This is a genomic window from Nocardia sp. NPDC102475, assembly GCF_055584605.1.
Genome location: NZ_JBVJLS010000003.1, coordinates 344,307 through 401,566, shown reverse-complemented (window position 1 = coordinate 401,566; position 57,260 = coordinate 344,307). Strand labels below are relative to the sequence as shown.

The following is a 57,260-nucleotide window of genomic DNA, read 5'->3' as shown; positions in this document are numbered from 1 at the left end:
GCGCCGGCCGCGCGGGCGGCTTCGTCGCGAATGCGTACGGCCTCTTCGGGCGGTTGCCCCTGACCTACCTCGATGAGCATCCGTACCGCCGCGAGTTCCGGTGCGATACCGATCCGGGCGAGATGCGCCGCGATGGCCTGCCGACGCTCCTGGGAGTCGTAACGAACGAGCGGCTTGGACTGAGCCGACGCCGTCGCGGCCATTCGGCTGGCCTCGGCCTGTGCGGAGAAACGATCCTTCTCCAATGAAATACCCTTGGCCGGAACCGATTTCTCGACCATCCGGGCCAGTTCGAGATTGCGTGGGTCCTTCGCCTTGGCGTCGCGGGCCTCACGGATCTGCAGTTCCCGGGCCTCCTTGATGCGGGCCTCGGTGACCTTGACGCGGGCTTCGGCTTCCTTCTGACCACGCTCACGGGTCCGCAGCGCGACCAGGGTCGCAATCTGCAACATACTCTTCATCATGGCCGCGGTTTCCCGGCCGATGTCGTCCAGTTCCTCGGACATGGCTGCTCCCCGATGCTGCAGTGATCACTATGGATGTTGTGGTGCTTCGTCACGGACGCCGCCACGTCGAACTGTAGTCCGCCGCGCCGGTGCCCCGCCTGCAAACGTGGACACCCAGAGAACTTGTCGCGTGGCATTCCCGGTTGGGGATCGTCCGGTCAGGGATGACGACGCTACGCGTTCTCCTTTATTCGAGATTACCCGAGAAAACCCGGCGCCAACCGTGTGGGCGTGCCGCTTAACAGCATATATCGCACAATTCCGGCGGGCAGGGGAAAGCTTCGGAGGATCTCCGGTTTTAGCACATCCTAACCGAACGATTAGGGTCGCCTACCCTGGCTTGTTCAGGGCGGTAGTTCGGGCCCGCTGCTCATTGCGCGCGGCGGGTCCGAACGAAGCGAGGATTCGGATCGGGCGTGTCGTAGCGACTGCTTGCAGGTCGCTCGAAAGGGCCAGCTCAGTCGATGCGGACCGACTGGATGGTTACGGGGAGATTGGGCTTGCCGTCGCCCTGTCCGTTGGAGTTGTCCTGACCGCCGGCGGCGATCTTGTCCAGCGTGCCCATGCTGTCCGGATCGACGGTGCCGAAGATGGTGTAGTTCGGCGGCAGTTGCGAATCGCCGTAGACGATGAAGAACTGACTGCCGTTGGTGCCGCCGCCGGTGACGGGATCCGGTCCCGCGTTGGCCATGGCCAGCGTGCCGCGCTTGTAGGCCATGGGCTGCTGCAACGCGGGGTCGGCCGGGTTGTAGCGATTGGTCGGGTACTCGTTGTCGAACTGGTAGCCGGGACCGCCGGTGCCGGTACCTGTCGGGTCACCGCACTGCAGCACCTTCAGGCCCTCGTCCGCGGTCATGCGGTGGCAAGTGGTGTTGTCGAAGTAGCCCTGACCGGCCAGGCTGGCGAAGCTGTTCACGGTGCACGGCGCCTTGGCGTTGTCCAGGGTCAGGCCGATGGGGCCCTGAGTGGTGTCCATGCTGACGCTGAGACTGGCATTGTCGCCGGTGTTCTCGATGCCGCTGGTGCGCGGCTTCTTCACCTGCTTATCCGCGGGCTTCTGACTGTCGCGGTAGTCGCAGCTGATGGCCGCGGGCTTATCGTCACTCTTGGTCAGGAAGTAGACGCCGACGGCCGCCGCCGCCACGACCACCACGCCGAGCGCCGATCCGGCGATCGTGAGTCGCCTGCGCTTGCGCGCCCGGTCGGCCCGGTTGGCCAGCTGGCGCTCCAGCTTGCGTTTCGCCGCTGCCCGTCGCTGTTCGTTGCTCGGCACTACCACGTTCCTCCCGTATCCGTTACGTACGGCACAGGATTGTGCCATCTATTCCTGAGACTGCTCAGCAGGCCATTTCGACCAGTCGTGACGCTGTATGAACTCGTGGTGGCAAACCGGTTGGACTTGACGGGCCGTAGTGGTGGAAACTGGACCATCGTGACCAAGACCAGCAGCTTCTCCGCCCCGAAGGGGGTTCCGGATTACGTGCCACCCGGTTCGGCCGAGTTCGTCGCGGTGCGCGACGGCTTGATCCGTGCCGCCCGACTCGCCGGGTACGGGCATGTGGAGCTGCCGATCTTCGAGGACACCGCCTTGTTCGCGCGGGGCGTCGGTGAATCCACCGATGTGGTGACCAAGGAGATGTACACCTTCGCCGACCGCGGCGAGCGCAGTGTCACGCTGCGGCCGGAGGGCACCGCGGGTGTCATGCGTGCGGTCATCGAACACGGGCTCGACCGGGGGCAATTGCCGGTGAAGCTGGTGTATTCGGGTCCGTTCTTTCGCTATGAGCGCCCGCAGGCCGGTCGGTACCGGCAGTTGCAGCAGGTCGGCGTCGAGGCGATCGGTATCGATGATCCCGCGCTGGATGCCGAGGTGATCGCGATCGCGGACGCCGGATATCGCGAACTCGGGTTGGCCGGCTTCCGGCTGGAGATCACCTCGCTCGGTGACGAGACCTGTCGCCCGCAGTATCGAGAGCTGTTGCAGGAGTTCCTGTTCGGGCTGCCGCTGGACGAGGAGACCAAGCGGCGGGCACAGTTGAATCCGCTGCGGGTGCTCGACGACAAGCGGCCCGAGGTGCGCGAGATGACCGCGAACGCGCCGCTGATGATCGATCACCTGTCGGAGTCGGCGAAGACGCACTTCGAGCAGGTGCTCGGGTATCTCGACGCGCTCGGCGTGCCCTACGTGGTGAATCCGCGGATGGTGCGCGGCCTGGACTACTACACGAAGACGACCTTCGAATTCGTGCACGACGGTCTCGGGGCGCAGTCGGGTATCGGCGGCGGCGGACGCTACGACGGGCTCATGGCCGAACTGGGCGGACAACCGCTGTCCGGCATCGGATTCGGACTCGGTGTGGACCGCACCATTCTGGCGCTGCGGGCCGAGGGCAAGTCGGCGGGCGATCCGGCGCGGTGCGAGGTCTACGGCGTATCACTCGGCGATGCTGCCAAGCAGCGGTTGGTCGTGCTCGCGGCCCAGCTGCGAGCGGTGGGCATTCGCGTCGATCTGGCGTACGGCGGTCGAAGTGTCAAGGGGTCGCTGAAGGCAGCGGACAAGTCCGGCGCCAAATTCACCCTGGTCCTCGGTGACCGTGATCTGGCCGAGAACAGCATCGGCCTGAAGGATATGGCCACCGGTGAACAGCGTCAGATCCCACTGGACGAGTCGGTGGCCGCCGTCGCGACCGCTCTGCGCTCCGGCGAGTAGTACGGTGCCGGGGTACGCCCGCACCACGACGAATGGGCAGCCATGCCGGTAGAACCCACGAATCCCGGTGCAGCCCAACCGGTTCCGTCGGTCGGACTCGATCTCGTCGCGCCCGAGACCTACGCACCCATGCTGCGGCGACTCGCCCTCGCCGCGGTAGGGGTGGGTATCGGTGCAGCATTGCTCGCGGCGCTGCTGGTGCCGTGGTCGATCGCGATCGCGATCGGTCTCGTCGTCGGTGCCCCCACCGTCGCCTACGCCATCGCGCTGCGCCGTCGGCGGATGTGGCTGGCCGGGACCACGATTCACGCGCGGCGGGTGATCAGGGAGCGTCAGGTCGATATCGCGGCCGCCAACGGCGTCGAGATCCTCGTCTTTCCGGCCCGTCTGAGCCGCATCGTCCTGCGGGTGACCGCGGGCGTCGAGTCGCAGGTCGTGCCGCTCGCGATGTACACCGATGCGGGCAGCGGTCGCGAACTCCACCTGCTCGGGCTCCGCAAACTGGCAGACGCCTTGGCCGCCAGCGAACTCGCCGCGGCCGTAGCGGTGTCGACCATGCTCGTCCACCAACTGCGCGCCGAGGCCCGAGATGCCGGACTGGAGGAGCGGCCGCTGTACCGTGCTACCCGCCTGGCTCGAGCGAAGGACTATGTGTCGCCGATCGTCCTGACCGATCAGGAAGTCGCGGGACTGTGTTGATACGCGAGTCGAGTTGTGCGACACGCGAATCGGCGTGCCATGCGAAGTTGCAGGCGATGCGCGGTTGCGTCGTGCGCTGAACGGCGCGCACTCTGTCGGATTTCGCGCCCGTTGTGGGTGCTTGTCGTTAGCTGAGGCGGTTGGATGGGTGTGGCGGGGTGACTGTCGCGTAGCTCACCACTGGCGGTTCGGGGCCGTGAGAGTCGTTAGGGTGGGGATCGAGTGTCCGTCTATCGCAAGGAGTTTCTCGTGAGCACCGCTGCTCGGACCGCGCCCGTGACCGTCGCCGTGACCGGAGGTGCGGGGCAGATCGCCTACGGTCTGCTGTTCCGGATCGCGTCCGGGGCGCTGCTCGGGTCCGAGACGCCGGTACGGCTGCGGTTGCTGGAGATTCCAGCGGCGGTGGCGTCGCTGGAGGGTGTGGCGATGGAGCTCGAGGACGGTGCGTTTCCGCTGCTCGAATCGATTGATATCAGTGACGATCCGTGGGTCGGGTTCGAGGGTGCGAATGTCGCGTTGCTGGTCGGTGCCCGGCCGCGTACCGCGGGGATGGAGCGCTCGGATCTGCTGGCCGCCAACGGCCCGATCTTCACCGAACAGGGCCAGGCGATCAACGCGAGCGCCGCCGACGACGTCAAGGTGCTCGTGGTCGGCAATCCGGCCAATACCAACGCCTTCATCGCCATGAGCAATGCCCCGGACGTCCCGGCCGAGCGATTCACGGCGATGACCCGCCTCGACCACAACCGCGCCATCGCGCAGCTGGCCAAGAAGACCGGCGCCGGCGCCGCCGATATCGCCCACGTCGCCATCTGGGGCAACCACTCCGCGACCCAGTATCCGGATATCACGCACGCCACCATCACGGGCCGTCCCGCCCGCGAACTCGTCGACCAGGGCTGGCTGCGCGAGGAATTCATCCCCACCGTCCAACAGCGCGGGACCGCCATCATCCAGGCCCGCGGCGCCTCCTCGGCCGCCAGCGCGGCCAGCGCCGCCATCGACCACATCCACGACTGGTCGCTCGGCATCCGCACCGACGACTGGACCTCGATGGCCGTCCCCTCCGACGGCTCCTACGGCATTCCCGAAGGCCTGATCACCTCGTTCCCCGTCACCTGCGCGGACGGCGGATACGCGATCGTCCAGGGCTTGGAGCTCGACGACTTCTCCCGTGCCCGCATCGACGCCAGCGTCGCGGAACTCGAACAGGAACGCGACGCCGTCATCGACCTCGGATTCGCCAAGCACGTCTGAACTCATGCCCGAAGTCGTGGCTCTCAGGCCGCGGCTGTGGCGGAGCGACTCCTGCCGAGGGCCAATTGACCCGCGGTGGCGAGATGAATCAGCGCGAGCACGCTGCCGCCGACCATCATGCCCGGAATTCCCTGGCTGGCGCCAATGGCGACATCACCGAGCTGTACCGCACCCGACACGGTCAGCAGCGGTAGGAGAGCCCGCTTGCGGCGGCTGGTCAGGCTGAACAGCAACGCGGCACCCAACGGGATGGCACGCGCGGCGTAGGCCTGGGCATAAAGATCGACTCCGGGCGAGTCCGCGCTGCCGGTTATCACCAGGGTGGGGTCGATGAGCGCCGCGACACTGAATGCCACGGCGACGCCCGCGCCGACCGCATTGACGATGATCGTGGATCTGGTGAGCTTCTCGTCCTGCATTCTTCACTCCCTGAATCGTTCAGAATCTGAATGGTTTAGGGACAGTATTATGCTGGCTATGAAGAACGTCAAGGTGGAAAAGCTGCCGGAGACCGTCACCTTCCGGCTCGGACTGCTGGGCGCGTTCCTGACCGACCGCTTCAGCATCGATGTGTCGAGTCTCGGGCTCAAGCCGAAGCACGCCGGAATGCTGAATGTGTTGGCGGCCGACGGACCGACATCGCAGATGCAGATGGCGCAGATACTGCGCGTCGCGCCGAGTCTGGTCGTCGCGCTGGCCGACCACCTGGAGTCCCTCGGGGCCATCGAACGGCTGCGGGATCCGGAGGATCGCCGCCGTCAGAACCTGAGCCTGACCTCCCACGGCCGCGCATTACTGGGCAAATGCCTCGACGCCGCACATGCGATCGACGCCGAGACCACCGCGGATCTCACCGCCGCCGAGCGCGCCGACCTGCATAGCATCCTGGGCACGCTCGCCGATCGGCTCGGTCTGCCTAGCTGATGGTCCAGGTTTCCGAACCGTTGAGCAGGGATTGCAGCGAATCCTCTTGTACCGGATTGCGTTCCCGCGCCATGGCGGTTTGGGTGCGAACCGCATCGTCGTAGGTGGGCCGGGTGACGTTGCGGAAGATCCCGGTGACCACGTGGCCGAGGTCCTGGTCCGACAGACGCGAGAGGGCGTAGGCGTACTCCGGATTGTCGGTGTAGGCGTCGTGCACGATGATCTCGGACTCGTCGACCTCGTCGGTGCGCACCACCGCGAGCCCGAAACCGGCACGCACCACGGCGAATTCGCCATCGGCGCCGAAACGGATCGGCTCACCATGGTGCAGCGGGATGAGGCGGGATTCGGCATCGCCCTTGCGCAGCACGTCGAATGAACCGTCGTTGAAGATCGGGCAGTCCTGCAGGATCTCGACGAACGATGTCCCGCGGTGTTCGGCGGCGGCGCGCAGCACCTCGGTGAGGCCCGCCCGATCGGAATCCAGAGCGCGCGCGGCGAAGCCGGCTTCCGCTCCCAGCGCGACCGACAGCGTGTTGAACGGGTGGTCGACCGAGCCCATCGGCGTCGATTTGGTGATCTTGCCCTCTTCCGAGGTGGGGGAGTACTGCCCCTTGGTGAGTCCGTAGATCCGGTTATTGAACAGCAGGATCGTCATATTCACATTGCGGCGCAGGGCATGGATCAGGTGGTTGCCGCCGATCGACAGCGCGTCACCGTCACCGGTCACTACCCACACCGACAGATCCGGCCGCGTTACCGCGAGCCCCGTCGCGATGGCGGGCGCGCGGCCGTGGATGGAGTGGATGCCGTAGGCCTCGAGGTAGTACGGGAACCGGCTCGAGCAGCCGATCCCGGAGACGAACATCAGGTTCTCCCTGCGCAATCCGAGTTCGGCGAGGAAGCCGCGCACGGTCGCCAGGATCACATAGTCACCGCAGCCGGGGCACCAGCGCACCTCCTGATCGGAGGTGAAGTCCTTGACCTTCTGCGGCCCGTCCGCGGACGGCACTCCCGAGAGTCCGGTGAGGCCCAGATCGGTTCCGATGAGCGAGGTTTCGACGATGGTCATCAGTTACCCCCAGTCGAGTACGTGGCACGCGCCCGTGCCGCGAACGCCTTATCGTGTTCCATATCCTCGATCGACCCGTCCAGTGCCGCATCGATTACCCCGACGAGTTCCTGTGCGGAGAATGCCGTGCCGGCGATCTTTGTCCACGGTTGCACATCCACCAGATACTTCGCCCGCAGCAGCATGGCCAGCTGACCGCCGTTCATTTCCGGCGCGACCACGGTCCGATAGCTCCGTAGCACGGCATCGAGGTTGGCGGGCAATGGATTCAGATATCGCAGATGCGCCTGTGCGACCGAGACGCCGCGACGGCGGGCGCGCCGACAGGCCTCGCCGATCGGCCCGAAGGAACTGCCCCAGCCGATCAGCAGGAGTTCGGCCCGCCCGTCCGGATCGTCGACCTCGAGATCGGGGACGGTGATGCCATCGATCTTGGCCTGCCGCAGGCGAACCATCAGTTCGTGGTTGCCGGGCTCATAGGAGATATTGCCGCTGCCGTCGGCCTTCTCCAGTCCGCCGATCCGATGCGCGCGACCAGCGGTGCCCGGCACCGCGAGCGGCCTCGCGAGAGTATCGGGATCACGGGAATAGGGCTGGAACGGCGTGCCCTCCTCGGCCTCGGGTTCGAAGCGCGGATCGATCGGCTCCAGTTCGCTGACCCGCGGAATCGACCACGGCTCAGAGCCATTGGCGATCGAGCCGTCGGAAAGCAACAGCACCGGTGTGCGGTAGGTGAGGGCGACGCGAGCCGCCTCTACCGCGGTGGCGAAGCAGTCGGCGGGGGAGCGCGGCGCGAGTACGGCGACCGGCGATTCCCCGTTGCGGCCGTAGAGCGCCTGAAGTAGATCGGCCTGTTCGGTCTTGGTCGGCAGTCCGGTGGACGGTCCGCCGCGCTGCACGTCGACGATCACCAACGGCAGTTCCGTCATCACCGCCAGCCCGATGGTTTCGCTCTTGAGCGCCAGCCCGGGGCCGGAAGTGCTGGTGACGCCGAGCGCGCCGCCGAGGGCCGCGCCGAGGGCCGCGCCGATGCCCGCGATCTCGTCTTCGGCCTGGAAGGTGGTGACGCCGAAGTTCTTGTGCTTACTGAGTTCGTGCAGGATGTCGGAGGCTGGTGTGATCGGATAGGTGCCGAGAAAGACCGGCAACCCGGATAACTGCCCCGCGGTGACGAGGCCGTAGGCGAGCGCGGTATTGCCGGTGATCTGGCGGTAGGTGCCCGGCGGCAGTTTGGCCGGGGCCACCTCGAAGGTGGTTGCGAAGCTTTCGGTGGTCTCGCCGTAATTCCAGCCAGCGCGGAAGGCGAGCAGATTCGCCTCGGCGATATCGGGTTTCGCGGCGAATTTCTCGCGCAGGAAGCGTTCGGTGCCGCCGATCGGGCGTCCGTACATCCAGGACAGCAGGCCGAGCGCGAACATATTCTTCGCGCGCTGAGCGTCCTTCTTGCCAACGCCGGTCGGCTCAGTCGCGCCGATGGTGAGTGAGGTCATCGGCACGCGGTGGACCACGAAATCGCTCAGTGTGTCGTCGTCGAGCGGATCGGTGGTGTAGCCGACCTTGCCGAGATTGCGTTTGGTGAACTCGTCGGTGTTCACGATGAGGGTGGCACCGCGCGGCAGGTCCTCGAGATTGGACTTCAGCGCCGCGGGATTCATCGCGACCAGCACGTCGGGCTGGTCGCCCGCGGTGAGGATGTCGTAATCGGCGATCTGGATCTGGAAGGACGAGACGCCGGGCAGCGTGCCCTGTGGCGCCCGGATTTCGGCCGGGAAGTTGGGCTGGGTGGCGAGGTCGTTGCCGAATGCGGCCGCCTCGTGCGTGAAGCGATCACCGGTGAGCTGCATTCCGTCTCCGGAGTCCCCGGCGAACCGAATTACGACCTTTTCCAATTTCGCTGTGCCGACATCACTTTGGTCGGAAACCATATGCCTGCTTCACTTCCTCGTCCGATGGGAGGTGCCATTGGCCAACCTACTCCGCCGTGTGCGGGAATTGCTTGTGAAATGCTTTACGGGAAGAGCGCCAGCTGCGTGTCGTTGGGCAGCGGTGTCGGGGGTTGTGTCTGCAGCTCCGGGGTGTGCTCGCGGGTGAGGCCGTGTTGCTGGAGCAGTGGCTGCACCCGCTCGCGTAGCCAGGACGCATATTCCGGCGTCACATAGGCGCCGCGGCCATAGAGCTGGCGATAGCGGCGCACCAGCGCCGGATGCGCCTCGGTCAGCCAACTCAGGAACCAGCCACGGGTGGCGCCACGTAGATGCATCGGGAATGCGACCACCGATACCGCCCCGGCCTCGGCGATCGCACCGAATAGTGCGTCCAGGTGGGCGCGGCTGTCGGTGAGATATGGAATCACCGGCGCGACCATCACATTCACCTCGAACCCGGCATCGGCCAGCGCCCGCACCATCTCCAGCCGCGCCTTGGGCGATGGCGTACCGGATTCCAGGCTGCGGTGCAGATCCATATCCAGGATCGCGATGGAGACGGCGACGCTCACCCGGACCTGCCGCGCCGCCGCCGTGAGCAGCGGCAGATCCCGGCGCAGCAGCGTGCCCTTGGTGAGAATGGAGAACGGTGTGCCGGAATCGCTCAGCGCGCGAATGATGCCTGGCATCAACCGATATCGGCCCTCGGCCCGTTGATACGGATCGGTATTTGTGCCCAGCGCGACCGGTTCATGATGCCAGGACCGCCGGCCGAGTTCCTTGCGCAGCACCGCGGCGATATTGGTCTTCACCACGATCTGCGAATCGAAATCCCGGCCCGCGTCCAGGTCCAGATACTCGTGGGTGGGACGCGCGAAACAGTAGCGGCAGGCGTGTGAACAGCCGCGCATCGGATTGATCGTCCAATGGAACGGCAGATTCGACGCCTCCGGCATCTTGTTCAGCGCGCTCTTGCACAGCACCTCGTGGAACGTGATGCCCTCGAATTCGGGCGTTTGTACAGTGCGCACGAAACCCGCCCGGTCGAGACCGGGCAGGGCGCCGTCGTCGGCATCCAGGGTTTGGCTTTGCCACCGCACCCCATCAGTCGAACATGTGTTCTAAAGAGTGTCAAGCGATCTGTCGGGCGTCGGGCGCGGTGAGCTGCTTCGGATCGGTGAAGAAAGTGACCAGGTCGCGCACGGTCTCCTCGATGGGCCTCGGCTGATAGCCGATTTCGCGCTCCGCCTTGCCGTGGTCGACGATCGGGGCGGAGACCAGCGCGCCGAGTGCGGCCTTCGACACGATGTCGGTCTTGAGCAGTTTGCCGATCGGTTCGAGCACCGGAATCAAGCCGTTGACGACCTTGGGCGAGATCGAGAATTTCGGTCCCTTCTTGCCGCCGCATCCCGCCGCGGTGCGACACAGGTCGAGCATCGAGATCATCGAACCGCCGAGCAGGTAGTTCTCGCCGGTCCGGCCCCGCTCCCCGGCCAGGATCAGGCCCTTCGCGACGTCGCGGACGTCGACCAGATCGAAGCCGCCGCCGATCATCGCGGGTACCCGGCCGCGGGCGGCGTCCTTGAGGGTGCGGTTGATCCTGGACAGCGGGATGCTGTAGTCGAGCGGGCCGAAGACGCCGGTGGGATTGCAGATCACCGCGTCCAGGCCTTGCTCGATCACTTTGCGCAGTTCGATTTCGCCCGCCCATTTGGAACGGTCGTAGACGGGCAGGCTGGGGTCGGTCGAGCGCGCCGAGGTCTCGTCGATGCGGCCGCCGCAGGTGTACTGATTGAAGGCGTGGATGGAGCTCGCGTGCACCATGCGGCGCACGCCCAAGTCCAGGGCCGCCTCGGCGACGACGCGCACACCCTCGGTATTGACCTTCCATGCCAGGTCGTGCTGCTCGGCCAGGGTGATCACGGCGACGAGGTGGTAGACGATCTCCGCGCCGGCGAGCGCTGAGCGCATGGATTCGGGGTCGAGCACATTGCCGGAGACCCAGGTGACGTTCGGGTCCGTCCGCTGCTCCGGAACGACGCGATCGATTGCTGTGACCTCGTGTCCTCGTTCGACCAGCAGGCTGAGCAGATTCGTGCCAAGGTAGCCGGCTGCGCCGGTCACTGCGACCTTCATGCGATCGAGAATATAGAACTTGTTCTAATTTGCAACCTGTTCCAGTTCCTTTCGGTGGCCGCGTTGGGCTCGAAACTTGCCGGTGGGGTCCGCTATATTGAGCGCAACCGCAGCGGCGCCGGTACCCGACTCGCAGCTGCGCAGGGGCCCGATCGCAGCCGAGCTGCCGGTGCGGGCAGGGAGTAGATGTTGATCGACGCTATGAACACGGAACTACAGTTCACGACGATTTGGGGGGTGCAACTCGATGGCTGATCTCTCGGTGGAGACCGATGCGGTCCGAGCGTTCGCGGCGACCAATGCCGGGGTCGCCGGCGAGATCGCGGGAGCGGGCAATTTCGATGCCGTGCAGAACGTCGCTGCGCTCACGCCGGTATTCGGCCTGATCGGCGCCGATTATCTGGTGGCGTTCGCCGCGGCACAGGTGTTGCAGGCCAAGGACATCAATGATCTGTCGGCCAAATACGACAAGCTCTCGAAGTCCGCGTTCACGGCGGCCGGAGCGTTCGATACCACCGACTTCGGCAACGCGGGCGTACTGAAAGCGATCGCCGACCAGGTCGGAGGCGGGGCATGAGACCGATGGATACCGGCGCGACCGGCGTGATCGCACCCGATCAGCAGAGCGTGGCGATCGAAGAGGCCGTGATCGCGACGCAGAACACCGCCGTCGACGCACTGCAGAATGCGTCGCAGGGATTGAGCGATCTGTCGCTGCCGCAGTTGCCCGCGGATCTGCCGCCGATCGAGGCGCCCGAATTCGTGCTCGCGCGCAAGATCACCGAGGATTCACCGCAGCTGGGGACCATCCCGACGGGCATGCCGGGGCTCAACGGAAATTCGACGCCGGACGCGAGTGCGATTCTGTCCGGTGCGGTACCCCCCGATGTGTCGCAGGCGCTTACCGATGCACAGACCGCGATCAGCCATGCGGCTGCGCCGGTGATGCAGGCGGCGCAGAGCGCGGCGCAACAGGCGCAGAGTGCGGTCAGCAGTGCGCTCGGCGGGACGGGCAACCAGGGTGCCGCAGCGGCAGCAGCGGCGACGAATAGTCCGTCTGATCCGGTCGCGGCGCTGATGCAGGGGCTGTCGATTCCCGGGATTCCCGGGATCGACACGCTGTTCCAGCCGATCCTGGAGCTGCTGAACAGCTTTGGCACCGGCGTCATCGGCGCTTTCGACCCGACCGCGATTCTCAGCCAGTCATCCAAGATCATCGAGGCCGCGGTATCGGTCGGCAAGGGTGGTCTGCAGACCGTCGAGCAGCTGTGGCAGGGCCAGTCGTCCCGCGAGGCGCAGGCCGCCAGCAACACCGCGCAGACCCAGGGGCAGGACACCAGTCAGCGCGGTATCGATATCTCCGAACTCACCCAGCGGGCCGCCGCGGTGGTGCAGCAGGGCAATGCGCAGCTGTTGGGGATCGCGAGCGAATTCGCCACGCAGGCAACCGCACTCGTGCCGGTGGCGCTGACGCCGCCCGGTCAGGCCGCGCTGATCGCGACCGCGACCGAACATCTTGGATCGGCCGTCATGGTCGCCAATGCCACCCGCGGTGACCTGGCCGGGAAGACCGCCGAGCTGACCGGTCTGGTGAACCAGCTGCTCGGGACCAGCGGTCTGCCTGCGCCGCAGGAGGTCGCGCAGGCGGTTATGCAGAACATCGGTGAGCCGATCATGGAACAGGCGCAGTCCGTCGCGCAGGATGCGTCGACCAATGCCGCGGGCCTGTTGGACGGTTCCAGCACCTCTGGTTCGCCGAGCACGTCCACCATGGCGGCATCGACCAATGCCGGGCACACCACCTCGGGGATCTCGGGCATGAGCGGCATCGGAAGCCGTTCCGGTTCGCCCAGCACATCGGGCTCGCCGTCGACGCAGAAGGTGACCGGCATGCCGGGCAGCACCGTGTCACCCATCAGCCGAGTCTCGGGCCTATCCGGCACATCCTTGGGCACGGGTACGTCGACCAGCGCGGCGAGCTCGGGGAGCTCCTTCATGGGCGGCAGCCCCGGCGCCACCGGGCAACGCGGCGGCAACGACGACGAGCACACGCGCAATGTGGACCCGTACCAGAGCCGCACCGGCAACGACGACCTCACCGGGCCGCTCGGTGAGTCCACCCCGGACGTCATCGGTGCGACCCACCCGGATGAACTGGTCAGCTCGGACTACGAACAGGACCAGTTCTAGTCCGAAAGAGTTCTCCAGTGCCCCCGCTCGATTTCGAGTGGGGGCGCTGGTGTTCCAGCTGTGCATACCGTCCGAACGGTGTTGCGGTATCTCAGGCCTGGCGGATGCCGAAGCGCGCAACGTTCCTCGTGGCCATCGGTACCGAGGTCGACAGCTTGCTCAGTGGTCTCGCATGAAGGCGTCGACGAGTTTGCGATAGAGGTCGGTGAAGCGTTTGCGGTTGGCCTGTTGGTCCGAGGTGAGGTTCTCGGTCGCGTCGGGGGCGTACATGAGGACATGAACGTCTTGGTCGGGCGGCGCAGGCATGAGGTCGATGATCTGAGTGCCCTGGTCGGTGGCGCTGGGCATGCCGAGGTCGAGGGCGGCGAGTGATTTGGTTTCCGCCAGAGCGGCATTCAGGACGTCGGCGGAGATGGTGCCGGTGAGCCGCTGCGGTGGGGTGTCGGCGGCGCGGGTGGTGGACGCGGCGTCGGGCTGTGCGACCGCATGGCCGTCGGCGTAGATCTGCAGCACTGGGCGCAGGTCGACTCGCTCGGACCAACCGCTCGGGATGGTGGTGAGTGTCAGTAGTGCCGGGGCGGTCGGTTGTGGTGCGTCGGCAGCGGGTTCGGCCGAGGCGACACCCCAGCTACCCGCGAGTGCCACGACGAGAAACAGCAGTGCCGACTTCGTTCTCCGCATGAAATCCCTATCTACGCTGTGCCACAGTCCAACTGGCCTCGATTATCGATCATCCGTCGGCGATCAGCGTAAGGCCGACGGGTTGTTCAGGTCGGAGGCCGAGTACGTGTCGCATGCTTGGACCTGACCGGATTTGTAGCCGGTGAGGAACCATTTCTGGCGTTGGTCCGAGGAACCGTGGGTCCAGGCCTCCGGGTTGACGCGCCCCTGGGCGGCACGCTGGATTCGGTCGTCGCCGACGGCGGACGCGGCGGAGAGGGCGTCACGGATATCGTTGTCGGACAAGGCTTTCAGGAAGGGTTGATCGCTGCCGGGGGCGGGCTGCTTGTCGGCGAAGTGGGCCCAGATGCCCGCGTAGCAGTCGGCCTGGAGTTCGGTGCGCACCGCGCCGGATTCCGGTCCGCGCGGATCCCGTTGGGCCCGGCCGATATCGCCGAGCAGATTCTGGATGTGGTGGCCGACCTCGTGCGCCACCACGTACTCCTGGGCGAGCGGGCCACCGCTGGAACCGAAGCGGTCGACCAGCTCCTGGAAGAAGGCGGTGTCGAAGTAGGCGGTCCGGTCGGCGGGGCAGTAGAACGGGCCGACCGCGCTGGTCGCATTGCCACAACCGGTCGAGACCGCGCCGGAGAACAGCACCAGCTTCGGCTTCGAATACTTCTTGCCGGTCTGCTGTGGCAGCTGTGCCGCCCACACCGCGTCGAGGCTCTGTGCGGTGAGCACCACCCGGCAGTCGACGTACTTATTGGCGTCCGCGCCGGTCTTGCAGTGCGTGGGCGTGCCCGCGGTGCCGGGCTGCACAGTGCTGCTCTCGCTGCCGTTCAACTGTCCGAGCAGCGAACCGGGATCCCCACCGAGCAACAGGCCGATTACCAGCAGGATGAGACCACCGGCACCCCCGCCGAGGGCGAGCTTGCCGCCCATCCCGGGCCCACCGCCGGAAGAAGCCCGATCCGGGTCGATCTGGAGGCCTTCGTTGAAGGTCATCTGCTTCGCTTTCTCGTGTCCTGAACACCTCGGTCATACCCTGCCGATACAGCTTCGCACGCGGGGCGGCGATATCGGTTTCCTCTCGGGATATGTGTCTCACTACGATGGCAACCGCACCGGATCGCCCTGCCGGTGTCACATTCGTCGAAAGGAATCCCGTGCTGCGCACCCACTTGGCTGGTTCGCTGCGAAGCGAGCACGCCGGTCAGACCGTCACCCTCACCGGCTGGGTGGCCCGGCGTCGTGACCACGGTGGCGTGATCTTCATCGATCTGCGCGATGCGTCGGGTGTGGCGCAGGCGGTGTTCCGCGAGGGCGAGCCCGCGGCGCAGGCGCACAAACTGCGCGCCGAATTCTGCGTGCGGGTCACCGGTGTCGTCGAGCAGCGGCCCGACGGCAACGAGAACCCGGAGCTGCCGACCGGTTCCATCGAGGTCAACGTCAGCGAACTCGAGGTGCTCAACGAGAGTGCGCCGCTGCCGTTCCAGCTCGACGAGCAGCCCGGTGACGAGGCCCGCCTCAAGTATCGCTACCTCGACCTTCGCCGCGAGGCGCCGGGTAAGGCCATCCGGCTGCGGTCGAAGGTCAACGCGGCCGCTCGCGCGGTGCTGGCCCATCATGAATTCGTCGAGGTCGAGACCCCGACGATGACCCGCTCGACGCCCGAGGGCGCCCGCGACTTCCTGGTGCCCGCGCGCCTGCAGCCGGGCAGCTTCTATGCGCTGCCGCAGAGCCCGCAGCTGTTCAAGCAGCTGCTGATGGTTGCCGGTGTCGAGCGGTACTACCAGATCGCGCGCTGCTACCGCGACGAGGACTTCCGCGCCGACCGCCAGCCCGAATTCACCCAGCTCGACCTCGAGATGAGCTTCGTGCGCCAAGAGGACGTGATCCTGGTCGCCGAGGAGATCCTGGAGGCGCTGTGGAAGCTCGTCGGCTACGAGATCCCGTTCCCGATTCCGCATATGACCTACGCGGAGGCGATGCGCCGCTTCGGTAGCGATAAGCCGGACCTGCGCTTCGGTGTCGAGATCACCGAATGCACCGAGTACTTCAAGGAGACCCCGTTCCGGGTGTTCCAGGCGGAGTACGTGGGCGCGGTCGTGATGCCCGGTGGCGCGAGTCAGCCGCGGCGTCAGCTCGACGCCTGGCAGGAGTGGGCGAAGCAGCGCGGCGCCAAGGGGCTGGCGTATGTGCTGGTGCAGGAGGACGGCACGCTCGGCGGTCCGGTCGCCAAGAACCTCAGCGAATCCGAGCGCGAGGGCCTGGCGAAGCATGTCGGCGCGGTACCGGGTGACTGTGTGTTCTTCGCCGCCGGTCCGGCCAAAGCGCAGCGCGCGCTGCTCGGTGCGGCGCGTGGCGAGATCGCGCGCAAATGCGGTCTGATCGATGAGAACGCGTGGGCGTTCGTGTGGATCGTGGATGCGCCGATGTTCGAACCCGCCGCCGAGGCGACCGCGAGCGGCGATGTGGCACTTGGTCATTCGGCATGGACCGCGGTGCACCACGCGTTCACCTCGCCCAAGCCGGAGTCGCTGGACACCTTCGACACCGACCCGGGCTCGGCCCTGGCCTACGCCTACGACATCGTCTGCAACGGCAACGAGATCGGCGGCGGCAGCATCCGTATCCATCGCCGCGATGTGCAGGAGCGCGTCTTCAAGGTGATGGGCATCGGGCACGACGAGGCGCAGGAGAAGTTCGGCTTCCTGCTGGACGCGTTCTCCTACGGCGCCCCGCCACACGGTGGCATCGCTTTCGGCTGGGACCGGATCACCGCACTGCTGGCCGGGATGGATTCGATCCGCGAGGTCATCGCCTTCCCGAAGACCGGTGGCGGTGTGGATCCGTTGACCGATGCGCCCGCGCCGATCACCGCGCAGCAGCGCAAGGAAGCGGGCCTGGACTTCAAGCCGGAGAAGAAGAAGGACGAGGGCGGCGACGCGGGTCGCGCTTCGGAATAGCGCGGGCTGCCGCTGGAACGGTACTTTCTGGTCAGTTTCATCGATGCTGACCACAAGGGGTTCCAGTGCTGCACTTGCGCATGATCAGCCCGGCCGAGCTCACCGACAAGGTGATGGCGGTGCTGAGTGCCGACCCGGGCGTCACCCATGTGACGCTGGCGCGGGGTGTCGCCGTCGAGCCCGTCGGTGATCTGATCCAGGCCGATGTCGCGCGTGAGGCCGCTAATGATGTGCTCGCCGATCTGACCACGCTCGGCATCAAGCACACCGGCGGCATTACGCTCGGCCCCGTCGAGACGGTGATCTCCGATGCGGGTGAGCGGGCCATCGAGGACGCTCCGGGCGATCCGACCGACGCGGTGGTGTGGGAGGAACTGCTCGCCCAGACCCATGAGGAGTCCTCGCTGACGCTGACCTTCGTCGCCTTCCTCACCATCGCCTGCCTGCTCGCGGCCGTCGGCGTGGCCACCGACTCGTCGGTGACGATCGTCGGCGCGATGGTGGTCGGGCCGGAATTCGGGCCACTGGCAGCCTTTTCGGTGGGGCTGTGGCGGCGCGATTTCATGCTCGCCCGCAAGTCGGCTGTCGCGCTGTTGGTGGCATTTCCGGTGGCGATGGTCATTACGCTGTTGGCGACCTTGCTGTGGGAGCAGTTCGGCTGGATCACGGTGACCGGTGTGGAAGCCATCGAGAATGTCGACTTCATTTATGAGGTCGGGCCGTTCTCACTGGTGGTCGCGCTGTTGGCTGGTGCAGCGGGAATGCTGGCGCTGGTCACCGCGAAATCCGCGGCACTGGTCGGGGTGTTCATCTCGGTGACCACCGTGCCCGCGGCCGGATTCGCGGTAATCGCGGCAACTCTGGGGGAGTGGCATATCGCATTCATGTCGGCGGGGCAGCTCGCGGTGAACCTGGCGGGCATCGTCACGGCCGGGGTGCTCGTGCTGGCGCTGCGCCCGCGTGCGGGTAGCGAGGGCGGACCGATCGCCCGGTTCAAGCAGTGGTGGTGGATGCGGTCACTGCCCTCGAAGTGACCGCCAATTCTGTTGCGGGGCCGATGTTCCGGTGCGCTGGGAGCGGATGCGCCCAGCGCACCGGAGGCTAGGACACGGACACGGTGCCGCCGGTGAGTGCCCGGTAGGCGTAGGTCACCGCGATCGTGCACACCGGTCCGGCGACCAGCAGGCCGAAGCCGCACAGCAGGGTGGCGACAAAGGTGATGACCAGTACGGCGAGGCCGAGTAGCAGCACCTGCCCGATATTGGCGATGACCAGCGTCGCGCTGGACTTGATCGCGTCGAACGGACCCTGTTCTTGATCGACGACGAAGTGCAGCGAGAACATACACAGGAATCCGGCGATCAGACCGGGCACGAAGCACAGCGCCGCACCGATCCAGGTGAGCGCGAAGGCGAGCAGTGCTGTCAAGAGGACATTGCCCGCATTCACGAAATGGAAGTAGGACGCGAAAGTCGGTTTGTTGCCGTCGGTTTCATAAAGAGCGCCGCGGATCATCGCGGCCTGCAGCAGCCAGATCGCGACCATGACCGCGAGGAAGATCAGCAACAGACTGAACAGCGAATTCGGTTGCACGGCCTGGACGATGAGCACGAAGGCGAGATAGATGATCACGCCGATCGCGGTAACGGCCAGCCAGGGGCCGAAATTCGCGCGGAACTTCTCCCAGCCGTAGCTCAGGGCATTGCCGACATCGAGAGTCGTCGGCGCGCCGGGAGCGGATTGGTAGCCGTAGGTCGGCGCGCCGGGCTGAGCGCCAGGAGGCATTGCGCCGGGGGGAGGCATCGTGCCGGCCGATTCGAAGCCGGGTTGCGTTGCGCCGGGCGGCGCTGCACCGGGAGGTACGGCACCGGGCGGCATGGTGCCGGGCTTCGCCAGGCCGGGCGCTGCTGCGCCTGCCTGATCGAAGCCAGGTTGCATTGCGCCCGGCGGGACCGCTCCAGCAGGCGTTGCGGCAGCTCCGGGAGGCATCGCGCCAGGGGGCATCGATGCGGGATGCGCCGAGCCGGGACCGGTTCCCGGAGGGCCGTAGCTCGGCTGTCCCGGTTGTCCGGGCGGACCGACCGGCGGTGGCGGCTCCACCGGTTCATTGCCGTACTGCGCCGCGCCGGGACCCTCGAACTGTGGGTAGCCCGCGGGTCCGGCCATCTCGTGCCTGCTGTGTCCGGTGCTGGGTTCCGTCGGGTGCGGATTCGGGCTTTCGTGCTGACCCGGACGCGCGGCGAACTGTTCGCCGTCACCTTCGTCGGGCGCGCCGCCGCTCGGTTCGGGCGAGCCAGTTGGTTCGTTCGGCTTGGGCGACGGTGAGTCGGACATTGTCTGCAGACCTTTCGACGCAACTGGTTTGCGGTGTGGCGCACGGCAGTTGACGATGAGAAAACCGGACAGCCGCAATGGTGTCAAGCAACCAGCGCCCGTTCCGCAACCTTGACGCAGACACGCCGAACGACGCGGAAAGGTTGTGTAACCGCTCGCTAGAAGTGACCCGGTGCGAGTAGCTTGATTAGCGATGACCGCACTATTGGCCGAACGCGCCGCCGAAGTCGTGTCCGCAGCACAGCAGTTGCTCACAAAGCGAATGGGTGCTCCGGTAAAGCTGAGCGATCCGATGGAACTCAGCGGTAGTGGTAGGACGACGGTCCTACGCGTGCGTGTTTCAGAGAACGCCTTCTCCCTGCCCCGGACGCTCATCGTCAAGCAGGTTCGCGGATCCGCGGCGGACCGCACGACGGGTGGACTAGCGCCCGGCGTCGCCAGCATCGACTCCGCGTTTCTACGCGAGGCCGTGTCGTACCAGTTCACTACCGCGCTCAGCCGCGATCAGCGGCCCGGCGCATACCTGATCGCGCACAGCCTCCCGGACCGGCTGCTCGTCCTGAGTGATCTCGGGGAGAACGCCCGGATGACGCAGGTGCTGCAATCCGGTGCGGAACCGGCGACGCGCAACGCGCTCATGGCCTTCGCGCAGGCGCTGGGTCGGATGCATGCGGCAACCGTCGGGCGCGAAGCGGATTTTGTCGCGCTGCTGCGCCGGGTGGATGTGGTGCACCGGGTCGACGGCATCGCGCAACAGGCCGAGGCCGCCATCTCCGAGGTGCCCGGCATGCTGCAGCGCGAACTCGGCATCGAGGTGCCCGGTGAGATCGCCGAGCGGATCGTTCGAGGCAATCGCCTGTTTTCCGCGGGTCGCTTCCGCGCATTCAGCCCCTCGGACCTGTGCCCGGACAATGTGATCCTGAACGAAGATGGCGCACGCTTCCTCGACTACGAATGGGGCGGCTACCGCGACGCCACCCTCGACATCGCCTACGCGCTGGTGTCCTTCCCCGGCTGCCTCTGCGACTTCGAACTGTCCCGCGATCGCGCCAAGCAAATGGTCGAGGCATGGCGCGCCCAGGTCGTCGGCGTCTGGCCCGCCCTGGCCGACGACGCCGTGCTCGACGAACGCATCCTGGAAGCCCGCCTCATCTGGGTCTGGCTCACCACCTACTGGTTCCTGCCCGCCGACCACACCCGCATCGCCGCCGCCCGCGAACACGGCCTCTCCGTTCCGCGCTCGGAAGCCCTGATCAATCGCTGGGCCGCCCTGGCGGAAGACGCGCGCTGCACCGGGGACGACGCGGTCGGGGATTTCGCCGAGGATGTGTCGGCGATGCTCGAAGAGCGCTGGTCGGAATAGGTTTTCGGGTCTGCCGGTTCTCGCCGTCGAAGGTGGTGAAATGGTGGGTCGACATGCCGACGGCAACCACCCTTTGACTGCCGTCGACGAGACGTCCCAGGCAGGGTCAGCGGGTGAGGTCGGACAGGCGGGATTCGAGGTGGGCTCGCTCTATGGTGTTTTCGGTCAGGAGCAGCGCGGATTCGTATGCCCGGGCGGCTTCGGTAATGCGGCCCAATTGAGTCAGGAATGCCGCGCGGGAGGCTTCGAGGTAGCCGTAGGTGGCGAGGGACGGTTCGGCGGCGAGCGTGTCGAGGAGGGCGAGCGCACGGCTCGAATTGCCGGAAAGACCCACTGCTACCGCGTGATTGAGGCGCGCCACCGGTGCGGGCCAGATCCGGAGCAGGAGTACATACAGGCCGGTGATCTCACGCCAGTCGGTTTCCGCCCAGGACGGCGCCTCGTCGTGGACGGCGGCGATGGCGGCCTGCAGGGTGTACCGATCCGTATGTGGCAGAGCGGTTTTCACCAAGGCGATACCCTCGGCGATGGCCGCGCGATCCCAGCGGGAGCGGTCTTGGTGTTCGAGAGTGCACAGGCGCCCTTCGGTATCCACTCGGGCGGCGCGCCGCGCGTCGGTGAGCAGAATCAGGGCCAGGAGGCCGGTGACGGAAGGGTCGTCCGGGACGAGCGCACGCATCATTCGCGCAAGTTGGAGCGCTCGATCGACCAGATCGGCACGCACCAGCGCGTCACCCGACGGCGCGGTGTGACCGGTGGTGAACAGCAGGTGGATGACTGCGCAGATGGCATCGAGCCGGTCCGGGAGTTCGCGCACCGACGGCACTCGATAGGGAATGCGTGCCACCGCGATCTTCTTCTTGGCACGTGTGATTCGGGCCGCCATGGTCGATTCGCTGGTGAGGAAGGCGCGGGCGACCTCGGCGGTGGTGACACCGCAGACCAGACGCAGGGTCAGCGCCACCCGGGCCTCGCGGGCCAGTGCCGGGTGGCAGCAGGTGCTGATCAGGCGCAACCGGTCGTCGGGAATGACCGATGCCGAATCCAGTTCAGCGAGTGCGAGATCGGCGGTGTCGCCGGCCTGGTCGGTGATCAGCATGGGCAGTGCGCGCTGCATGGTCGAATCGCGACGCAGCAGGTCGAGTCCGCGGCGGCGGGCGACGGTGGTCAGCCAGGCACCGGGCTTGGCGGGAACGCCGTGCGCGGCCCACTCGGTGAGTGCCCGCGCGTAGGCGTCCTGGACGCATTCCTCGGCGAGGTCGAAATCGCGGACCAGCCGCACCGTCGCGGCGAGCACGAAGGCCCATTCGCGACGGTGCGCCTGGTCGACGGCGGCAGCCGCATCGGTATCGATCGGCACAGGGCTAGTCGAAGGTCATGATCGGGCGCACCTCGACCCCGCCGAATCGAGCGGGCACCTGCTTGGCCACTGCGATCGCGGCGTCCAGATCCGCGGCCTCGATCAGGTAGTAGCCACCGAGCGCCTCCTTGGCCTCGGCGAACGGGGCATCGGTCACGGTGAAATCGCCGTCGTCCTTCTGCCGGATGGAGGTGGCGGTGGCGGTCGGCTGGAGTGCGTTGCCGCCCTGCACGGCGTCGCCCGCGATCTCCTGGAAGGTTACGTGCGCCTGGTAGACCTCACCCATGACCTGCTCCGATGCGGTCGCGTACGCGTTTTCGTCCTCGTAAATCAGCACCAGGTACTGGCTCATGATCTCGCTCCTTCGGGTTGCGCCGGCCCGCCGATCGGGCCGTCGTATTCGTTCCGACGATCGAGTTCGACGGAAATCGACAACCTCTCGCGAGAAAAATTCTGCTCCTGGAATCGCGTGGAGTCTCGCAAGTCGGGCCGATGCGGCCCCGCCCGAGCGATCAGGCGACCGGTCCCGGGCGTTGCTCGACGCGTTCACCGGAACGAACGGCGAACGAAGCACCGTGACGTATGCCGGAATCGGGATCGGCGACATCGGTGACATAGAACCAGTCCATCTGCGCCTGCGCCGGGGTGACCTCCAGGACGCCGTAGCCGTGCGACTCCATCTCGACGTACCGCAGATGCCGATTCACCCCCTTGACGGACTCCTCTACCGGGACCGCGACCGTGCGCGGCGGCGCCTTCAGCAGCTCGCCGAGACTCGGTGAGGTCACCGACGGGACCACGAATTCCGCGCCCACCGTCGGCCCGCCCGGATAGTTCGCCGGGTCGACGGGCAGGTCGGCGGCCCACGAGGAGTGGATATCGCCGGTCAGGAAGACGACATCGCGGACCTGCTGATCGGCGATCGACTGGAACAGTGTGCGACGGTCGGCGGTGTAGCCGTCCCACTGGTCGGCGTTGGCCGGAACGCCGGATCGCGGCACGCCCACCATGGTCGCGATGGCCTCCGTGGTCGCCGGCTCCAGTGGCGGGAACACCAGCGGTGCGATCATCACCGAATTGCCGACGAGCTTCCACTGCACCGGCGCGGACGCCAAACCGGCCGTGAGCCAATCCATTTGGGCCTTGCCGGTGATGGTGCGCGCCGGGTTGTCGACCTCGCGCCAGCCCGCGACCGGTTCGACCTCCTGATCGCGGTAGCTGCGCAGGTCGAGCATGGACAACTCGGCGAGGTTGCCGAAACGCAGCCGCCGATAGATCTGGACGTCGGCCCCCGAACTGCTCGCCCGGACCGGCATCCACTCGAGATAGGCGCGGGCCGAGGCGGCGCGGCGCTGCTGCCAGTCGCCCTCGGTGGCCGGATCGTGGTTGTTCGCACCGCCGGACCAGGCATTGTCCGCGAATTCGTGATCATCCCAGGTGCAGATGAACGGCACCCGCGCGTGCAGCGCCAGCAGATCCGGATCGGTCTTGTACTGTGCGTGCCGAATGCGATAGTCGGCCAGGGTGACGATCTCGTTGGCGGGCTCGTGTGGACGTACCGCGCCGCTGCGCCCGCCGTATTTGCCGCGGCCGTACTCGTAGATGTAGTCGCCGAGGTGCACGATCGCGTCGAGGTCGGTGCGATCGGCGAGATGCCGGTACGCGCCGAAGTATCCCGCCTCCCAATTCGAGCAGGACACCACGCCGAAGCGCAGGCGATCGACCGCCGCAGAAGTGGCCGGAGCCGTTCGGGTGCGGCCGACGGGGGAGTGCACGCCGAATGCGGTGAAGCGGTAGAAGTACGTGCTGCCGGGCTGCAGATCGGTCACATCGATCTTGAATGTGTGATCGTAATCCGCTGTGGCCGTGTCCATTCCGGATGCGATCACGGATGCGAAGCGCTCATCGGCGGCCAGTTCCCAGCGCACCGCCGCGGATTCGCCGATGCCGGAACCGGGCGTCGCGTCGTCGGAGACGGTGACACGAGTCCAGATGATCACGCCGTTCGGCAGCGGATCACCCGAGGCGACGCCGTGACGGAATACCGGCCCCTCGGCGCGTACTGGCGTGGCGACCGCGAATGCGGCGACAGTCGCCACGGCACCACCCTTGAGCAGAGTGCGTCGAGCGAAAGGCTCGGAATCCGGGACGACGACGTTTTCAGCCACGGCTGCGATCACAGCCGATCCACGGTCGGCGAGGCAAATCGGCACACGACCCGGAGCTGTCGGTGCTCCTCGGTAACGTGCTCGGTGTGAGCGAAGGCTTATTCGACGTGCCCGGCGACGAGGTGCCGACCGGACACTCCATCGACAGTGTCGTGCGCCGCGATGCCGGTGCGCCGCTGGCGGTGCGGATGCGGCCCGCGACATTGGACGAGGTGGTCGGCCAACAGCATCTGCTCGGGCCCGGCTCGCCGCTACGGCGGTTGATCGAGGGTTCGGGCGCGGCGTCGGTGCTGCTGTACGGACCGCCGGGAACCGGCAAGACCACGCTGGCGTCGCTGATTTCGCAGGCCACGGGCCGGCGCTTCGAGGCGCTGTCGGCCTTGTCGGCCGGGGTGAAGGAAGTGCGCGCGGTCATCGATGTGGCCCGCCGCCGTCTCACCGCGGGCGAGCAGACCGTGCTGTTCATCGATGAGGTGCACCGTTTCTCCAAGACCCAGCAGGACGCGTTGCTGGCCGCGGTGGAGAACCGGATCGTGCTGCTGGTCGGCGCGACGACCGAGAATCCGTCGTTCTCGGTGGTCTCTCCGCTGCTGTCGCGCTCGCTGGTACTGCAATTGCAGTCGCTCACCGCCGCCGATATCCGGCTGGTGCTCGAACGTGCGCTCGCCGACCCGCGTGGTTACGGCGGCGCGTACACGGTGACCGAGGCCGCGCTCGAGCATATTGTGCGGATCGCGGCGGGTGACGCGCGCCGGGCGCTCACCGCGCTGGAGGCATCGGCGGAATCCTCGTTGGACGGCACCGTCGATGTGGATCTGGTCGAGGCCAGTGTGGACAAGGCGGCCGTGCGCTACGACCGTGCCGGTGACCAGCACTACGACGTGGTGAGCGCCTTCATCAAATCCATTCGCGGCTCGGATGTCGATGCGGCACTGCACTACCTGGCCCGCATGCTCAGCGCGGGCGAGGACCCCCGCTTCATCGCCCGCCGCCTGGTGATTTCGGCGAGCGAGGATATCGGCATGGCCGATCCGATGGCGCTGCAGACCGCGGTCGCGGCCGCGCACGTCGTGCAGCTGATCGGCATGCCCGAGGCCCAACTCACTCTGACCCACGCGACGATTCACCTGGCCACGGCCCCCAAATCCGGTGCCGTGCCCGCCGCGCTCGGCGCCGCCCTCGCCGACATTTCGGCAGGCAACGCGGGGGCGGTCCCGGCTCATCTACGCGACGGCCACTACGCGGGAGCCGCCGCCCTCGGCAACGCCCAGGGCTACAAATACCCGCACGACGACCCGGACGGCGTACTGGCCCAACAGTATCCACCCGACGAAATCGTCGGCCGCGATTACTACACCCCGACCGACCACGGCGTCGAACGCGATATCCAACGCCGCGTCGAGAAGCTGCGCAGAATCGTCCGCGGACGATAAACGCTCACTTCGCCGCAGACCGGTTCCGGATCGGCCCCGTCAGCGGAGGTGGACCACCCCGGTCGCTGAAAAAGGGGATGCGGGGCACCGGTAGGCTGGATATCTGTGCAGACCCACGAGATCCGACGGCGATTCCTGGACCATTTTGTCCGTGCCGGACACACCGAGGTGCCCAGTGCCTCGCTGATCCTGGCCGACCCGACCCTGTTGTTCGTCAACGCGGGCATGGTTCAGTTCAAGCCGTATTTCTTGGGTCAGGAGGCGCCGCCGTTCCCGCGCGCGACCAGTGTGCAGAAATGCGTCCGCACCGGTGATATCGAAGAGGTCGGCGTCACCACCCGGCACAACACCTTCTTCCAGATGGCGGGCAACTTCTCCTTCGGTGACTACTTCAAGGAGGGCGCCATCACCCTCGCCTGGGAGTTGATCAGCAAGTCGCAGGAGGACGGCGGCTACGGCTTCGATCCGGAGCGGATCTGGGTGACGGCCTACGAATCCGATCCGGAGGCCGCCGAGATCTGGCACCGGGTCGCGGGCATCCCGAAGGAGCGGATCCAGTTCCGCGACGGCAAGGACAACTACTGGGATATGGGTGTGCCCGGCCCGGGCGGCCCGTGTTCGGAGATCTACTACGACCGCGGTCCCGAATACGGTAGGGACGGCGGCCCGGCCGCCGACGAGGACCGCTACCTGGAGATCTGGAATCTGGTCTTCATGCAGGACATCCGCGGTGAGCAGAGCCCCAAGCTCGGCTACCCGCCGGTCGGATCGCTGCCCAAGAAGAACATCGATACCGGCATGGGCGTCGAGCGCATCGCGCTGCTGCTGCAGGGCGTCGACAACGTCTACGAGACCGACCTGCTGCGCCCGATCATCGATAAGGCCGAGGAGTTGACCGGCCGGTCCTACGGTGTCGAACACGAGGACGACCGCCGCTTCCGCGTCATCGCCGACCATGCCCGCACCTCGGCCATGCTGATCGCCGACGGCGTCAACCCGGGCAACGAGGGCCGTGGCTATGTGCTGCGCCGCCTACTGCGCCGAATCGTGCGCTCGGCTCGGCTGCTCGGCGCGGACAAGCCGGTGATCGGCGAATTCATGAAGGTCGTCAGCGAGCTGATGTCGCCGTCGTATCCGGAACTGGCCACCGACTTCGCGCGGATCGAAAATGTCGCGGTGGGTGAGGAGACCGCGTTCCTCAAGACGCTCAATACCGGCTCCCGGTTGTTCGCCGATGCCGTCGATGAGGTTGCGGCCAAGGGCGGCAAGACGATTCCGGGTCTGGACGCCTTCAAACTGCACGACACCTACGGCTTCCCGATCGAGCTGACCCTGGAGATGGCGGCCGAGGCCGGACTGTCGGTCGACGAGGAGGGCTTCCGCTCGCTCATGGCCGAGCAGCGGAAAATGGCCAAGGAGGATGCGCAGGCGCGCAAGCACGGACATGCCGACCTGTCCATCTACAAGGAGTTGGTCGACCGCGGCGCAACGGAATTCACCGGTTTCGACGAGCTGACCTCCGAGGCGCACGTCCTCGCGCTGATCGCGGACGGTGTCCGGGTGCCGACCGCCACCATCGGCCAGGACGTGGAGGTGATCCTGGACCGCAGCCCGCTGTACGCGGAGTCCGGTGGTCAGATCGCCGATCGCGGCACCATTACGGCGCAGGGCCTCAAACTGCGCGTCAACGATGTGCAGAAGATCGCCAAGAAGCTGTGGGTGCACAAGACCACGGTCGAACAGGGCCAGATCACCGAGGGCGATGTCGTACTCGCCCAGGCCGATCCGGCCTGGCGCCACGGCGCCACCCAGGGCCACTCCGGCACGCATATGGTGCATGCCGCGCTGCGGCAGGTGCTCGGCCCGAACGCCGTGCAGGCCGGTTCGCTGAACAAGCCCGGCTACCTGCGCTTCGACTTCAACTGGCAGGGCCAGCTCTCCGAACAGCAGAAGGCCGACATCGAGGCCGTCTCCAATGACGCGGTCGGCTCGGACTTTCCCGTGAACACCTTCGTCACCGATCTGCCCAAGGCCAAGCAGATGGGCGCGCTCGCGCTGTTCGGCGAGAACTACGGCGACGAGGTGCGCGTGGTGGAGATCGGCGGACCGTTCTCGATGGAGCTGTGCGGTGGTACGCACGTACAGCATTCCTCACAGATCGGCCCGATCACCGTGCTCGGCGAATCGGCGATCGGTTCCGGTAAGCGACGCGTGGAAGCCTTCGTCGGCCTGGACTCATACAAGTATCTGGCGAAGGAGCGTGCGCTGCTGGCCGGTGTCGCGTCCTCGCTGAAGGTGCCTTCGGAGGAGGTGCCCGCGCGCGTCGAGCAGCTCGTGGAGCGGCTGAAGGTGGCCGAGAAGGAGCTCGAGCGCACCAAGATCGCCACGGTGCTCGCTTCGGCGGCCAAGTTCGTGGACGAGGCCGAGCGGGTCGGCAGCGTGCTGCTGGTTGCCGCGGCCGCGCCCGAAGGTGTCACCGCCGGTGACCTGCGCACCCTCGCCACCGATATCCGCGGCCGGTTCGGCACCGAGCCTGCGGTTGTCGTGCTGCTCGGCAATGCCGATGGCAAGGTGCCTTTCGTCGCGACGGTCAACAAGAGCGCGCAGGATCTCGGCTTCAAGGCCGGTGACCTGGTCGCCAGCTTCGGCCCGAGCATTTCCGGTCGCGGTGGCGGCAAGCCGGAGATGGCGCAGGGCGCCGGTTCGGACCCCTCGGGAATCGAAGTCGGTCTGGCCTCGGTCCGTGCCCGGGTGGCCGAACTCGCCGAGTGATGGGCGACTCGGACAGTCATCGTCCCTCACCCGACACCGATCCTGGCCGCGGCAGGCGGATCGGCATCGATGTCGGCAGTGTCCGAATCGGGGTCGCCTCCAGCGACCCGGACGGCATGCTCGCCACGCCCGTGGAAACGGTGGCGCGCGCGAAGCCGAATAAGCGCGCGCCCGGACCGGCAAGCGACATTTCCAGAATTGCCGAAATTGTGCGGGAATACGAGGCTGTCGAGGTCATCGTCGGTCTGCCACGGACATTGCGCGGGGAAAAAGGGACCGCAGCCGATGCGGCGATGGCGTTCGCGGAGCGTTTGCGCGCAGTCATAGCACCCGTGCCTATCCGACTTTCCGACGAACGTTTGACTACGGTGTCAGCTGCACGTGCATTGCGGGACAGTGGAGTTCGCGCGCGTGGCCAGCGGCAGGTGATCGATCAGGCGGCCGCCGTAGCGATCCTGCAGGGATGGTTGGACGAACGGAGTGCGGTGTTGAAGTCGGCCGAAGCGGCGTCTGATTCCGGAGACGGTGCATGACGGATCGATGGGCGCGAGCCGAGGAACGTTTCCGTCAGCGCGAGGCTGAGCGGCGTTACCGGCGAAACGACCAGGCATGGGAGGACTACGACGACGACACCACGGTCATTCCGCGCTATACCGACGAAGATCACGACGAGGTACTCGCGGCCGAGCGTTCGCGGCGTGCGACTCAGCGGGCCGAGCGCGGGGAACCGCGGCGTGGGCGGCCGCAGCGGACCGAGGGAGCGGAGCCGCAGCGGGCCCGCGGTGACGGGCTGGGTGGCGGACGCTCCGGTGCCGCGTCCGCGCGCTCTGGGCGCACCAGGTCCGAGCGCGGCGGGAGTCGGACAGACGAGGAGCGTGCGGAGTCCCGCTCGGAGCGTCGGCGCAGTGCGCCCTCACGCGGCCGACGGTCCCGGGCAGCCTCCCGCAAGGCCGCCGAGCGCAAGAAGCGCCGCCGGAATCTGTGGCTGATCGGTGCGCTGTTCGTGGCGCTGTTCGCCGGCGCCGCGGTATTCGCGGGAATGAAAGTGGTCAAGATGTTCGGCGCGCCCGAGGACTTCGCGGGTCCGGTCGGACCGCTGGTGGTGGTGCAGGTCCATCCGGGCGATACGTCGAACCAGATCGCGGAGGAGATGCACAAGAAGGGCATCGTCGCGAGCAGTGAGGCCTTCTTCCAAGCGGCCGTGCGCAATTCGAATATGAACTCGGTGCAGCCCGGCTACTACGCGATCCCGAGTCACAGCCCGTCCACCCAGGCGGTGACGGCACTGCTCGGCAAGAGTTCGCGGGTCGGCAATCTGGTCGTCTCCGAGGGACGGCAGCTGCACGATCAGCAGGACGTGAATACCGGCTCGCGCAAGGACGGCATCTACCGCAAGATTGCCGACGCCAGCTGCGTCGGCACCGGTACGAATCAGAAATGCCTCACCTACGACCAGCTCGATGCCGCCGGTTCGGGTGCGGATCTGACCGCCCTCGGCGTGCCGAGCTGGGCCGAGCAGCGGGTGCGTGACGTACCCGACCGCAGCAGGCAGCTGGAAGGTCTTATCGCCGCGGGCACCTGGGATTTCGATCCCAGTGGTACGCCGGATCAGATTCTGAAGCAGCTGGTGAGCGCGAGTGCGCGCAGCTACGAGTCGACCGGTCTGCTGCAGTCCGGCGCCGAGACGAAGCTGAACCCGTACCAGACCCTGATCGCCGCCTCGCTGGTGGAACGCGAAGCGCTGCCGCAGGATATGGGCAAGGTGGCGCGGGTGATCGTGAACCGGCTCGCGGACAACCAGCCACTGCAGTTCGACTCGACGGTGAACTACGCACTGGACCGCACCGAGGTCGCGACCACCGACACCGACCGTGCCAAGCGCACGCCGTGGAACACCTACGCCATGCCGGGACTGCCTGCGACCCCGATTTCCGCGCCGTCGTTGAATGCGATGCGCGCCGTGGAGAATCCGGAGCCGGGGACATGGTTGTACTTCGTGACTGTCGACAAACAGGGGACCACCTTGTTCACCGAGAGCTACAGCGAACATCTGCGCAATATCGAAAAGGCCAGGCAGAGCGGAATTCTCGACAGTGGGCGGTGAGGCGATGACGGAAACCCGCAAGGCAGCCGTACTCGGTAAGCCGATCGCGCATTCGCGGTCGCCGCAGCTGCATCTGGCGGCCTACCGTGCGCTCGGGCTCGATTGGACCTATGAGCGGATCGAATGTTCGGCCGAGGAGTTGCCCGGCCTGGTCGATGGGCTCGGGCCGGAATGGATCGGTCTTTCGGTGACCATGCCGGGCAAAGAGGCCGCGCTGGCATATGCGAGCGAACGCACCGAACGGGCGGTGCTGGTGGGCTCGGCGAACACGTTGGTTCGGATCGGCTCGCAGGGTTGGCGTGCCGACTGCACCGACGTCGACGGTGTGCTCGGCGCGTTGCGCGGCGGTGGTGTCGGCGAGTTGGCCGAAGCCGTCGTACTAGGTGCGGGTGGAACCGCGCGTCCGGCGCTGCTCGCATTGTCCGAACTCGGTGCGAAGGCGGTGACCGTCGTCGCCCGCGATGCCGGAAGGGCGCGCAACGCAGTGGACCTCGCGGAGCAACTCGGTATGACCACCGCCGTGATCGGCTTCGACAAAGACGCGTTGCGCACGGCGTGCGCGGATGCCGGTGCCGTGGTGAGCACGATCCCGGCCGAGGCGGCCGCGGTCGTCGCCGAGGCGGTGGCGGCAGCCCCGGTGGTGCTCGACGCGATCTACAACCCGTGGCCGACGCCGCTGGCCGTTGCGGTCGCGCGGGCGGAGCACACCGTGGTGGGCGGGCTGGAGATGCTGCTGAACCAGGCCTACGGACAGGTCGAACAGTTCACCGGCCGCCCGGCTCCGCACGCGGAAATGGCCGCGGCGATAAATCTGTAACCGGTTCTCATTTGGATCCGGCCGACTCGAGGCTATGGTGTTGACCATGAATGGTTGGGTGTTGCGGGCCATCGGGCTCGGTGCGCTGGTCGTTTTCCTGCGTGCCGCGTTGGGATTCGCGATGGTGTACTGGCCGACCCAGGGCAGTTGGATGCGACCGCTGTGCCTGGTGGTGCTGCTCGCAGCGGTGGTGTTCTGGGGTGTGCTGGATGGCCGCAAGGACCGAGAGGTCCATCCGGATCCGGAGCACGGCTCCGACCTCACCATCCTGTGGTTGAAGACCGCGGCTGCCGCGGGTTTGGGCAGCGGTGTGGTCTCGTGGCTGCTCGACTGGCTGCCCCGCTTCGATCTCGGCGATAACGGCCTGCTCTTCGAGCTGACGGCGGGCGCGTCCTTCATCATCCTGCTGGTCTTCATTCCGGGCCTCATCGGCATCGGCATCGGCCGCATCATCGCCGACCGCCAGATCAACAAGTCTGCTAAACGGTCAACACCCCAGGCACCGGGCGCCGCCGCGACTCCCGCGTAGCCGCTGGCGAATTCGATTGGAGGCGACCTTCATCGGCCGGTACGGCCGGAGGGTCGCCTTCGTTTTTCCGGATGGGCCACAGTCCTGTTCAGGTGCTCAGTTCGCCCATACAGCGGGTGGGCCGGTGCCGTCGGCAATGTGCCTGCGGCCGAGATCGTGACGCAAAAAGCGGCGCAACCGACCGAATCGGATGCGCCGCTTCGCTGTTCGCGACTACAGCAGAATCGCGCCGCCGCTGGCGCTGTCCTCGCGGGCGATCGCCGAGTAGGCGGCGGCCAGCAGGGTGGGGTCCGGGCCTTCGAGGCGGCCGGGCTTGGCGAGGCCGTCGAGGACCACGAAGCGCAGCACACCGGAGCGGGTCTTCTTATCGGTCTGCATGGCGTCGAGGAGTTGCGGGAGGGCGTCGGCGTCGTAGCTGGTCGGCAGGCCGACACTGGCCAGGACGCTGCGATGGCGGTCGGCGGTGGCATCGTCGAGGCGACCGGCGAGTCGGCCGAGTTCAGCGGCGAAGACCAGACCCACCGAGACGGCCGCACCGTGCCGCCAGCGGTAGCGCTCGCGGCGCTCGATGGCGTGGCCGAGGGTGTGGCCGTAGTTGAGGATCTCGCGCAGGCTGGCTTCCTTGAGGTCGGCGGCAACGACATCGGCCTTCACCTGGATGGCGCGGCGGATCAATTCGGGCAGCACATCGCCGGTCGGGTCGAGGGCGGCCTCCGGATCGCGCTCCACCAAGTCCAGGATCACCGGGTCGGCGATGAAACCGGCCTTGATGATCTCGGCCATACCCGCGACGATCTCGTTGCGCGGCACCGTCTCCAGGGTCGCCAGATCCACCAGCACCGCGGCCGGTTCGTGGAAGCTGCCGACGAGATTCTTACCCGCCTCGGTATTGATACCGGTCTTACCGCCGACGGCCGCGTCGACCATGGCCAGCAGGGTGGTCGGCACATGCACGATATGCACTCCGCGCATCCAGGTGGCGGCGACGAATCCGGCCAGATCGGTCGCCGCACCGCCGCCGAGCGATACCACCACGTCATTGCGGGTCAGGCCGATGCGGCCGAGCACCTCCCAGCAGAACCCGGCCACGGCCAGATCCTTACCCGCCTCGGCATCCGGGATTTCGACGCGGTGCGCATCGATACCCTTGTCGGCCAAGGCCTTGCGCACCACCTCGGCGGTTTCGGCCAGCGGCGGCTGATGGAAGATCGCGACAGTGCGCACGCCGGTGGTCGCGCCGACGACCGACTCGACGAGCTCGCCGAGCAGGCCGCGGCCGATGATCACCGGATACGGATCGCCGGTGCGGACCTCGATGCGACTCGGCTCGGTCGGGCTGGTCGGCTGCTGCTCAGCTGGGCTGATGGGTCGCTCGCTTCGCTCACTCACGTGTACTCGGCTCCGATTCTGTGCGTGCTGATTGTTTGAGCGCTCGCGCGCGGGCGCGACGGGCCCGGGTGCGGCGGGACCGGCTTCCGGGTGTCGCTGGGTCACCGGCTCCTTCGGAACCGGCACGGCCGTTGGCGATTTTGCCGGTGGGCTCGAGGCGATCGACGGTTGCGGTATCGGTCCTGATCCGGCCGGCCGTGGTGATCTTGCCGGTGGGCTCGAGCCGCTCGGTCGCCGCGGATTCGGTGCCATCCGCCTGTGCGGCAGCGGCCCGGCGACGCGCGGCCGCCCGGGCCCTGGCGGCGCGCCGGGCTCGGGATCTATTGCTGCCCTGCGGTTTCGGCGCTACGACATCCGGCGTAGTTCCGCTCGAGTCGGGCTCCGCTTCTTGCGGCAGTACCGATTCCATGCCCAGCTTCGCCATGATCATCCGCACCACGCGACCCGGACTGCGACCGTCGGTGCGCACTCGCACCGTGGCGACCTCCCGATACAGCGGTCTGCGCTTGCGCATCAGCTCGCGATATTTCGCACCCGGATCCGCACCGTTGAGCAGCGGTCGCTGCGTACTCGCACCGGTGCGCCGAAGTCCTTCGGCCACACTGATTTCCAGATACACCACGGTGCGATTGCGCAGCAGCGCCCTGGTGTCCTCGGACAGCACGGCTCCGCCGCCGAGCGAGACCACACCGCGTTCGGCGAGGATGGCGCGGCGCACCACCTGCTCCTCGATCCGGCGGAATTCCGGTTCGCCGTCCTCGGTGAAGATCTCCGGGATGGTGCGTCCGGTCTCGCGCTCGATTCCGGCATCGGTGTCGTAGAGCTCGACTCCGAGTTCCCTGGCGAGCTTGCGGCCGATCGTCGACTTCCCCGCCCCCGGCGGTCCGACCAGCACCACGCGCGGTGCGCGCGGATCGGACTGCACGATCATTGCGGCACGTGTGGTCGGGTGCCGATGCGCTTGACGTAGCTGGTGATGTTGTCGACGGTCTCGACCAGTGAATCACCGCCGAACTTCTCCAGCGCGGCCTGCGCGACGACCAGCGCGACCATGGTCTCGGCGACCACACCCGCGGCGGGCACAGCACAGACATCGGAGCGCTGGTGGATGGCGACGGCCTGCTCGCCGGTGGTCATATCGACCGTGGACAGCGCGCGCGGCACCGTTGAGATCGGCTTCATCGCGGCGCGCACGCGCAGCGGCTCGCCATTGGTCATACCGCCCTCGAGACCACCGGCACGGTTGGTCGAGCGCAGCACGCCGTCCGGTCCCGGCTTCATCTCGTCATGTGCCTGGCTGCCGCGACGGCGCGCGGTTTCGAAACCGTCGCCGACCTCGACGCCCTTGATCGCCTGAATCCCCATGAGAGCGCCGGCGAGCCGCGAATCCAGCCGATCCGCGCCGCTGATGAACGAACCCAATCCAACCGGTAGCCCGTCCACGACCACCTCGACCACACCACCCAGGGTGTCGCCGTCCTTCTTGGCGGCCTCGATCTCGGCGATCATCGCGGCCTCGGCGTCCTTGTCGAACGCGCGCACCGGACTCTCGTCGATCGCGGCCAGGTCGGCGGCAGTCGGCACGACGCCGGTCGTGTTGGCGGCGGTGCCGATCGAGACGACATGCGAGATGACCTCGACGCCGAAGGCCTGGCGCAAGAAATTCCTGGCGACCGTGCCCGCCGCGACGCGCGCGGCGGTCTCGCGGGCGCTGGCCCGTTCCAAGACATTGCGGGCGTCGTCGAAGTTGTACTTGAGCATGCCCGAGTAGTCGGCATGGCCCGGCCGCGGCCGGGTCAGCGGTGCGTTGCGGGCCAGGTCGGCGAGTTCGTTCTCGTCCACCGGATCCGCGGACATGACCGTCGTCCACTTCGGCCACTCGGAGTTCGCGATCTCGATGGCCACCGGTCCGCCCATCGTGCGTCCGTGCCGCACTCCGCCGATGACGGTGACCTTATCGGCCTCGAACTTCATCCGGGCGCCGCGCCCGTACCCGAGCCGACGACGCGCCAACTGTGCGGAGATCTCGTCGGACGTCACCTCGACACCGGCCACCATCCCCTCGAGGATGGTGACAAGAGCGGGACCATGGGATTCTCCGGCAGTTATCCAGCGCAACACGCTGTCCATCTTCCCATGTCGACGGGGGTGCTCCGGCACGCGGCCCGCCGTGATGACCGGCACGGCGGCCTCTCGGTATGGGCTAGCCATACGCCGCCGCCAGGCTCAGCACCGTCGCGACGCACATGGCGGGCCCATGGGCAAGCGCATGCGGTCCGGCCCGATCAGCACTGGACCGAATCCGCCAGTGGGCCAATACGGCGAACCCGAATGCCGCAGTCAGCACGGGTGCGACGAGCGCCGCCCGCACCCATACCTGCGCACCGCCGAGCGCGGCGACCGCGCCCAGCCCGACGGCCAGTTTCACATCACCCGCCCCGAGTGTGGCCGGTGCGATCAAGTGCACCAATAGATATGGCATCGCCAACAAGATCGAACCGACCACCGCGGCGGTGAATTGTGTTGTGAACAGCGCATATCCGAAGATGATCAGCGCGCCGGAGGTGGTGAGCGCATTGGGCAGTCGGCGCTGCCGGATATCGAAGACGGTGAGCACCGAGCACCAGGCCAGCAGCAGGGCAAAAGCGATGGGGGACATGGCTTTCAGCCTCGTCCGCCCCCGGTCGCGGATGCAGCCCCGATTCCGGATTGGGGATAACCGATCGATATGTGAACATCGATCGCCTCGCTCGAATACCGGTAAACCGGTGTTTTATGCGGGATCTACGGCGTGTCGGCGGTAGTTTTGAGACATGTCTGCTGATCACGCGGGTCCTGGGCCCGACTACGCGGCGCGCCGTGGCGCACTGCGCAGTCTGCTGGTGGAGAACGAGGTCGACGCGGTGTTGGTCACCGATCTGGTGAACATCAGGTACCTGACCGGCTTCACCGGGTCCAATGCCGCACTGCTGGTGACCTCCTGGGATATGCGTAATTCGGAGGAGCGCACCGTGATCGGCACCGACGGGCGCTATCTGAGCCAGGTCGCCGAACAGGTGCCGGATCTGCGCGCCGAAATCGCCAGGGCGAGCGCCCGGCGCATCGTGGAGCTCGCGGGGGAGTGGCAGCTCGGCCGGGTCGGTTACGAGAGCCATATCGTCACCGTCGACCAGCATCGCGGATTCATCGAGCAGAAGACCGGTTTGGAATTCGTAGCCACTCCGGGGCTGGTCGAACAGCTGCGCATGGTCAAAGACGCTTACGAGGTCGAACAGTTGCGTGCCGCCTGCGCCGCGGGTGACGCCGGGCTGGCGACCCTGCTGGAACGCGGCGGCCTGCGCCCCGGCCGTACCGAACGCCAGGTCGCCAGGGATCTGGAATGGGCGATGTTCGAACACGGCGCCGATGCGGTCGCCTTCGAGACCATCGTGGCGACCGGCGCGAACTCCGCCATCCCGCATCACCGGCCCGCCGGAGCGGTCCTGGCCACCGGTGATTTCGTCAAGATCGACTTCGGCGCCGTGGTCGGCGGCTACCACTCCGACATGACCCGCACCTTCGTACTCGGCACCGCGTCCGACTGGCACCGGGAGGTGTACGCGCTGGTCGAGGCGGCGCAACGGGCCGGACGCGAGGCGCTGAAGCCCGGCGCGCCGGTCACAGACGTGGATGCGGCCGCGCGTGCGGTGATCGAGGCGGCCGGACACGGGAAGCTGTTCGTGCACGGTCTCGGACACGGTGTCGGACTGCAGATCCACGAAGCGCCGGGAATCGCCAAAACCGGAACCGGTACACTTCTGTCTGGCGTGGCGGTGACCGTCGAACCAGGTGTGTACTTCCCCGGCCGCGGCGGCGTCCGGATCGAGGACACGCTCGTGGTGCGCGAGGGGGGCCCGGATCTGCTCACCAACACCAGCAAAGACCTGACCGTCGTCGAATGACGCCGGTCACCGAGACCGCATATCCAGAACTAGGAGATCCGAGAACAGTGGCGGACACCAGCGACTTCAAGAACGGCCTCGTGCTGAAGATCGACGGTCAGCTCCAGCAGATCATCGAATTCCAGCATGTCAAGCCGGGTAAGGGCCCTGCCTTCGTGCGGACCAAGCTGAAGAACGTGCTGTCCGGCAAGGTCGTCGACAAGACCTTCAACGCGGGTGTCAAGGTGGAGACCGCGACCGTCGACCGTCGCGATATGACCTACCTGTACCACGACGGCTCGGATTACGTCTTCATGGACGGCGAGACCTTCGACCAGATCTCCATCTCCGAGGAGACCATCGGCCCCGGTGCCCGGTTCCTGCTGGAGAACATGGTCGTTCAGGTCGCCACCCACGAGGGCGCGCCGCTCTACGTAGAGCTGCCGGTCACCGTCGAGCTCGAGGTGCAGCACACCGACATCGGCCTGCAGGGCGACCGCTCCACCGGCGGCACCAAGCCCGCCACCCTGGAGACCGGCGCCGAGGTGCAGGTCCCGCTGTTCATCAACACCGGCGACAAGCTGCGCATCGATTCGCGCGACGGCAGCTACCTCGGCCGCGTGAACGCCTGATCGCCCGCCGAGGCGAACGGGGATAATGACTGCTGTGGCGGAACAGCCCATAGACAAGAAGTCCACATTCAAGAAGCTCGGCGCGCGCCACAAGGCCCGCCGCCGGGCGGTCGATCTGCTCTTCGAGGCGGAGGCCCGTGATGTGGACGCGGCCGACCTGCTCACCGAGCGGGCCGAACTGGCGACCCAGGATCAGGCGGTCGCCCCGGTGCATGCTTACACCCGCACCCTGGTCGAGGGCGTCGCCGACGATCTGGATCGGGTGGACGGCACCATCGAGTCGTACCTCAAGGACTGGGAGCTGTCCCGGCTGCCCGCCGTGGACCGGGCCATCCTGCGGATCGCGGTGTGGGAGTTGTTCCACGCGAACGATGTTCCGCCGGTCGTCGCGGTCGACGAGGCGGTGGAGTTGGCCAAGGAGCTGTCCACTGACGATTCGCCCGGATTCGTCAACGGTGTGCTCGGCCAGGTGGTGCTGGTCGCCCCGCAGGTGCGCGCGGCCGCAGCGGCGACCAGGGCACCGCGTCCGGAGTCACAGGCGTGATCAACAAGTATCTGGTCATGGCGATGCGCAAGCCGTCCTTCGACCCGGCCGTGATCGAACCGCACAAGCAGTTCCTGAACGAACTACTCGAGCGCGGGCAGTTGGTGGAGAGCGGTCGGTTCACCGACGGCACCGGCGGTGCGTACGTGATCAACGCCGAAAGTCTGGAAGTCGCAAGGAAAATCGCGTTCACCGATCCGGTGCACACCACCGGTTCCTCGGAGCTCACCGTGTACGAGTGGGAGATCGCCGTCTCCGCCTGATTGTCGTCGACCCAGCCGCATGCCGAAATGGTGTGCGGCTGTTGACATTTCATGGCCTGTCACGATCCGGTGCCATAGCCGCCCGAGCTCCCGCTGGTGGGTGTACTGGCCCAGCGGGAGCGAACCGCGAGGACTGTCTCGCGGAATCGGGTATGCCTGGCTCCGCGGTGCGCACCGACGGATGGTGTGCACCGCATTCGGCGAACCTGGGCACGGTTGATCCTGGTTCCTCAACCGCACTCGAGGTCAAGATTCCGGCATGTGGTCTGGGTCACTCACGGTGAGCACGATCTTCCCGCTGGTTCGGCCCTGCTCGATGAGGCGGTGTGCCTCCGCTGCCTGCTCCAGTGGCGAGCCCGCCGTATCCTCGCCGCTCGACTGGACGCCCTCACACACCGACCTGCCAGTGCGACTTGACCGTTCGCTCGCTGCGTCGACACAGGTGCACCTATCCTGGGTAGAAACCCTAGGGGAGGCCGAAAACCTATGGCACGGGTGCTGATCTGGCTGCGGAACAATATCGACGGTCTCGTCGCCCTGGTTCTCGCGGTCATCTTCGGTGTTATCTCGCTGATCGATATCGGCTTCTTCGATTCGGATCTGATCAACGCGGTCATCCTGCTGGTGCTCGGTCTGCTGGCCACCACGCTGCTGCGTGATCGGCACTTGTCGGCCAAGGCCATTCGCGATACGACCTCGGTGCAGTTGCTCTACGGTCCCGAGATCGGGCATGCGCATACCCTGGCCCGGCGCGGCACCGAACAGTGGCTTTTCAAGGGCGGTACCGGAACCTACCTGCGCGCGGTGACGCTGCGGGAGTGCGTGGAGAACGCGCGCCGCGAACAGCGTCCGCTGCGGATCCAGGTGGAGGTGCTGGATCCGACCAATGAACAGCTGTGCAAGACCTACGCGCAGTTCCGCTCTTCGCTGGTGCCCGAAGCCGACCGTACCGGCGAATTGTGGACCACCGAGCGGACCCGCAAGGAGTCCTTCGCGACGGTGCTCGCGGCGTGCTGGTACCGGCAGCGATTCACCTTCCTGACCATCGATGTCGGACTCTCGATGGTGATGACGACCTTCCGCTGGGACCTCTCGTCGAGTTGCGTCATTGTCACACAGGACAACCCGAATACTCCGGCCCTGATGTTCGAACGGGACAAGCCCTACTACCGGGACTTCAACCGCGAACTCGTGGCGAGTTTCAAGCAGGCCAGACAGGTGCCGCTGAGCAGGAGCGAGGAACTCGCGCTCGCCGACGAACCGTCGGTCGACCAGACTCGTGCGCTGTTCGATCTGCTCGGTCTCGCGCTACCGGCTTCCTATACCGATCGCGATGTCGCCGATATCGTGCGACGCGCACTGCAGCCGAGGAATCCGTACTGAATGAACGACTATGCCCGACTACGAACGCTGATCGGCTCCGATGCGGCGGGGCCAGCGGTGCGACGCTGGGCTCGTGATTTCATGACCGGGGTGCTCGACGGTCGCACCGACATCGGTGCGGTCCGGCATCCTTTGGGGTTCTTGTGTTTTCCCGCGTGGCGCGACGGCGGACTCGGCGTCTGCGTGCACGTCTGGACCGATGGGCTGCGGTCGTGTCCGACGACTTCGGCGATGCACGCGCACAGCTGGGATCTGCTCAGCGTGGTCTTGTACGGCGAGGTCGGCAACGAGATACTCGAAGTGGAGAGCTCTGCGGACCGGGCAACCCATCGCATCTTCGAAATCCATAGTGGCGCCGACGGTGATGTGGTGCGTGCGACCGAGCGTCTGGTCCGCTATCGCATCCGATCCAGTGAACATTTCCGTGCAGGCGAGGTATACACCCTGCCACACGGGGTATTTCACCTCTCCGATGTGCGGGGCGATGCGGCCACCGTGGTGCTCGGCGAGGTTCGTCGCGGCCGACCGGACCGATCCCTCGGCACTCTCGCCACCGCCGACCACTGGGTGCACCGAACCGGTTGCACCCCGGGCGAAACCAGGCGCGCCGCGCAAACGGTGCTGGACCACCTGCAGGAGCCCACCCTGCCGGAACAACTGGAGGACCGATGCGAGCAGGCGACGTAGCGAACCTATTGCTGTCACCGGATGGTCCGACGCCGGCCGATCCGGATCCGATCAGCGCCTTCGACCGGCTGGACACCGTTCTGACGACCGCTGCCGAGGTGGCCAGGGCGGCGGCGATCGAGGCGGGCCGGGCGATCCGGGAGGGTCTGGCCGGATCAGTCACCGTCCGCACCAAGGACGCCAGCGGTGATCTGGTCACCGACCTGGACCTGCGTGCGGAACATATCATCGTCGGCCATATCCGCCGCGCCTTCCCGCACCATCGCATCCTCGCCGAGGAATCCGGGTTTCATGGCGTCGACGATTCCTGGTGCTGGGTCGTCGACCCGCTCGACGGCACCAATAACATCGCCATCGGCCTGCCCGTCTGCACAATCGGTATCGCCCTGTGCCACAACGGAGTTCCGATGCTCGGCATCGTCCACGAACCGTTGGCCGACCGCACCTGGTCTGCCGTGCGCGGTTCCGGCGCCAGCGGGCCGGACGGCCCGCTCTGGCGGCCGCCGCATCGTTCCTCCGAATCCGCTCCGACCCTGGCCTGGCTGCAGGGCTATCCGGTGACTCGCACCGACACCACTGCACGCGCCTTGCGCCTGGCCCTGGAATCCGGTTCCCGTCGCCTGATCCAACTGTGGTCTCCGCTGCTGTGCTGGGTCATGCTGAGCCGCGGCGATATCGACGGATTCGTCGGTTACCGAGCGGGTTTGGTCGACCTGCCCGCAGGCACCCTGCTGGCCCGTGAATCCGGTATCCACATCACCGATTTCGACGGCGCACCGCTCGACGACCACCTCGACCTCCCCGCCGGCGAAGTGAACTTCATTGCCGCAGGCACCGAGATGCTGCCGGAGTTGGCATTGCTGGTGAAGGCCGCTGCCGAGGTGAGTGTGACGGGGCTGCCGGGCTGAGAGGCGATTCCAGCTATCCCGTCGCCAGCAGCACAGCGACGGCGCCGGTCGTAGCGACGACCGCGAGCCCCAGCCCGGTGAGCACGAACCGCGGCATCGGCACCCGAACACCATGGGTGCGGCAGAACTCCAGGCACAGCAGCGTCGCCAGCGACGCCCATGGCGTCACGATCGGCCCGACGTTGGTGCCGATGAGCAAGGCCAGCAACTGATTTCGATTCTCCTCGGACACCACCGCCTCACCTGCGGTGTAAGCCGGAAGATTATTGGCCACATTGGACAATCCGGCGCCTGCGCCCGCCGCACGGTACGCCCCGACTACTCCGGAGTCGTGGCCGATCAGCGCATGCATGACATCGGCGAGCCCGAACCGGCTCAATGTCGGCACCACGAGGAACAACCCGACCACGAAAACCAGCAACTGCCACGGGATCAGCGTTAGTCGCAGCGATGAACGGTCGAAGATCGCGAAGGCGGCCACCGCAATGGCGGCGGCCAGGGTGGCGGCGATACCGATCCGATCACCCACGAACGGGATCGCAAGAATGAACAGCAGACACGCGCCTGCCGTCGTATAGAGCAGCGTGCGCTCCCTGGCGTTCTCCGGACGAATCGGCTCCGGCGGTACGTACCGATCGGTTTCACGTCGACCGCGCCGCCAATACCAGACCCAGAGGCACACCATGGTCGCCGTGATCGACACCAGCTGCGGCGCCCACATCCGTGCCGCGAAATCCGTGGCGCGCAGCGCAACCCGGTCGGCGGCAAGCAGATTGGTGAGATTCGAGACCGGCAGCAGCAGGCTCGCGGTATTGGCCAGCCACAGCGTGGTCATCGCCAATGGCAGTGGCGGAATGCGAGCCGGTACCGCCAGCGCGAGCATGACCGGCGTCAGCAATACCGCAGTCGTATCGAGATTGAGCAGAATCGTTGTCGCCGCTGCGAAAAGCACGCAGAGCAGGAACAACGCCGGATAGTAGCCGCGCCCGAGGATGGCCAGGCGGTGTGCGATCACATCGAACACCTTCGCCTGCCGTGTCAGCTCCGCGAGAATGATCACACTGCACAGGAACAGCAGCAGCGGCCCGATCCGGCGCATATTGTCGGCGGCCTCGGCGCGCGGCAGCAATCCGGTCGCCACGCACAGCAGTCCGGCCGCGAACAGTCCGAGCCGGACCCGATCCAGCGTGCTCAGCCCCCATCTCGGCGGCGCGGACACCAGGGAACTCGACGGCGGGTTCTCCGCAGCGGAATCGGCCTGTTGTTCGGACACATGCCCCATCATGCAGCATATCGGCAGGGGCACTTCCGCATTCGGTACGCGTCATAATGATCTTCTGCCGTTTGGCGTGGCGACCCATCGGGGCATACTGATGCTGTGACTTCGGGCGGGCGGCGGGACTTCTTCATCAGCTATTCACCGGCCGACGAGCGATGGGCCACATGGTTGGCCTGGCAGTTGGAGACCGCGGGGTACAGCACCCTCATCCAGGCCTGGGATTTCGTGCCCGGCACCAACTTCATCGATTTCATGGACCGCGGTGTTCGTGATTCGGCGGTGGTGCTGGTGGTGCTGTCGGAGAACTATCTCGGTTCCTACTACGGAACCATGGAATGGCAGGCGGCCTACCGCACCGATCCGGGCAAGCTGATGCCGGTGCGCATCGCCGAATGCGCGCTCGAGGGTCTGCTCGCCACCATCACCTATCTCGACCTGGTGCGGGTGTCCACCGCCGAGGAGGCGCGCCGAATCCTTTTGGAGCGGATCGGACATCTGCTCGCGGGGCGGGCCAAGCCGCCGTCGGAACCGGGCTTTCCGCACGATGGCCCGGATCGGTTCGCCATCGAAACCATCACGGACACACCGGAATCCGTGCTGCAGCGGCGTACACCGGTTGCAGCCCCCGCGTTCCCGGGTGCCACCGATCGTGAGGAACCACGTACCAGCGTCTCGGTGCTGCATGTCGCGGGTCCGCGCTTCGGCCGTGGGCTGCTCGCACCGGACGAGCCGGGCACCGCGGCCGAATTGCAGGCGCGCATCCACGCCAATGTGACCCATCTGGTGAATCAGGGGGTGGCCAAACCGGATTTGATCGTGGTGTCCGGGGATATGACCGAATCGGGCCGTCCGCGCGAGGTCGACGAGGCGCTGACCTTCCTGAGCGGATTGCGTACGCTGCTCGGCCTCGGTCCGGAGCGACTGGTCGTGGTACCCGGCAATCATGATGTCTCCAAACCGGCCTGCCACGCGTACTTCCTGAGCTGCGAGGCCCGCGATCGCAAACCGCAGCCGCCGTATTTTCCGAAGCTCGAGCAGTACGCGCGGATGTTCGGCGCGCTGTATCAGGGGTTGGATCACCTCGTCTTCGATATCGGACAGCCATGGACACTGTTCCCGATTCCCGAATTACGGGTGGTGGTGGCCGGATTGAACTCGACCATGGCCGCGACCCATCTGCCCGAGGACGATTACGGCCGGATCGGCGAACCGCAGGCGTCCTGGTTCGCCGAGCGGCTACGCCCGTTCGAGGAGAACGGTTGGTTGCGCATCGGTGTCGTCCGGCACGATCCGCTGCCCGGTGCCGGCACGCCCGCCCATGACCCGGACCTGCTGCGCGACGCCGATACGCTGTCCCGGATGCTCGGCGGCCGGTTGAACCTGCTGGTGCACGGTCCGGGACCCGGTGGCCCGCATCTGGACCGGCTCGACGACACGCTGCCCGTCCTGCCCGCCGCCGCTCCGGGCCGCGACGAGATCATCCAGCTGACCGCCGCAGGACTGGCCCGGTTCTCCGGGCGTGGTGAGTCCACCGCGCAACTCGAATTCGATTGGCTGAAGGTGACCGCAGCGCTGCCGACGGCCAAACAGCCCGAACTCCTCGGACCGGACGAGCCCGAACTCCCGGAACCGCCCCCGGAAACTCCGGCGGTCGATCCGCATGGGCGGCTGCTCGAGCGCGTCGCCGAGGTGTGCGAAACCCGCTATCCCGGTGCGAAAGTCCGGCGCGTCGAGGTGGAGCCGCCGCATCTGCTGATCACCAGGGAGGATGACGAGGTCATCGCCCAGTGGCGCATCGGCGTGCACGTCGGTGATATGACCAGGCAGGTGGTAGAGGACTTCCTCGGCCACGATCCGGAATACGGTTCCGAACTCGTGTATCGCGGTGCGGCGCCGCCGCGTTCGCTGCGCGAGGAGGCGGCCAGCCACGGTCTGCGGGTGCGCAGCTTCACCGAATTCCAGGGCCTGCTCGATCTGGACGAGTACCTCACGCACCAGGCCGCGCGGTTGCGCGCTGACCGCACCTATCCGCCGGATCTGTATGTGCCGCAGCGCTTCCGGATCCTCGAACACGGTGACCAGCAGATCCGCGACGATCTGGTCGGCGAACTGATGAAGGTGATCGCGGCCGACCACGGCAGATTCATTCTGATACTCGGTGATTTCGGTCGTGGGAAAACCTTCGCGCTACGCGAGTTGGCCCGCCGCATCACCGAAACCATGCCCGCGCTGATTCCGATCCTGATCGACCTGCGGGCCCTGGACAAAACCCATTCGGTCGACGGTCTGGTCGCCGCACATCTGGCCAACCACGGCGAGGATCGGATCGATCTGAAGGCGCTGCACTACATGCTGCGCGAGGGCCGGGTGGTGTTGCTGTTCGACGGCTTCGACGAACTCGTCACCCGGATCAGCTACGACTTCGCCGCCGACCATCTCGAAACCCTGCTGCAGGCCGCCGTCGGCAAGGCCAAGATCATCGTGGCCAGCCGCACCCAGCACTTCGAATCCCGCGCCCAGGTGCTGACCGCCCTCGGCGAACGCGTCGGTCTGCTGCAGGATCGGCGCATCGTGGGCATCGAGGATTTCGCGCCCGCGCAGATCCATGCCTTCCTGACCAACCGCTACGGCGGCGATATCCGCCGCGCGGACGCCAGAATGGGGTTGATCACCGGTATCGAGGATCTGCTCGGACTGGCGCAGAATCCCAGGATGCTCGGGTTCATCGCCGATCTGGACGAGCGGCGGCTACGGGCCGCGGCGGGTGCGAAACAGGCGGTGGGTCCGGCCGGGCTGTACCGGGAAATCCTGGAGTCCTGGCTGACCTACGAGGCCGACCGCACCGCGGGCGTGGCCGGTGCGCTGCCCGGACTGCGCCTGCACGAATTGTGGCTCGGTGTCACGGCATTCGCGCTGCGCGTCTGGGAAACCGGCGAGCCGTATCTGCGGCTGTCCGAATTGACCGAGGTGGCTGCGGGTTCGGCCGAGCTGACCGGATCGAGCCGGATGTCGGTGCAGCAGTCGGCGCACGCCATCGGCTCCGGCAGCCTGCTGGTGCGCACCGAGGACAACCTGTTCGGCTTCATCCATTCGTCGGTAATGGAATGGCTGGTGGCCAACCACATCGCCGAACAATTCGAGGTCGGCACCCTCGCGCCCGCCCCGCTGACCCAATCGCTGCTATCCCAGCTCTCGATCGACTTCCTCTGCGATCTCGCCGACAACCGGGCGCTGCGCATCTGGGCCGAGGGTGTGCTCGCCGACCAGGCGGCCGATGAAGTCTCGCGCACCAATGCCATTCGGGTGGCGACGCGGCTGCGCACCGCACCGACCGCGGATCTGCGCGGTGCGAGTCTGGCAGGGGAGGATCTGTCGTATCGGGACCTGCGCGATGTCGATCTCACCGGGGCGGATCTCACCGGTGCCCGGTTGGTCGGCACGAACCTCGACCGTGCCGTTCTGCACGGTGCGCGGTTGGTCGGCGCCCGACTCGACGAGGCCAGCCTGGTCGGCGCGGATCTGGGCGAGGCCGATCTCACCCGCGCTCGCCTGGTGCATACCGATCTGACCGGATCGCGGGCCAGCGGTAGCCGCTGGTCCCGGGCGGCACTCATCGAGGTTACCGGCACCCCGACCGGCACCGATCTGCACGGTGCGGCGTGGGTGCCCGGAGTCGCGGCGCAGACCGAATTCGCGCCTGCCGCAATCGGAGTCCGGCACGGCTTCCACGCCAGGCACGGCCGGCTGCCGCAGCCGGTCGCCTACAACCCGGACGGCGGTACGCTGGCCATCGGCAGCGATGACGGCGGCGTACTCATCTGCGATGCCGAAACCGGGAGACCGCTGCGCACCTTGCAGACGCACCGAGCACGGACGTTCGCGGTGGCGTTCACCGACATGGTGCTCGTGACCGGATCCGGCGACGGGACCGTCGGCATCTGGGATGCCGCCACCGGTGAACTGCGCCGAATCCTGCTGGGGCACAAGAACTGGCCGTGGCCGGTGGTGCTGAGCCCCGCCGGTGATCTGCTGGCCACCGGTGACGCCGACGGCGTGCTGCGGCTGTGGACGTTGCCGAGCGGCGAACTGCGGCACGAATGCCGTCCCGCGGGTGGCGGCCGGGAACTCATCTACAGCTTGGATATTCGCGGACCGCTGGTCGCGGCTTCCTATCGGGATGGCACCGTGCGCCTGTGGGATATCGAAAGTGGCAGGGAGAGCGGCGAATTCAGTGGCTCCTCCGGCTCGGTATTCCGAGTGGCGTTCAATCCCACCGGTGAACTGCTCGCGGTCGGTGGCGTCGACGGCACGCTCGCGCTGTGGGATCCGTTGAGTTGTCGGAAGATTCGCGACCTACCCGGTCATACGGGGCGGGTCTATACCGTGACGTTCCACCCCAGCCTGCCGATCGTAGCGAGTGGGGATACCGATGGGGGACTGCGTCTGTGGGACGCGGAGACCGGCGGGGAACGGCAGTCGCTCACCGAACACACCGCGGCCATCTACTGGCTCGCCTTCGATCCGGTGGGTGAACTGCTCGCCTCCGGTGATAGCGCCGGACTGGTGTGTCTGCGCGACAGCGAGACCGGGGAGTTACGACACCGGCTCACCGCGCATACCGGCTCGATCTGGCCGTTCGCCTTTCGCCCGGACGGTACCCAATTGGCCGTTACCGACGACCAATTCACCACCCGGCTCTGGGATCCCGTAACCGGCACCTGCAAACATACGCTCACCGGCCACGGCCGCCAGGTTCGCACGGTCAGCTTCAATGCTGACGGTACCCTGCTCTCCGGCGTGGGTAACGACGGTGTGGTTCGACTGTGGGACCCGGTGACCGGGCGGTTGGTTCGCCGACTGATCGGCAGCGAAGACCGCCTGCTCACCTTCGAATCGGCGATATTCAGCGAACTCGGCCGCCATCAGCTCGGCCTCGTCGTCAACGACGGTCGGCTCAGCCTGTTCAACCTCGACGCCGACCTGTACGAACGCCATATCAATGTCGAATCCGCACCGATCTGGGCCGCCGCCTTCGACCCGACCGGTGACTATGTGGCCACCGCCAATGACGACGACACGGTGATCATCTGGGTGCGCACCACCGGTGCGCTGCACGCCGTCTGCGCCGAACATCGCGGCCGGGTGCGCTCGATCGCATTCAGTGCCGACGGTGCGCTGATGGCCACCGGCTGCGACGATTCCGTGGTGCGGCTGTGGGACGTGCGCTCCGGACGATTCCTGCGCGCACTGCGCGGACATCGCGACCGCGTGTATTCGGTGGCCTTCCACGAGGACCGGCTCGCCAGTGTGTCCTGGGATACCACCGCCCGCATCTGGGATATCGAATCCGGCGAGGCACTGCATACGCTGACTCGGCACACCGGCAGGCTCTGGACGGCCGCGGTCGACTCCCGCACCGGCACACTGGCGACCGCGGGCGATGACCTGGTTGTTCGGTTGTGGGACATGGCATCCGGACGTCATCTGCATACCCTCGAAGGGCATAAGCGCCGGGTCTGGTCGCTCAGCTTCGACCCGTCCGGCAAACTGCTGGCCAGCGGCGGTGATGACGGCAACATCCTGCTGTGGTCGCGGCCGGAGGATGGTGCACCGTCGATTCGCGCGATACTGCTCGGTCTGCCCGAAGGATGGGCGGCCCTCGCACCCGATGGCCGATACAAATTCGAGGGCAATATCGCCGGGCAGTTCTGGCATGTCATCGGCATGTCGCGGTTCGAATCCGGCGAACTCGACCCCTACCTGGCGGAAGTGGGGCAGTTGGCAGCCGACTCGCCCTTCTGAACCGACCGGATGAGAGATTGATAGCCTTACTCTCGCAACGTTGCCGTCGAGAAGGAGATCGGCCATGGCCGAGAATGAGAGCGCGCAGTCCGATCTGGCGGATTTGCTCGATGGTGAATGCACGACGGAGCGGGCGTGGGAGCTGTTCGATAGATTGCCCGCGGCCAGGGTCGCGGAGGTGACCGTCGGCCGCTGGCGGGGCGAGGAACTGGATACCGGGCATCCGATGGCCGGGGTGCTGGTCGCCTCGGGCTGGTACGGAAAGCAGTTCGATGCCCCGGAGTCGGTGCATCCGCTGTTGTTCGCCGACGAATCGGGAAATATCTTCGCAGTCGATCCGCGGCGGGTGCCGCTCGGTCTGGCCGGTAGGGTGCCGCTTGCGGGCGTGCAGACGGTGCGGAAGCTACTGCCCCTCCTCGCCCCGGCGATCCGAACTCGCAGGCCGACAGCACGTTTGCGCGATATCGAATACCGCGGTGCGGTGAGTGCCGCGATGGTTTACGACCATCTGCCGATCATCGATCACTTCCGTCGGGTGGATATCGATACGCTGCTCGGGGTGATGGATATGCGAGGGATGACCGAGCCGTACTTTTTCGTTCTGCGCCGCTGATCTGATCGCTGCTGCAACGGTTACCGGCCTTGGGCTCGGCTGAGCGGCCTACCATTGATGTCGGCCAGGGAAACCGCTACATCCGCGCCCGCGGAATGTCCGTCCGGCGCGTGCGCACGGAGGGAGGTCGGGCAATGGAACGTACGACGTGCCTGGTGGTTGGTGGTGGACCGGCGGGTATGGTGCTCGGGCTGCTGCTGGCCCGCGCCGGTATCGATGTCACCGTTCTGGAGAAACACAAGGACTTCCTGCGCGACTTCCGCGGCGACACAGTACATCCAACGACCCTGGACCTGCTCGATGAACTGGGTCTCGGCGATGAGTTCGCGAAACTGCCCGCGCGCAAGCTGCAGCAGATCCAGCTGCCGATCCGCGGGTCGGTGCAGACAGTATTCACCCTGGAACATCTGCCGGGTGCGCACAACTACATCGCGATGGTGCCGCAGTGGGATCTGCTGGACCTGTTGGCCGGGGCGGCCGATCGGGAGCCGAGCTTCCGGCTGCGCATGAATACCGAAGCGACAGCGGTGATTCGGGAGGACGGCCGGGTCGCCGGTGTCGCCTACCGGACCAGAGACGGCGAAACCGGCGAGATCCGCGCCGATCTGACCGTGGCCTGCGACGGCCGTAACTCGGTGCTGCGGGCCGAGGTCGGACTCGGCTCACGAAGTTGGCCGACACCGATGGATGTCTGGTGGTTCCGCTTGCCGCGCACCGATATCGACCCCGCCGGTTTGATCGGACTGCTCAGCGCCCACCGCGCCGCTGTCATGTTCGATCGCGGTGACTATTGGCAGGTCGCGACCCTCATCGCCAAGGGCGGCGATGTGGCGGCCCGGCGCGGTCCGGTCACCGAAATCGTGCGCAGTATGGCCGATTCGGCACCGTGGTTGCGTGACCGGGAGGATGTGCTGCGGGACTGGGACGAGGTGAAACTACTCGACGTGAAATTGGACCGCCTGACCAAGTGGTACACCGACGGCCTGCTCTGCATCGGCGACGCCGCCCACGCCATGTCACCCGCCGGTGGAGTCGGCATCAACCTGGCCATCCAGGACGCCGTCGCCACCGCGAGAATCCTTGCCCCACCCTTGACTTCGGGCACCCTGACCACCCACGACCTGGCCAGGGTGCAGCGTCGCCGCACCCTTCCGACCGTCGTCACCCAGGGCCTGCAACGCATCCTCCACGCCGCCGTATTCCGCCCCGCCCTGTCCGGCCGAATCGATATCGCCAACGCCGCAACGACTCCGTTGCCGCTACGCATCCTGCGCCGCATCCCGGTCCTGCGCACCGTCCCCCCGTTCCTGATTGCCCGAGGGATACTCCCAGAAAACGCCCCCGCTTTCGCCCGGCGCGCCTGACGCAGCCGGTGGATGCACTCGGTGCAACAATGCAGTCCGCGCACCGGATGCTCCACGGGAAACATCAACGGCCACAGTTCATTTCAGCACCGACGCACTTCCGGTGACAGCTGCGGCGTGGCGGAGATGCGGTGCGTCAGGGACGCAGGACGATCTTGCCGATGGGGGAGCGCTGCTCGATGAGCTGGTGGGCCTTGGCGGCCTCGTCGAGGGGAAGGATGGAATCGATTCGGGGAGTGAGGGTTCCGGAAGTGGCTCGGTCGAGGGTGGCGGCACCGGAGCGGGATACCTCGGCGAGCCAGGCCGGGCCGGCGCAGGCGGTGAGGGTGAGGCCATGGGGGAGTAGATCTGTTGTCGATATCTGGGCGGGGGCTCCGGAGAGCCAGCCGTAGCTGAGGATTCTGCCGCGTACCGGGGTCATGGCTGCCAGCAGGTCGCGGGCGGTGCTGCCGCCGATGGAATCGAAGACGACGTCGAGCGTTGTGCCGTCGAGGGTTTCGCGCAGCCGGGCCGGCCAGTCCGGCGCGTTGTGGTCGATGACCTCATCCGCGCCCAATGCCAGTGCCCGCGCGGACTTTTCGGGACCGCCGGCGGTTGCGATGACGCGCGCGGCGCCGAATTCCTTGGCGAGTTGGGTGAGTGCGCTGCCGACTCCTGTTGCGGCGGCTTCGATCAGGACGGTTTCGGTGCCCGTGAGCGCCGCCTTCGCGAGCAGAGGCAGCGCCACCGATCCGTCCATCAGGACAGCCGCCGCGTCTTCCGACGAGAGAGCGTCCGGGATTACGGTCGCGGAAGGTGCTGGTGCGCAGACGAATTCGGCGTAGGAACCGAAGCCCGCGGTGGCCACCGCGACCCGTCGGCCCTGCAATGCCGGGTCGACCCCGTCCCCGATCTCGACGACCACTCCGGCGGCCTGGAAACCGAAGACCACCGGTGTTTCGACAGGCATCGGGAACTCACCCGAGCGCAGTTTGGTCTCCGGGAACAGCACCGGAATCGCCTCGGCGCGGATCACCAGTTCGCCGGGGCCCGGATGCGGCACTGCGACATCCTGGGCGACCAGGACCTCGGGTCCGCCGACGCCCTTCATTACGATTGCTTTCATTGCTAACTCCATAACTTGACTGTCGGTCCAGATGTTTCAGGAACAATATGGACCGCCGGTCAAGTTGTCAATCAAGGTGGTGGAATGACCGACGAACGCCCGAGGGAACGGGCGGATGCCGCGCGTAACCGGCAGGCGATCCTGGCCGCGACGGCCGCGCTGCTCGCCGAACACGGCGCCGACGCACTCACCATGGATCGGGTCGCGGCGGCCGCCGGGGTCGGCAAGGGCACGATCTTCCACCGCTTCGGCAATCGCGCCGGATTACTGCACGAGATGATCGCTGAGAGCACCTTCGCCTTGATGGATGCCGTCCGGAGTGGACCGCCGCCGCTGGGTCCAGGGGCGCCGGCCGGGGAGCGATTGCTGGCCTTCTTCGACGGCTTCGTGCGAATGATGACCGACAACATCGAGGTGACGGTCGCCTACCTGCAGGGCCCGCCGCATCCACGTGCCGCCGAAATCCACGAATTCTGGGATGCGCACATCACCGCACTGCTGCGGGAGTCCCGCCCGGACCTGGATGCCGAGGTGGTCGGCAGGCTGCTGTTCGGCGCACTGGGTGGCGAACAGGTGCCGCGACTGGCTCGTGCGGGCGAGACCGAACGGCTGCTCGCCGCGGTTCGTGAACTCGTCGAATCGGTGCTGCGCGGGCCCTAGTCCCGCGCGAGAATGGCGTCGAAACGTTCGTCGGCGCTGTCGAGCTGGTGCAGGATATGCCGTTTGACGTGCTCGGCGAGCGGGGTATCCGGGCGGGTGACGAGGTCGCGGTAGATATCGGTGAGCGGGCGGTACTTGGTGGCGAGTCTGCGCATCGCCGGTCCGTCGGCGTAGAGGATGCCGACGCCATTGTCGGTGAAGTCGGAGAGTTTGACGATGCGGGCCCACGGCGCCCGATCGAGATTGGCCGCCACATGTTCGCGGTATTGCTCGTGCTGATCTATGTCCGGATCCGGTTCCGGATTGGTGACGGCGGCGACGAGTTCGGCGACCCGGGCGCCGAATCGGGCCGAGAGTTCGGCGAGGGCGGCATCGGTCGGCGAACCAGGACGCGCGCCGGCCAGTTCGACCGGGTGATCCTCGACCGAATCGTGCAGCAGCCCCGCCGCGACGACATCCGGGTCCCGCACCTCGTAGTGGCTGACGATCCGAATCGCAACGCGCAGTAGGTGACTCAGATATGGTTCGCGGCCGTAACGATCCTCGCGGTGCAGTTCGGTAGCCAGGTCCAATGCCTCGGTGAGCCGTTCGGTATCGGATAGTTCGGCGATTTCCAGCAGTAGTCGTTCGCGCAGTCCGCTTTCTCCGTAGACCTCGCTGATCGTATGCAGCGGCATCACGGCCAAAACCCCCGCCCCAGGATTGCTCATATGGCCAATCTATCGGGGGAGGCCGCACACCGCTGTGCTCTAGACCACTGTTCAACCGCGCGAATAATCCGTTGCCCCGTGGTGGCGGCCGTGGTCTCCTGGAATGCACGCGAGGCAGAACTGGAGGTGAACGTGGCCGCGCAGAACAAACGGCCGCGCCCCGGTTCGGCCACCGACAATATGGCGAAATTGCATCGACGCTCCATGGTGCTCGACGGGCGGGTGTATACAGTCGTGAGCCTGCGCCCCGGCAGTGATTTCCGCTTCGCCACCAACCATTTCCACGAAACCTGGCATGTGCTCTCCGATTGGCGTGGTGCGCGGATGCTGGCTCGACTGCTGTGGGGCCTGGCCTATCAGCGGCGGCCGGGCACGCTCGTGGTCATCGATCCGGCGCATCTGGATCCCAATCCGTTCGATGCCGCGCCGTCGGATCCGATTGTGCTGGTCCCCGCCGACCTGACCGTCTTCACCCGCGCCGCCGCCGTCGCTTTGCGCAGGCAACTGCCGTTCCGCAACGGTTCGCAGGGCACGGTGCGCTGGCAGACATTCGGTCTCGATGCCGCGGTGGCCCAGCTGCAGGAGTGGCGCGCTAAGGGGCCGGGGGAGCGCGACTGGAATTTCGCCGATATACCGACCGGGTGGGAACGGATCGACCACGTGGGCGGCATGGTCACGATTTTCGGCGCACGCGATCAGCTGCGATCCTGGGCAACTTCGCTCGCGACCCTCGGGACCTACGCCTACTACGGCATGGATTACGAATACCTCGACGAGGACCGCAATGGCGAGGTGCAGGTTTTCCGGCAATACCGCCGCAAGGTGAATATCGCACGTCAGGCCCGCGCCGAAGTGCTCGTCCGATTCGACGGATGTGCCTCGACGGAGGAGGTCCAGAGGGCCATCTGGTCGCACGGCGCGACCGTTCGCCGCCGTCGTTTCCCGACGCGCGAGGAACGGCTCGCCACGCCCCTGAACTGATGGCTACTTCGCCTGCGGGACCAGTGTGTTCTGCCGCGCCGCGGTCCACCACCGACCGTTCTCTTTGACCAGGACGTACAGCGCGATCATCGCGTGATCGATATCGATCAGCTCGCCCTCGGGCGTGGTCGCCCGGGCGAGCTTGTGCGCGATCGCGATATCGGGTCGCAGGAATACGATGTCGGCAACCTCGTAGCGGACATACTGATCCTTCAGAAATCCCGCCAGCCCCTGCCGATTCGCCTCCAGCAGTGCGTCTTTCCCGACCATGATCGCACCGACCGCATTGACCACCGCCGCATTGGCGGTGAAGTCGGCGGTCATGAGTTCGGCATTGTTGGTGTTGTACGCGGTTTCGACATTGGCGATGATCTGCTCGATTGCCGCGATGTCGTCGGTGTGGTCGACCGTGGTGTCCGCGACTGCGGGCTGAATTGTCGTTGCGCTCATGGAGATCAGCTTCTTATCTCAACCATGGTTGAGGTCAAACCGTCGCATCGTCTGCGTAGTCAGCGCACGCCCCGCGGTCGAAATTGAATGCTGATTCGCGGCCCGGTCGGCCTGCGCGTCTTCGGTACGGCGTGTTCCCAGGTGCGCTGGCATGACCCGCCCATGATCAGCAGATCGCCATGTCCCACCTGAAATCGAAGACTTGCGCCGCCACCACGCGGGCGCAGCAGCAGCGCTCGCGGCGCACCGATCGAAACGATGGCGACCATGGTGTCATCGGTCGCGCCGCGCCCGAAGGTATCGCCGTGCCAGGCCACGCTGTCGCGTCCGTCGCGGTAGTAGCACAACCCAGCCGTGCGGAACGGTTCACCGAGTTCCTCGCGGTAGTGCGCGGTCAGTGCCTCCCGTGCCTCGTCCAATGCCGGATCCGGTAACTCCGCGCCCTCTTCGTAGAAACACAGCAGCCGCGGCACATTCACCACCCGGTCGTACATCGGCCGCCGTTCCGCCTGCCACGGCACCCCATCCACCAACCGTTCGAACAACACATCCGCCCCCGACAGCCACCCGGGCAACACATCCACCCAGGCCCCATGACTCAGCGTCGTCCGGCGCACGCCATCGAGCCCGCCCACCTCGATGTCTCCGAACCCGTCGAGCAATGATCCCTGCAGCGGTGTCGGCATGCCGTCGAATCTACGCGCTATCGAACATATGTGCTAGCGAGAAACGGTCATTCAATTCTTGGTGAGAATGTCTCGCGCGATACCGACGGCCGCGGCGTAGCACTCGTCGTCGGTGAGTGGAAGATCGCCCATCATGGCGGTGCTCCAGCTGATGGCGAGCAGGGCTTCGCGCGCACGGAAGACGGCGAGCGGCGGCTGGTCCGGACCGGCCATCAGGTCGGCGAGCACGCGGAACTGGTAGCGCATGCTCGAGCCGAAGTCGAGCTGGCGGAAGGCCGGCTGGTTCTCGTGCCAGAAGCGGACCATGCTGCGGCCGATGCCGTGCAGCAGCGCGCCGTAGCGGGTGAGGATTTCGTTGGCTCGCTCCGTGCCGGGTGGGGCGCTCTCGGCCCAGGTCACGATGTCGTCGATGCCGCGACGCAGGTCGTCGGAGAGGCTCGCGACGATGTCTTCCTTGGTGCGGAAGTGGTAGTACAGCGCGGCCTTGGTGACGCCGAGGCGGTCGGCGATCTCGCGCAGGGAGGTCTTCTCGTAGCCGCGTTCGGAGAACAATTCCATTGCGACAGTACGAATCCGCTCGCGCGTATCGCTGCGACGTCCGTCCATTACGTCCTTCTACTTTTGCTTGACGACCGGCTAGTGGAAGCCTAGCGTCTTTGCTGTGCTCGAATTACTAGCCGGGCGACAAGTTATCTATTGGGGAGGCAGCAATGACCGAAACGCATCCGAAGGCGCCGACGGCCGGTGTCGCATTGACCGCGATCGGCGTCGCGGTCATCCGGGCGAAGGAATCCGCGCGCATGGACCGCCTGTACGACGACCCGTTCGCGCAGCTGTTCGTCGATGCCGCACGCCGCGCCTACTGCGAGATCGACGGCGGAGCCGAGCGCTGGGCGCGGCTGGAAGAGGTAGCGGACATGTTCTTCGAGGGCCGCACGGTCGGTGTCCGGCTCGTCGATGACCGCGTCGCCGCGGCGGTCGAACAAGGCGTACGCCAGATCGTGCTGATCGGTGCGGGCTTGGATACCAGGGCATTTCGCATGGCTCTACCCGCCGACGTTCGAGTATTCGAGATCGACCTGCCGGAGCTCTTCGCATTCAAGGAACCGGTCCTCACCGCGGCGCATGCGCAACCTCGCTGCGGCAGGGCGGTGCTTGCCATCGATCTGCGCGAAGACTGGGCAAAGTTGCTCGGGGAGTACGGCTTTCGGCCGGACCTGCCCACGCACTGGGTCGACGAGGGTGTTCTGGGGTACCTGACCCACGAACACGCTTTGCATGTGGTCACCACACTGACCGAATTATCCGCTCCGGGAAGCCGTTTCGGCGTCAGCCGTTTCGCCGTCGACGAAAATGCCCGGCCGTACGCCGAACTCAAACGCCTGGTCCGTGGTGACGACGGCGCGGATCGCCCGCGCACCGGCCTCGGTGCCGATGCCAGAACCTGGCTGGACGAACACGGCTGGCATACCGAATTCCGTAGCTGGGACGATATGGTCGCCGCCCTGGACCGGCCCGTCGCTTCGAACGATCCGGATATCGGAGTCGTCATCGCGGTCCGCGAAGCGTGAACCGTCCGGAATGCCCGGAGTGTCCGAACCGTGCGTGGCCCCGCTCACAGCGGGATATGCCTGGTTAAAGCGGTGCAAACGGCGCTGCTAGGCTGCATGCCGTAAAGACATCCTTTAACGGACCGTCCGGTGAGGCGGGGAAGGAGGTCGGCATGGCCGTGCCCGAGGAACGGGCCGCCAAGTCCGGCGCTGCCGAAACGTCGCAGCGACACACCCCGGAGTGGGTGAGCGCGGGACGCGAGTTGCTGTCTCCCTCCGACGTCGGCCGGACCATCGCGCGCATCGCGCATCAGATCATCGAAAAGACCGCCGTCGATGCGGGCGAGCCGGATGCACCGCGCGTGGTGCTGATCGGCATTCCCACCCGCGGCACCACGCTGGC

Annotated in this window: 52 protein-coding genes and 1 pseudogene (2 of these 53 cut by a window edge); 29 read left to right on the top strand and 24 right to left on the bottom strand. The window is 66.5% G+C overall.

Annotation, left to right across the window (positions count from 1 at the left end; translation table 11 throughout):
* Both ACZ60G_RS07550 and ACZ60G_RS07545 read right to left on the bottom strand, forming a co-directional pair.
* Positions 1-506, bottom strand: partial view of a hypothetical protein gene (locus ACZ60G_RS07550; protein ID WP_465808153.1) — the 5' portion only. Its footprint begins 49 nt before the window's first position; 506 of the gene's 555 nt are visible here — the first part of the coding sequence; its start codon is at positions 504-506; the stop codon falls past the left edge of the window.
* Between the two features lie 457 nt (positions 507-963).
* Positions 964-1,779 carry a peptidylprolyl isomerase gene (locus tag ACZ60G_RS07545; protein WP_465808151.1) on the bottom strand — a complete coding sequence of 272 codons (816 nt, stop codon included), beginning with the start codon at positions 1,777-1,779 and terminating at the stop codon, positions 964-966.
* 159 nt (positions 1,780-1,938) lie between these two features.
* Between ACZ60G_RS07545 and hisS the strand changes: the two genes are divergently transcribed.
* The 3 genes from hisS to ACZ60G_RS07530 all read left to right on the top strand — a co-directional run bounded on the left by hisS (position 1,939) and on the right by ACZ60G_RS07530 (position 5,172).
* Positions 1,939-3,216, top strand: coding sequence for a histidine--tRNA ligase (hisS, locus tag ACZ60G_RS07540; RefSeq protein ID WP_465808149.1), 1,278 nt, complete (start codon positions 1,939-1,941; stop codon positions 3,214-3,216).
* Positions 3,217-3,258: 42 nt separating this feature from the next.
* The gene (locus tag ACZ60G_RS07535) at positions 3,259-3,915 is read left to right on the top strand and encodes a hypothetical protein (protein ID WP_465808147.1); all 657 of its coding nucleotides are present in this window, start codon (positions 3,259-3,261) and stop codon (positions 3,913-3,915) included.
* 249 nt (positions 3,916-4,164) lie between these two features.
* Positions 4,165-5,172 carry a malate dehydrogenase gene (locus tag ACZ60G_RS07530; RefSeq protein ID WP_465808145.1) on the top strand — a complete coding sequence of 336 codons (1,008 nt, stop codon included), beginning with the start codon at positions 4,165-4,167 and terminating at the stop codon, positions 5,170-5,172.
* Positions 5,173-5,195: 23 nt separating this feature from the next.
* Here ACZ60G_RS07530 and ACZ60G_RS07525 read toward each other — a convergent pair whose 3' ends face one another.
* Entirely contained in the window at positions 5,196-5,591 is a 396-nt protein-coding gene (locus ACZ60G_RS07525) for a hypothetical protein (RefSeq protein ID WP_465808143.1), read from the bottom strand.
* A 58-nt stretch (positions 5,592-5,649) separates the two neighbouring features.
* On the opposite strand from ACZ60G_RS07525, the gene ACZ60G_RS07520 reads away from it, so the two are divergent.
* Positions 5,650-6,096, top strand: coding sequence for a MarR family winged helix-turn-helix transcriptional regulator (locus tag ACZ60G_RS07520; RefSeq protein ID WP_465808141.1), 447 nt, complete (start codon positions 5,650-5,652; stop codon positions 6,094-6,096).
* On the opposite strand, the gene ACZ60G_RS07515 is transcribed toward ACZ60G_RS07520, so the two are convergent.
* The 4 genes from ACZ60G_RS07515 to ACZ60G_RS07500 all read right to left on the bottom strand — a co-directional run bounded on the left by ACZ60G_RS07515 (position 6,089) and on the right by ACZ60G_RS07500 (position 11,229).
* Entirely contained in the window at positions 6,089-7,168 is a 1,080-nt protein-coding gene (locus tag ACZ60G_RS07515) for a 2-oxoacid:ferredoxin oxidoreductase subunit beta (protein WP_465808139.1), read from the bottom strand. The two genes, ACZ60G_RS07520 and ACZ60G_RS07515, sit on opposite strands and share 8 nt — an antisense overlap.
* Entirely contained in the window at positions 7,168-9,093 is a 1,926-nt protein-coding gene (locus ACZ60G_RS07510; RefSeq protein ID WP_465808137.1) for a 2-oxoacid:acceptor oxidoreductase subunit alpha, read from the bottom strand. Before ACZ60G_RS07510 ends, ACZ60G_RS07515 begins: the two co-directional genes overlap by 1 nt.
* An 83-nt stretch (positions 9,094-9,176) precedes the next feature.
* Positions 9,177-10,193: an Rv2578c family radical SAM protein gene (locus ACZ60G_RS07505; protein WP_465808135.1), complete on the bottom strand. Its 1,017-nt coding sequence runs from the start codon at positions 10,191-10,193 to the stop codon at positions 9,177-9,179.
* A 31-nt stretch (positions 10,194-10,224) separates the two neighbouring features.
* Entirely contained in the window at positions 10,225-11,229 is a 1,005-nt protein-coding gene (locus tag ACZ60G_RS07500; protein ID WP_465808133.1) for an NAD-dependent epimerase/dehydratase family protein, read from the bottom strand.
* Positions 11,230-11,476: 247 nt separating this feature from the next.
* Between ACZ60G_RS07500 and ACZ60G_RS07495 the strand changes: the two genes are divergently transcribed.
* Together ACZ60G_RS07495 and ACZ60G_RS07490 are read left to right on the top strand one after the other, a co-directional pair.
* Positions 11,477-11,806, top strand: a complete 330-nt coding sequence (locus ACZ60G_RS07495) for a type VII secretion target (RefSeq protein ID WP_465808131.1) — start codon at positions 11,477-11,479, stop codon at positions 11,804-11,806.
* Positions 11,803-13,419 (top strand): hypothetical protein, encoded by a 1,617-nt coding sequence (locus tag ACZ60G_RS07490; protein WP_465808129.1) that lies wholly within the window; start codon positions 11,803-11,805, stop codon positions 13,417-13,419. Before ACZ60G_RS07495 ends, ACZ60G_RS07490 begins: the two co-directional genes overlap by 4 nt.
* A 159-nt stretch (positions 13,420-13,578) precedes the next feature.
* Here ACZ60G_RS07490 and ACZ60G_RS07485 read toward each other — a convergent pair whose 3' ends face one another.
* The gene (locus ACZ60G_RS07485; RefSeq protein WP_465808127.1) at positions 13,579-14,100 is read right to left on the bottom strand and encodes a hypothetical protein; all 522 of its coding nucleotides are present in this window, start codon (positions 14,098-14,100) and stop codon (positions 13,579-13,581) included.
* A gap of 63 nt (positions 14,101-14,163) precedes the next feature.
* A complete protein-coding gene (ypfJ, locus tag ACZ60G_RS07480) occupies positions 14,164-15,087 on the bottom strand; it encodes a KPN_02809 family neutral zinc metallopeptidase (RefSeq protein ID WP_465808125.1) in 924 nt (307 codons plus the stop codon).
* Positions 15,088-15,248: 161 nt separating this feature from the next.
* Between ypfJ and aspS the strand changes: the two genes are divergently transcribed.
* Entirely contained in the window at positions 15,249-17,051 is a 1,803-nt protein-coding gene (gene aspS, locus ACZ60G_RS07475; protein ID WP_063047240.1) for an aspartate--tRNA ligase, read from the top strand.
* A gap of 65 nt (positions 17,052-17,116) precedes the next feature.
* On the top strand, positions 17,117-18,085 hold the full coding sequence (locus tag ACZ60G_RS07470; RefSeq protein WP_465808123.1) for a DUF389 domain-containing protein: 969 nt from the start codon (positions 17,117-17,119) through the stop codon (positions 18,083-18,085).
* 67 nt (positions 18,086-18,152) lie between these two features.
* Here ACZ60G_RS07470 and ACZ60G_RS07465 read toward each other — a convergent pair whose 3' ends face one another.
* Positions 18,153-19,385 carry a DUF2189 domain-containing protein gene (locus ACZ60G_RS07465; protein ID WP_465808121.1) on the bottom strand — a complete coding sequence of 411 codons (1,233 nt, stop codon included), beginning with the start codon at positions 19,383-19,385 and terminating at the stop codon, positions 18,153-18,155.
* Positions 19,386-19,578: 193 nt separating this feature from the next.
* Here ACZ60G_RS07465 and ACZ60G_RS07460 point away from each other — a divergent pair, with 193 nt between their 5' ends.
* Positions 19,579-20,748, top strand: a complete 1,170-nt coding sequence (locus ACZ60G_RS07460; protein ID WP_465808119.1) for a phosphotransferase family protein — start codon at positions 19,579-19,581, stop codon at positions 20,746-20,748.
* Positions 20,749-20,854: 106 nt separating this feature from the next.
* Here the strand turns inward: ACZ60G_RS07460 and ACZ60G_RS07455 are convergent, their stop codons facing one another.
* From ACZ60G_RS07455 to ACZ60G_RS07445, 3 genes are all read right to left on the bottom strand, one after another.
* Positions 20,855-22,108, bottom strand: coding sequence for an RNA polymerase sigma factor (locus tag ACZ60G_RS07455; protein ID WP_465808117.1), 1,254 nt, complete (start codon positions 22,106-22,108; stop codon positions 20,855-20,857).
* A 4-nt stretch (positions 22,109-22,112) separates the two neighbouring features.
* On the bottom strand, positions 22,113-22,460 hold the full coding sequence (locus ACZ60G_RS07450; RefSeq protein WP_327099960.1) for a YciI family protein: 348 nt from the start codon (positions 22,458-22,460) through the stop codon (positions 22,113-22,115).
* A gap of 160 nt (positions 22,461-22,620) precedes the next feature.
* The gene (locus ACZ60G_RS07445) at positions 22,621-24,276 is read right to left on the bottom strand and encodes an alkaline phosphatase D family protein (RefSeq protein WP_465808115.1); all 1,656 of its coding nucleotides are present in this window, start codon (positions 24,274-24,276) and stop codon (positions 22,621-22,623) included.
* Positions 24,277-24,362: 86 nt separating this feature from the next.
* Between ACZ60G_RS07445 and ACZ60G_RS07440 the strand changes: the two genes are divergently transcribed.
* From ACZ60G_RS07440 to ACZ60G_RS07415, 6 genes are all read left to right on the top strand, one after another.
* A complete protein-coding gene (locus ACZ60G_RS07440) occupies positions 24,363-25,709 on the top strand; it encodes a replication-associated recombination protein A (RefSeq protein ID WP_465808113.1) in 1,347 nt (448 codons plus the stop codon).
* Positions 25,710-25,814: 105 nt separating this feature from the next.
* Entirely contained in the window at positions 25,815-28,481 is a 2,667-nt protein-coding gene (gene alaS / locus ACZ60G_RS07435) for an alanine--tRNA ligase (protein WP_465808111.1), read from the top strand.
* Complete coding sequence (gene ruvX, locus ACZ60G_RS07430) at positions 28,481-29,014, top strand: Holliday junction resolvase RuvX (protein ID WP_465808109.1); 534 nt, start codon at positions 28,481-28,483, stop codon at positions 29,012-29,014. Before alaS ends, ruvX begins: the two co-directional genes overlap by 1 nt.
* Positions 29,011-30,585 carry an endolytic transglycosylase MltG gene (locus ACZ60G_RS07425; RefSeq protein ID WP_465808107.1) on the top strand — a complete coding sequence of 525 codons (1,575 nt, stop codon included), beginning with the start codon at positions 29,011-29,013 and terminating at the stop codon, positions 30,583-30,585. Before ruvX ends, ACZ60G_RS07425 begins: the two co-directional genes overlap by 4 nt.
* Before the next feature lie 4 nt (positions 30,586-30,589).
* On the top strand, positions 30,590-31,402 hold the full coding sequence (locus tag ACZ60G_RS07420; protein WP_465808105.1) for a shikimate dehydrogenase: 813 nt from the start codon (positions 30,590-30,592) through the stop codon (positions 31,400-31,402).
* 46 nt (positions 31,403-31,448) lie between these two features.
* Positions 31,449-31,931: a B-4DMT family transporter gene (locus tag ACZ60G_RS07415; protein ID WP_245721038.1), complete on the top strand. Its 483-nt coding sequence runs from the start codon at positions 31,449-31,451 to the stop codon at positions 31,929-31,931.
* Between the two features lie 213 nt (positions 31,932-32,144).
* Here the strand turns inward: ACZ60G_RS07415 and aroB are convergent, their stop codons facing one another.
* The 4 genes and pseudogenes from aroB to ACZ60G_RS07395 form a co-directional block, all read right to left on the bottom strand.
* Positions 32,145-33,320 (bottom strand): 3-dehydroquinate synthase, encoded by a 1,176-nt coding sequence (gene aroB / locus ACZ60G_RS07410; protein ID WP_465808103.1) that lies wholly within the window; start codon positions 33,318-33,320, stop codon positions 32,145-32,147.
* A gap of 412 nt (positions 33,321-33,732) precedes the next feature.
* A pseudogene (locus ACZ60G_RS07405) lies at positions 33,733-34,251 on the bottom strand (shikimate kinase); the annotation flags it as partial.
* Positions 34,248-35,441: a chorismate synthase gene (gene aroC / locus ACZ60G_RS07400; RefSeq protein ID WP_465808397.1), complete on the bottom strand. Its 1,194-nt coding sequence runs from the start codon at positions 35,439-35,441 to the stop codon at positions 34,248-34,250. The gene aroC and the pseudogene ACZ60G_RS07405, both read right to left, overlap by 4 nt.
* An 82-nt stretch (positions 35,442-35,523) precedes the next feature.
* A complete protein-coding gene (locus ACZ60G_RS07395; RefSeq protein WP_465808101.1) occupies positions 35,524-35,979 on the bottom strand; it encodes a prepilin peptidase in 456 nt (151 codons plus the stop codon).
* 154 nt (positions 35,980-36,133) lie between these two features.
* On the opposite strand from ACZ60G_RS07395, the gene ACZ60G_RS07390 reads away from it, so the two are divergent.
* The 4 genes from ACZ60G_RS07390 to ACZ60G_RS07375 are packed head-to-tail and all read left to right on the top strand — an operon-like array spanning position 36,134 to position 38,679.
* Positions 36,134-37,261: a M24 family metallopeptidase gene (locus ACZ60G_RS07390; RefSeq protein ID WP_465808099.1), complete on the top strand. Its 1,128-nt coding sequence runs from the start codon at positions 36,134-36,136 to the stop codon at positions 37,259-37,261.
* A 47-nt stretch (positions 37,262-37,308) separates the two neighbouring features.
* Positions 37,309-37,872: an elongation factor P gene (gene efp, locus ACZ60G_RS07385; protein WP_387284600.1), complete on the top strand. Its 564-nt coding sequence runs from the start codon at positions 37,309-37,311 to the stop codon at positions 37,870-37,872.
* A gap of 34 nt (positions 37,873-37,906) precedes the next feature.
* The gene (nusB, locus tag ACZ60G_RS07380) at positions 37,907-38,416 is read left to right on the top strand and encodes a transcription antitermination factor NusB (protein ID WP_040692236.1); all 510 of its coding nucleotides are present in this window, start codon (positions 37,907-37,909) and stop codon (positions 38,414-38,416) included.
* Positions 38,413-38,679, top strand: coding sequence for a YciI family protein (locus ACZ60G_RS07375; protein WP_465808096.1), 267 nt, complete (start codon positions 38,413-38,415; stop codon positions 38,677-38,679). The genes nusB and ACZ60G_RS07375 overlap by 4 nt, the downstream gene beginning before the upstream one ends.
* A 246-nt stretch (positions 38,680-38,925) precedes the next feature.
* Here the strand turns inward: ACZ60G_RS07375 and ACZ60G_RS07370 are convergent, their stop codons facing one another.
* On the bottom strand, positions 38,926-39,075 hold the full coding sequence (locus ACZ60G_RS07370; protein ID WP_465808094.1) for a zinc-binding dehydrogenase: 150 nt from the start codon (positions 39,073-39,075) through the stop codon (positions 38,926-38,928).
* A 90-nt stretch (positions 39,076-39,165) separates the two neighbouring features.
* On the opposite strand from ACZ60G_RS07370, the gene ACZ60G_RS07365 reads away from it, so the two are divergent.
* The 3 genes from ACZ60G_RS07365 to ACZ60G_RS07355 are packed head-to-tail and all read left to right on the top strand — an operon-like array spanning position 39,166 to position 41,657.
* The gene (locus ACZ60G_RS07365; RefSeq protein ID WP_063043165.1) at positions 39,166-40,062 is read left to right on the top strand and encodes a hypothetical protein; all 897 of its coding nucleotides are present in this window, start codon (positions 39,166-39,168) and stop codon (positions 40,060-40,062) included.
* Positions 40,063-40,749, top strand: coding sequence for a hypothetical protein (locus tag ACZ60G_RS07360; protein ID WP_465808092.1), 687 nt, complete (start codon positions 40,063-40,065; stop codon positions 40,747-40,749).
* A complete protein-coding gene (locus ACZ60G_RS07355; protein WP_465808090.1) occupies positions 40,731-41,657 on the top strand; it encodes an inositol monophosphatase family protein in 927 nt (308 codons plus the stop codon). Before ACZ60G_RS07360 ends, ACZ60G_RS07355 begins: the two co-directional genes overlap by 19 nt.
* Before the next feature lie 13 nt (positions 41,658-41,670).
* Here the strand turns inward: ACZ60G_RS07355 and ACZ60G_RS07350 are convergent, their stop codons facing one another.
* Entirely contained in the window at positions 41,671-42,939 is a 1,269-nt protein-coding gene (locus ACZ60G_RS07350) for an SLC13 family permease (protein WP_465808395.1), read from the bottom strand.
* A gap of 96 nt (positions 42,940-43,035) precedes the next feature.
* Here ACZ60G_RS07350 and ACZ60G_RS07345 point away from each other — a divergent pair, with 96 nt between their 5' ends.
* The 3 genes from ACZ60G_RS07345 (at position 43,036) to ACZ60G_RS07335 (ending at position 50,715) form a co-directional block, all read left to right on the top strand.
* Positions 43,036-48,738, top strand: coding sequence for a WD40 domain-containing protein (locus tag ACZ60G_RS07345; RefSeq protein WP_465808088.1), 5,703 nt, complete (start codon positions 43,036-43,038; stop codon positions 48,736-48,738).
* A gap of 64 nt (positions 48,739-48,802) precedes the next feature.
* Positions 48,803-49,351: a DUF4334 domain-containing protein gene (locus tag ACZ60G_RS07340; RefSeq protein WP_465808086.1), complete on the top strand. Its 549-nt coding sequence runs from the start codon at positions 48,803-48,805 to the stop codon at positions 49,349-49,351.
* Positions 49,352-49,485: 134 nt separating this feature from the next.
* Complete coding sequence (locus tag ACZ60G_RS07335) at positions 49,486-50,715, top strand: FAD-dependent oxidoreductase (RefSeq protein WP_465808084.1); 1,230 nt, start codon at positions 49,486-49,488, stop codon at positions 50,713-50,715.
* 136 nt (positions 50,716-50,851) lie between these two features.
* On the opposite strand, the gene ACZ60G_RS07330 is transcribed toward ACZ60G_RS07335, so the two are convergent.
* On the bottom strand, positions 50,852-51,820 hold the full coding sequence (locus tag ACZ60G_RS07330; protein WP_465808082.1) for a quinone oxidoreductase family protein: 969 nt from the start codon (positions 51,818-51,820) through the stop codon (positions 50,852-50,854).
* An 84-nt stretch (positions 51,821-51,904) separates the two neighbouring features.
* Here ACZ60G_RS07330 and ACZ60G_RS07325 point away from each other — a divergent pair, with 84 nt between their 5' ends.
* Positions 51,905-52,480 carry a TetR/AcrR family transcriptional regulator gene (locus tag ACZ60G_RS07325; protein WP_465808080.1) on the top strand — a complete coding sequence of 192 codons (576 nt, stop codon included), beginning with the start codon at positions 51,905-51,907 and terminating at the stop codon, positions 52,478-52,480.
* Here ACZ60G_RS07325 and ACZ60G_RS07320 read toward each other — a convergent pair.
* A complete protein-coding gene (locus tag ACZ60G_RS07320) occupies positions 52,477-53,190 on the bottom strand; it encodes an HD domain-containing protein (RefSeq protein WP_465808078.1) in 714 nt (237 codons plus the stop codon). The genes ACZ60G_RS07325 and ACZ60G_RS07320 overlap by 4 nt on opposite strands.
* Positions 53,191-53,322: 132 nt before the next feature.
* Here ACZ60G_RS07320 and ACZ60G_RS07315 point away from each other — a divergent pair, with 132 nt between their 5' ends.
* The gene (locus ACZ60G_RS07315) at positions 53,323-54,171 is read left to right on the top strand and encodes a hypothetical protein (RefSeq protein ID WP_465808393.1); all 849 of its coding nucleotides are present in this window, start codon (positions 53,323-53,325) and stop codon (positions 54,169-54,171) included.
* Positions 54,172-54,174: 3 nt separating this feature from the next.
* Here the strand turns inward: ACZ60G_RS07315 and ACZ60G_RS07310 are convergent, their stop codons facing one another.
* From ACZ60G_RS07310 to ACZ60G_RS07300, 3 genes are read right to left on the bottom strand one after another with little or no spacing between them, the layout of a single operon-like run.
* On the bottom strand, positions 54,175-54,621 hold the full coding sequence (locus tag ACZ60G_RS07310) for an SgcJ/EcaC family oxidoreductase (protein ID WP_465808076.1): 447 nt from the start codon (positions 54,619-54,621) through the stop codon (positions 54,175-54,177).
* A gap of 59 nt (positions 54,622-54,680) precedes the next feature.
* Positions 54,681-55,307 carry an alpha-ketoglutarate-dependent dioxygenase AlkB gene (locus ACZ60G_RS07305; protein ID WP_465808074.1) on the bottom strand — a complete coding sequence of 209 codons (627 nt, stop codon included), beginning with the start codon at positions 55,305-55,307 and terminating at the stop codon, positions 54,681-54,683.
* Between the two features lie 51 nt (positions 55,308-55,358).
* On the bottom strand, positions 55,359-55,913 hold the full coding sequence (locus ACZ60G_RS07300; protein ID WP_465808072.1) for a TetR/AcrR family transcriptional regulator: 555 nt from the start codon (positions 55,911-55,913) through the stop codon (positions 55,359-55,361).
* A gap of 104 nt (positions 55,914-56,017) precedes the next feature.
* On the opposite strand from ACZ60G_RS07300, the gene ACZ60G_RS07295 reads away from it, so the two are divergent.
* Positions 56,018-56,878, top strand: a complete 861-nt coding sequence (locus tag ACZ60G_RS07295) for an SAM-dependent methyltransferase (RefSeq protein ID WP_465808071.1) — start codon at positions 56,018-56,020, stop codon at positions 56,876-56,878.
* A gap of 152 nt (positions 56,879-57,030) precedes the next feature.
* On the top strand, positions 57,031-57,260 hold the 5' portion of the coding sequence (gene pyrR, locus ACZ60G_RS07290) for a bifunctional pyr operon transcriptional regulator/uracil phosphoribosyltransferase PyrR (protein ID WP_327099935.1). 406 nt of this gene lie beyond the right edge of the window; the window shows 230 of its 636 coding nt (coding positions 1-230); its start codon is at positions 57,031-57,033; the stop codon falls past the right edge of the window.

Bases quoted from the DNA above. Each gene is read 5' to 3' on its own strand.
- ACZ60G_RS07535 (WP_465808147.1), top strand. From the start codon at position 3,259: ATGCCGGTAGAACCCACGAATCCCGGTGCAGCCCAACCGGTTCCGTCG.
- ACZ60G_RS07525 (WP_465808143.1), bottom strand. From the start codon at position 5,591: ATGCAGGACGAGAAGCTCACCAGATCCACGATCATCGTCAATGCGGTC.
- ACZ60G_RS07520 (WP_465808141.1), top strand. From the start codon at position 5,650: ATGAAGAACGTCAAGGTGGAAAAGCTGCCGGAGACCGTCACCTTCCGG.
- ACZ60G_RS07515 (WP_465808139.1), bottom strand. From the start codon at position 7,168: ATGACCATCGTCGAAACCTCGCTCATCGGAACCGATCTGGGCCTCACC.
- ACZ60G_RS07510 (WP_465808137.1), bottom strand. From the start codon at position 9,093: ATGGTTTCCGACCAAAGTGATGTCGGCACAGCGAAATTGGAAAAGGTC.
- ACZ60G_RS07500 (WP_465808133.1), bottom strand. From the start codon at position 11,229: ATGAAGGTCGCAGTGACCGGCGCAGCCGGCTACCTTGGCACGAATCTG.
- ACZ60G_RS07495 (WP_465808131.1), top strand. From the start codon at position 11,477: ATGGCTGATCTCTCGGTGGAGACCGATGCGGTCCGAGCGTTCGCGGCG.
- ACZ60G_RS07490 (WP_465808129.1), top strand. From the start codon at position 11,803: ATGAGACCGATGGATACCGGCGCGACCGGCGTGATCGCACCCGATCAG.
- ACZ60G_RS07485 (WP_465808127.1), bottom strand. From the start codon at position 14,100: ATGCGGAGAACGAAGTCGGCACTGCTGTTTCTCGTCGTGGCACTCGCG.
- ypfJ (WP_465808125.1), bottom strand. From the start codon at position 15,087: ATGACCTTCAACGAAGGCCTCCAGATCGACCCGGATCGGGCTTCTTCC.
- ACZ60G_RS07465 (WP_465808121.1), bottom strand. From the start codon at position 19,385: ATGTCCGACTCACCGTCGCCCAAGCCGAACGAACCAACTGGCTCGCCC.
- ACZ60G_RS07460 (WP_465808119.1), top strand. From the start codon at position 19,579: ATGACCGCACTATTGGCCGAACGCGCCGCCGAAGTCGTGTCCGCAGCA.
- ACZ60G_RS07450 (WP_327099960.1), bottom strand. From the start codon at position 22,460: ATGAGCCAGTACCTGGTGCTGATTTACGAGGACGAAAACGCGTACGCG.
- ruvX (WP_465808109.1), top strand. From the start codon at position 28,481: ATGGGCGACTCGGACAGTCATCGTCCCTCACCCGACACCGATCCTGGC.
- ACZ60G_RS07425 (WP_465808107.1), top strand. From the start codon at position 29,011: ATGACGGATCGATGGGCGCGAGCCGAGGAACGTTTCCGTCAGCGCGAG.
- ACZ60G_RS07420 (WP_465808105.1), top strand. From the start codon at position 30,590: ATGACGGAAACCCGCAAGGCAGCCGTACTCGGTAAGCCGATCGCGCAT.
- ACZ60G_RS07415 (WP_245721038.1), top strand. From the start codon at position 31,449: ATGAATGGTTGGGTGTTGCGGGCCATCGGGCTCGGTGCGCTGGTCGTT.
- ACZ60G_RS07395 (WP_465808101.1), bottom strand. From the start codon at position 35,979: ATGTCCCCCATCGCTTTTGCCCTGCTGCTGGCCTGGTGCTCGGTGCTC.
- ACZ60G_RS07390 (WP_465808099.1), top strand. From the start codon at position 36,134: ATGTCTGCTGATCACGCGGGTCCTGGGCCCGACTACGCGGCGCGCCGT.
- ACZ60G_RS07365 (WP_063043165.1), top strand. From the start codon at position 39,166: ATGGCACGGGTGCTGATCTGGCTGCGGAACAATATCGACGGTCTCGTC.
- ACZ60G_RS07360 (WP_465808092.1), top strand. From the start codon at position 40,063: ATGAACGACTATGCCCGACTACGAACGCTGATCGGCTCCGATGCGGCG.
- ACZ60G_RS07355 (WP_465808090.1), top strand. From the start codon at position 40,731: ATGCGAGCAGGCGACGTAGCGAACCTATTGCTGTCACCGGATGGTCCG.
- ACZ60G_RS07350 (WP_465808395.1), bottom strand. From the start codon at position 42,939: ATGGGGCATGTGTCCGAACAACAGGCCGATTCCGCTGCGGAGAACCCG.
- ACZ60G_RS07340 (WP_465808086.1), top strand. From the start codon at position 48,803: ATGGCCGAGAATGAGAGCGCGCAGTCCGATCTGGCGGATTTGCTCGAT.
- ACZ60G_RS07335 (WP_465808084.1), top strand. From the start codon at position 49,486: ATGGAACGTACGACGTGCCTGGTGGTTGGTGGTGGACCGGCGGGTATG.
- ACZ60G_RS07330 (WP_465808082.1), bottom strand. From the start codon at position 51,820: ATGAAAGCAATCGTAATGAAGGGCGTCGGCGGACCCGAGGTCCTGGTC.
- ACZ60G_RS07325 (WP_465808080.1), top strand. From the start codon at position 51,905: ATGACCGACGAACGCCCGAGGGAACGGGCGGATGCCGCGCGTAACCGG.
- ACZ60G_RS07320 (WP_465808078.1), bottom strand. From the start codon at position 53,190: ATGAGCAATCCTGGGGCGGGGGTTTTGGCCGTGATGCCGCTGCATACG.
- ACZ60G_RS07310 (WP_465808076.1), bottom strand. From the start codon at position 54,621: ATGAGCGCAACGACAATTCAGCCCGCAGTCGCGGACACCACGGTCGAC.
- ACZ60G_RS07305 (WP_465808074.1), bottom strand. From the start codon at position 55,307: ATGCCGACACCGCTGCAGGGATCATTGCTCGACGGGTTCGGAGACATC.
- ACZ60G_RS07300 (WP_465808072.1), bottom strand. From the start codon at position 55,913: ATGGACGGACGTCGCAGCGATACGCGCGAGCGGATTCGTACTGTCGCA.
- ACZ60G_RS07295 (WP_465808071.1), top strand. From the start codon at position 56,018: ATGACCGAAACGCATCCGAAGGCGCCGACGGCCGGTGTCGCATTGACC.